Source organism: Streptomyces sp. NPDC051576, from assembly GCF_040681835.1.
Classification (GTDB): Bacteria; Actinomycetota; Actinomycetes; order Streptomycetales; family Streptomycetaceae; genus Streptomyces.
Genome location: NZ_JBFAZO010000004.1, coordinates 1 through 55,738 on the forward strand (window position 1 = coordinate 1; position 55,738 = coordinate 55,738).

The following is a 55,738-nucleotide window of genomic DNA, read 5'->3' on the forward strand; positions in this document are numbered from 1 at the left end:
GGCCGGCTACCCGTCGTCGCCTTGGTGAGCCATTACCTCACCAACAAGCTGATAGGCCGCGGGCTCATCCTGCACCGCCGGAGCTTTCAACACCCGCACAGGAGTGCGGGAGTATCATCCGGTATTAGACCCCGTTTCCAGGGCTTGTCCCAGAGTGCAGGGCAGATTGCCCACGTGTTACTCACCCGTTCGCCACTAATCCCCACCGAAGTGGTTCATCGTTCGACTTGCATGTGTTAAGCACGCCGCCAGCGTTCGTCCTGAGCCAGGATCAAACTCTCCGTGAATGTTTACCCGTAATCGGGTGCACACATCACGAGAGCGGAACCGTCAGGCGGAATAAGCCCGACCGTTCACAGCGTCCTCGCTGTATGTGTTCTTCAAAGGAACCTCGCCACCGGACAGAGTCCGATGAACGGGGTATCAACATATCTGGCGTTGATTTTTGGCACGCTGTTGAGTTCTCAAGGAACGGACGCTTCCTTTGTACTCACCCTCTCGGGCTTTCCTCCGGGCTTCCCTTCGGTCTTGCGTTTCCGACTCTATCAGACCGTTTCCGGGCTCGATTTCCTCGGCGCTTTCCAGGTTTCCGCTTCCGCGTTTCCCTTTCCGGCGGTTCCGACTTTATCAGAAGTTCCGAGCCGGGCTTACCGACTGCTTTTCCGATTCATCGGGAGCGTGGCTTCTTTGAAATCGATCTCTCAAGAAGCAGACAGACTCTCACTGTCACCGACCGGATCAGATCCAGTTCTAGGCAACTGTTCGAATCTACCTCCCCGACCGGTCCGTGTCAACGGCTCCTGTGGGGCGAAGAGGAGACTAGCAGTTCAGCGGGAGTGCCCGCACATCAGGCTGCCGTCGGGACTGAGGAGCTGCGTTCGGCCGCCTCGACGTCGCCCGTCTCGCCTGCGCGTAGGGCACGGCCGCCCAGGACGTAGACGTACGTCAGGAAGGCTCCTTCGGCGATGACGCCGATGGCGATGCGTGCCCACGTAGGAAGGCCTGACGGGGTGACGAAGCCTTCGATGGCACCGGAGACGAACAGGACCAGGGCCAGGCCGATCGCCATGCCCACGGCGGCTCGGCCTTCCTCGGCGAGGGCCGTGCGGCGCGAGCGTGGGCCGGGGTCGATGAGGGTCCAGCCGAGGCGCATCCCCGTGCCCGCCGCCACGAAGACCGCCGTGAGTTCGAGCAGGCCGTGCGGGAGGATCAGGCCGAGGAACGTGTCGAGCCGGCCGGCCGACGACATCAGGCCGATGCCGACCCCCAGGTTGAGCATGTTCTCGAAGAGGATCCAGAGGACCGGTAGGCCCAGGAAGACGCCCAGGACCAGACACAGGGCAGCGGCTTGGGCATTGTTCGTCCAGACCTGTGCCGCGAAGGCGGCTGCCGGGTGGCTGGAGTAGTAGGTCTCGTACTCGCCGCCGGGGCGGGTGAGTTCGCGCAGTTGGCTCGGGGCCGCTATGGAGGACTGCACCTCGGGGTGGGTGCCTATCCACCAGCCCAGCAGAATCGCGATCACGGTCGACAGCAGCGCGGTGGGAACCCACCAGTGGCGCGCCCTGTAGACCGCGGCCGGGAAACTGTGCCCCAGGAAGTGTGTGACATCGCGCCAGGAGGCACGGCGGGTTCCTGTCACCGCACTGCGCGCGCGTGCCACGAGTTGGCTGAGCCGACCGGTGAGCTGGGGGTCCGGGGCGCTGGACTGGATCAGGGAGAGATGGGTGGCCGTGCGCTGGTACAGAGCGACGAGTTCGTCGGCCTCGGCGCCGTTGAGACGACGCTGGCGGCGGAGCAGCGCGTCGAGGCGGTCCCACTCGGCTCGGTGGGCCGAGACGAAGACGTCGAGGTCCATCTGGTTGCCTGCTCCTCGGCTGCTCGTCGACTGCTGGTTGGGGATCAGCTTGTCGTACTGGGGCACGATGTGCCCTCAGCTTGGCAGACTGGCTGTTCCAGGGGCAGGGCAGGGGAAAGGGCGGCGGGCGTGAGTGAGCTGGTGACGGGCGAGGCGGTGGCGCTGGAGTTGCGCCCCGCGAGGCTGCCCAGCAGGGCGCTGGCGGTGTTGCTCGATCTGATCGTGGCCATGGCCGCCTACACCGGCGTGACCGTGGTGCTGATCCTTTCCACGGCCTCTTTGGATGATGCGGCCCAGATCGCACTGTCGATCGCGGCCTTCGTACTGGTGCTGGTGGGCGGCCCCATAGCCGTGGAGACGCTGAGTCATGGGCGTTCGCTCGGGAAGTTGGCGTTCGGGTTGCGCGTGGTCCGGGACGACGGTGGACCGATCCGGTTCCGGCACGCGCTGGTGCGGGGCGCGATGGGTGTGGTCGAGATCCTGATGACGTTCGGGGTCGTCGCCTGTATCGCCTCGCTCGTCTCGGCGCGCGGTCGGCGGCTCGGTGATGTGTTCGCGGGCACTCTGGTCGTACGGGAGAGGGTGCCCGCCGGGCAGACGGCCTTTGTGCCTCCGCCGCCGCCGTGGCTGACGGGACGTTTCGCGGAGCTCGATCTGTCCGCCGTTCCCGACGGGCTGTGGCTGGCCATCCGGCAGTATCTGACGCGGATGCAGCAGTTGGATCCGCAGGTCGGCTGGGCCATGGCCGAGCGGCTTGCCACGGACCTCATGGCTCGCACGGGTTCCCCGGCGCCCCAGGGTGTTCCGCCGGCCGCGTATCTGGCGGCGGTGGTGCAGGAACGGCAGGCTCGGGATGTGCGGCGGACCTTCGGGAACGCTGCGGTCGGGGGTGCACCCGTCGGTGGGGCGTGGTCCGGCGGGGCTGGTGTGCCGGGCGCGTTCGGCAACCCGGCGGTCCAGCCATCGTCAGCGCCTCAGCAGCCGTTCGGTTCCGCTCCCCCCGCGCCTGCTCCAGTTTCCTGGCAGCCCCCCGCCGCTCCACCGCCCACCACCGCGGGCGGCACGGAAGTCGAGCAGGTCGCGCCCGCCCCCAGCCCTCCTGACTCGTCGCCCGCCGAGCCTCGTCCCTCCACCGGATTCGCGCCGCCCGCCTGACTGGCCGGATCGTCTCCCCAAACAGCCCGTCACGACACCGCTCAGCCGAAGGCCGACGGCGGTGACTCCAACTCCTCCAGTTCGATGCCGGGTGCGGCGAGCACGACGTCTCCGGCGATGTGTACGGCGTGCTGTTCGCCCGTGTCCAGGGCTGTGACCTGGTATTCGTCCACGGTCAGAGGGCCGTTGTCAGTGCCGTGTGTTTCTCTTTTCAGCAAGGCCCAGGACTGGTCCATGGTGCGGGGGGCGAGGACCGGGTCCGTGAAGGTGACGAGGCGGACGCGGGTCGCTGCGGAGGAAGGGGTGAGGCGCAGGAGACGGGTGGTGGCGATGAGGAACGCGGGGGAGGTGCCGGTGAAGGCGTGGGCGCGAACATTGCCTTCGGTGGCATCGGTGCCGGTGGGGTCGGTGCGGACCCAGGTGACGCCGTCGAGAGCGGCGCCGCGCACCTGCCAGCCCGCCGCGTGGAGTTCCAGACGGATGGGGCGGCCGAGCTCGTCGAGGGTGAGGTCGACGGAGCCGCTGTGATCGCCGGATGGAGTGGTGAGTTGGGAGACGTAGCGCCAGCCCGACGGGCCGGGGGCGCACTGGAAGCGCTCGTCTGCGAGGGGGGTGTGGTCGTGCGGATCGTGGAGCGAATATCGGCCGCGGGGCATCGGGGTCCTGGGTCTTGACGGGCCGGTCCGGCTGAAGGAGCCAAAGGGGCAGGCCCCCGGCACGGGGGTGCGGGGGCCTGCCTCGGTGGACCTGGTCGCTGTGACCGCGTTCAGTGCACGGACGCGGTCGCAGCGGGCGGGGTCGCTGGATCAGTAGCGGTAGTGGTCCGACTTGTACGGGCCCTCGACCTCTACGCCGATGTACGCGGCCTGCTCGGGGCGGAGCGTGGTCAGCTTCACGCCGAGCGCGTCCAGGTGGAGGCGGGCGACCTTCTCGTCGAGGTGCTTGGGCAGCACGTAGACGTCGGTCGGGTACTCCTCGGGCTTGGTGAACAGCTCGATCTGGGCCAGGGTCTGGTCCGCGAAGGAGTTGGACATCACGAACGAGGGGTGGCCGGTGGCGTTGCCCAGGTTCAGCAGGCGGCCCTCGGACAGCACGATGAGGACCTTGCCGTCGGGGAACGTCCAGGTGTGGACCTGCGGCTTGACCTCGTCCTTGACGATGCCGGGGATCTGCGCGAGACCGGCCATGTCGATCTCGTTGTCGAAGTGGCCGATGTTGCCGACGATCGCCTGGTGCTTCATCTTGGCCATGTCCGCGGCCATGATGATGTCCTTGTTGCCGGTCGTGGTGACGAAGATGTCGGCCTTGTCGACGACCTCGTCCAGCGTCGTGACCTGGTAGCCGTCCATCGCCGCCTGCAGCGCGCAGATCGGGTCGATCTCGGTGATGATCACGCGGGCGCCCTGTCCGCGCAGGGACTCCGCGCAGCCCTTGCCCACGTCGCCGTAGCCGCAGACGACCGCGGTCTTGCCGCCGATGAGGACGTCGGTGGCGCGGTTGATGCCGTCGATCAGGGAGTGGCGGCAGCCGTACTTGTTGTCGAACTTCGACTTGGTGACGGCGTCGTTCACGTTGATCGCCGGGAACAGGAGGGTGCCGTCGCGGTGCATCTCGTAGAGACGGTGCACGCCGGTCGTGGTCTCCTCGGTCACGCCGCGGATCTCCGAGGCGAGCTGGGTCCACTTCTGCGAGCCGTCGCTGATGGTGCGGTTGAGGAGTTCGAGGATGACGCGGTGCTCGTCGTTCTCGGCGGTGTCGGGCGAGGGGACCTTGCCGGCCTTCTCGTACTCGACACCCTTGTGGACGAGGAGGGTGGCGTCGCCGCCGTCGTCCAGGATCATGTTCGGGCCGCCGGTGGGGGTGTTCGGCCAGGTCAGCGCCTGCTCCGTGCACCACCAGTACTCCTCCAGGGTCTCGCCCTTCCAGGCGAAGACCGGGATGCCCTGGGGGTTCTCGGGCGTGCCGTTCGGGCCGACGGCGATGGCGGCGGCCGCGTGGTCCTGGGTGGAGAAGATGTTGCAGGACACCCAGCGGACCTCGGCGCCCAGGGCGACCAGGGTCTCGATCAGGACGGCGGTCTGCACGGTCATGTGCAGCGAGCCCATGATGCGGGCGCCGGCCAGCGGCTGGCTGGCGGCGAACTCCCTGCGGATCGACATCAGGCCGGGCATCTCGTGCTCGGCGAGGGTGATCTCCTTGCGGCCGAACTCGGCCAGGGAGAGATCGGCGACCTTGAAGTCCTGTCGGTTGTCGACAGTCGTCATTACGAAGTGCTCCTCGGGGTTGGGGCGAGGTGGGTACGGCTGGTCTGCGCGGCGACGGACACACGAGTGCCCGAAGGAGGGCACAGGAATGCCCGCGTACGCGCAGCGCAGTCCGTCGGAGGCCCTCTCTCCCTCGGCCGGTCCGCGGTGGGACCGCCCGACCGCCATCAGCAGCGACGTCTGGCTCCGTCCCAAGCTACACCGGTGGGCCCTTCCGCCCCAGCCCGCTTCGGACAGATCCAGCCGAACTCGGACGGGCACCCGGTGTCGGAGCGGGTCCGCGGGAGAGCGGCGGCAGGATGCCTCCGGACGTCGGACGGGAGGGGCGCACGAGGGCGATCAGGGTCTTCGCGTCTTTGAGTCGGCCGTCGGACGTTGCAGGAGGCACGGAGGTCGGAGCCTCCGAGCGAGGTCGGTTGGCCGTTGCGGGACCGCACAGCCTGTTCACAGGCGCCCGCTACCCTCGGCGCCGCGGAAGTTCCGCATGGGGAGGGAACCGATGTCGGGCAAGGGGCGGGGATTCGGGGTCACGGCCGTCGTGGTGGGGCTGTTGGGGGTGGTGTTGGCGGTCGGCTCCCTCGCGTATGCGCGGAACTCCTACGGGAGTTCGACCATCAGCAGCCAGAGCATGGCGCCGACGTACAAGCCGGGCGACCGGATCATCTTCGAGAAGGTCGACGGCGGTGCGGTGCACCGCGGTGACGTGGTGCTGTTCTCGGCGCCGGACCGCTACGGGTTCACGGGGAGTGTGATGCAGCGGGTCGTCGGGGTGGGCGGCGACCGCGTGGTGTGCTGCACGGGTTCGGGCACGGACGCGCGGATCACCGTGAACGGAAAGCCGCTGGCGGAGCCCTATGTCAGCCAGGGCGATGTCGACGGCCTGCACAGGACGTACGACGTGCGAGTCCCGAAGGGGCGACTGTTCCTGCTCGGTGACAACCGTGCGGACGCGAGGGACTCGCGGTTCTTCGCGAGCGACCACGACGGGACGGTGGCCGAGTCGGCCGTCCGGGACCGGGTGACCGACGACCGTACGGCCGGTCTCCTCATCGGGACGGCCGTCATCGGCGGCGGCGTCCTCGCCCTGTTCGGTATCGGCCTGGGCGTCGCCGCGTTCGTCGTACGGCGGCGGAAGGCGGTGCCGGTCGCGCCGTGGCCCGTGCAGCAGGTCTAGCGCGCGTGCGGACTCAGTGCTCGGCGGGGTGCTGGGCCGGGCCTCCGGGGGTCGCTTCGCGGTCCGCGCCCTTGGAGGCCTCGGACTCGCTGTAGATGTCGGGTTCGAGGTAGATCACGCGGGCGATCGGGACGGCTTCGCGGATGCGGGACTCGGCGGCGTTGATCGCGGTGGCGACCTCGGCGGCGGTGTCGTCGTGCTGGACGGCGATCTTGGCGGCGACGAGCAGCTCCTCCGGGCCGAGGTGGAGCGTGCGCATGTGGATGATGCCGGTGACCGTGTGGCCGTCGACGACGGCGGCCTCGATCTTCTGGACGTCCTCGATGCCCGCGGACTCGCCGAGCAGCAGGGACTTGGTCTCGGCGGCCAGGACCAGCGCGATCAGGATGAGCAGGATGCCGATGCAGAGCGTGCCGATTCCGTCCCAGACGCCGTCGTCGGTGAGCAGCGCCAGGCCGACGCCGCCGAGGGCGAGGACCAGGCCGATGAGCGCGCCGAAGTCCTCCAGGAGGACGACCGGCAGCTCGGGGGCCTTGGCGCGGCGGATGAACTGGGACCAGGAGTGCGTGCCGCGCAGTTCGTTCGACTCCTTGATGGCCGTACGGAACGAGAAGCCCTCCGCGATGATCGCGAAGACCAGGACACCCACCGGCCAGTACCAGTGCTCGATGTCGTGCGGGTGCTTGATCTTCTCGTAGCCCTCGTAGACGGCGAACATGCCGCCGACCGAGAAGAGGACGATGGAGACGAGGAAGGCGTAGATGTACCGCTCGCGGCCGTAGCCGAAGGGGTGCTGCGGGGTGGCCTCGCGCTGGGCCTTCTTGCCGCCGATGAGGAGCAGCGCCTGGTTGCCGGAGTCGGCGAGGGAGTGGACGCCCTCGGCGAGCATCGAGGACGAGCCGCTGAAGGCGAACGCCACGAACTTCGATGCCGCGATCGCGAGGTTGGCGCCGAGTGCCGCCACGATCGCCCTGGTGCCGCCTGACGCGCTCATGTGTTCGCGGTGTCCCTTCGCCTTCGTACGTCTGTCAGCGGCCGTGCGGCCGTCTTTGCCCGTCCTTTGCCGGTGGGCCATTCTTGCAGCCCGGCCCGGCGACGGCTCGTCAGGTATCCACAGGCCCGGTCATACGATCACAGTGGCCCGGAAGACCGTGCCGGCTCCGGACACCTCGGCCTTGTCGCCGGCCGGGACGAACACCGACTGGCCGGGGGCCAGTTCGAACTCGCCCGCCCGCACCGCACCGGCCGTGCAGAGCAGGATCTGCGGGGTGTCCAGGGTGAGGTCATGGGTGCCGGCGCCCGCCGGGAGGACGTACCGGGACAGCCGGAACTCGTCGATGGGGGTCTCGTAGACCTCCTCGCCGTCGGGGGACGCCTCGGGGCGCAGCACCCCGGGGTCGCCGGCCTCGAAGCGGACGACGCGCAGGAGTTCGGGGACGTCGACGTGCTTGGGGGTCAGGCCACAGCGCAGGACGTTGTCGGAGTTGGCCATGATCTCGACGCCGAGGCCGTCGAGGTAGGCGTGCGGGATGCCGGCGCCGAGGAACAGGGCCTCGCCGGGCTGGAGTCGGACGTGGTTCAGCAGCATCGCGGCGATCACACCCGGGTCGCCCGGGTAGTGGTGGGCCAGGCCGGCGTAGGGCTCGTAGTCGCCGCCGAGGCGGGCGCAGGCGTTCGCCGTCGCGGTGACCGTGTGGCGCATCTCCTCCGGGTCGGCGGTGAGGATCGCCGTGAGGACCTCGCGCAGGGCGGCTTCCTCGGGGTGTGCGTGCAGGAGGTCGACGTACGGCTTCAGGGAGTCGACGCCGAGGCCGGCGAGCAGGTCGGCGGCGTGCAGCGGGTCACGGAAGCCGCACAGGCCGTCGAACTCCGTGAGCGCGCAGATCAGTTCGGGCTTGTGGTTGGCGTCCTTGTAGTTGCGGTGCGGGGCATCGATCGGGATGCCCCGGGTCTCCTCGTCGGCGTAACCCTCCTTCGCCTGCGCCAGGTTGGGGTGCACCTGGAGGGAGAGCGGGGCGCCGGCGGCGAGGATCTTCAGCAGGAAGGGCAGCCGGGGGCCGAACTTGGCGACCGCCTTCTCACCCAACTCCCGCTCCGGAGCCGCCTCGATGACGTCGACGAGCGTCCCGCGCGCGGTGCGCGAGGGTGCGCCCGGGTGCGCGCCCATCCACATCTCCGCCTGCGGCTCACCGCTCGGCTCCGCACCGAGCAGCTCGGGGATGGCGGTGGCGGAACCCCAGGCGTAGGGGCGGATCGTGTTGTCGAGGCGGTCCATGCGGTTCTCTACCGGTTCTCTCTGCGTACGACTTGGGTATGACGCGGATTCGCGCCCCGGGCGCCGCTTGTACGGCGGTCGGGGCTTCGACGACAAGATCAGGCGCCCGAGGCGAGCGCCAGGTAAACGGCGGCGAAATCCGTCATGGCGATCAGCTCCGCGAGGGTCTCCAACTCACCGCCGTCCTCGGGCTCCAGCTCGCTGACCGGCGTGTCGTGGCTCAGGGCCAGGTCACGGGCGGTCGGAGCGGCGGTGAGGCCGCCGATCGGACGGTCCCGGAGCAGCACCACGCGTGCGTGCATCACGGGCGCCTCGTCGACGCGGTCGCGGAAGAAGTCGTCGGGGTCGGCGCTGGCGGCGAGCGGTCCGGCCAACAGGGCGTTGTGCTCGGCGAGCGCCTCGGGCAGTTCGGAGACGAGCGCGGGGCGGCCGGCCAACTCCGCGAGCGCGGCGGCGAACCGGCGGCCCGCCGGGCCCGCAGAGGTGCCCTCCGTCCAGATCACCGGGAGCGAGTCGGCGAGTTCGGCGGCGAGGGTCTTCGCGGGGTTGCTGTACGTCGCGACGGCGGGCCCGCAGCGCTCGGCGACCTGGTCGAGGCGGTCGGCGACCTTCTCCAGGGCCTCCTGCGGCGCGCTGAGCAGGCCGGTGCGGTCCAGGAGCGCGAGCAGCGGGGTGAGCAGCGCCCAGAGGACGCCGGGGGCGGACGCGGCGAGGGGTTCGTCGTGTTCGTACGGCGCGGTCGCCATCGGCACGAACAGGCCGTGTGCGCCGTCCACCGCCTCGGTGAGGGGGCTGCGGGACGGGGCCACGGCGACGACCGTGCAGCCACGACGGTAGGCCTGCTCGGCGAGCAGGGACAGGCCGGGTTCGCTGCCGTCCGGGGTGGTGATCAGCAGCAGGTCCACGGAGCCCGCCCAGCCCGGGAGTTCCCAGCGCAGGGCACCGGCCGCGGGGGCCACGCCGGTGGGTGCGAGGCGGGTGACGGGGCTGCTGGCGCCGGCGAGCCTGCCGAGCAGGTCGGCGACGCAGGTGGCGGCGGCGCCGGGGCCCGCGATCAGGATGGCGCGGGGGCGGCCGTCCGGCTTCAGGTCGTGGACGCCGGCCTCGGCGGCGTGCCGGGCGGCGGTACGCACCCGGGCACCGGCCTCGGCGGCACCGCGGAGCAGGGCTCGGCGGTCGGCCTCGGCCAGTGCCTCCGGGGAGTCGAGCAGCGATTCGTCGAGCATGGGCGGCGGCCTCCGATCGCGTCGTCGTCGGTTACGCGGGGTGGCGGGCCTCGTCGACGAGCAGCACGGGGATGCCGTCCCGGACGGGGTAGGCCAGGCCGCAGTCCTCGCCGGTGCAGATCAGCTCGGTGTCCTGCTCCTTGAGGGGGGCGTGGCAGGCCGGGCAGGCCAGGATCTCCAGGAGGCCGGCTTCGAGCGGCATGGGGTGTCCCTTCAGGGGGCGGGTGTCTACGACGCGATGCGCGGAGGTGCCTGGTCAGGTTACCGCCGTCGGCACCACGCGCGCGGCGTGGGTGTCGGGCGCAGGCGTCGAGAGCGCAGCGCCCGCTGTCAGCCCCTGATGATCCCCAGCACCTCGTCCCGCACCTTCGCCATCGTCGCCTCGTCCCGCGCCTCCGCGTTCAGCCGCAGCAGCGGTTCCGTGTTGGACGGGCGGACGTTGAACCACCAGTCGGCGGCGGAGACGGTGAGGCCGTCGAGTTCGTCGAGGGTCAGGTCGGCCTGGTGCCCGTAGGCGGAGCGGATCGCCGTGAGGCGGGCCTGCTGGTCGTCGACCGTGGAGTTGATCTCGCCGGAGCCCGCATAGCGGTCGTACTGGGCCACGAGGGCCGAGAGAGGGCCGTCCTGGCCGCCCAGCGCGGCGAGGACGTGGAGGGCGGCCAGCATGCCGGTGTCGGCGTTCCAGAAGTCCTTGAAGTAGTAGTGCGCGGAGTGCTCGCCGCCGAAGATCGCGCCGGCCTTCGCCATCTCGGCCTTGATGAAGGAGTGGCCCACGCGCGTGCGGACCGGTGTGCCGCCGTTCTCCCTGACGACCTCGGGGACCGACCAGGAGGTGATCAGGTTGTGGATGATCACGCCCGTGCCGCCGTTCCTCGCCAGCTCGCGGGAGGCCACCAGCGCGGTGATCGCGGACGGCGAGACCGGGTCGCCGTGCTCGTCGACCACGAAGCAGCGGTCGGCGTCCCCGTCGAAGGCGATGCCCAGGTCGGCGCCCTCCGCGCGGACACGCGCCTGGAGGTCGACGATGTTGGCCGGGTCGAGCGGGTTGGCCTCGTGGTTCGGGAAGGTGCCGTCCAGCTCGAAGTACATCGGGACCATGGTGAGCGGGAGGCCGGCGAACACGGTGGGGACCGTGTGACCGCCCATGCCGTTGCCCGCGTCGACGACGACCTTCAGGGGGCGGATGGAGGTCAGGTCGACGAGGCCGCGGAGGTGCGCCGCGTAGTCCTCCAACGTGTCCCGCTTCGTGATCGTTCCCGTCGGGCCGGAGACCTCCGGGGCGCCCGAGTCCAGCCAGGACTCGACGAGTTCACGGATCTCGGCGAGGCCGGTGTCCTGGCCGACGGGTGCCGCGCCGGCCCGGCACATCTTGATGCCGTTGTACTTCGCGGGGTTGTGCGAGGCCGTGAACATGGCGCCGGGGAGGTCGAACGCGCCTGACGCGTAGTAGAGCTGGTCCGTGGAGCACAGGCCGATCTCGGTCACGTCGACGCCGCGCGCCGCCGCCCCGCGTGCGAAGGCGGCGGAGAGGCCGGGGGACGAGGGCCGCATGTCGTGTCCGGTCACGATCGCGCGCGCGCCGGTCACCTGGACGAAGGCCGCTCCGAACAGCTCGGCCAGCGACTCGTCCCACTGGTCCGGGACGACCCCCCGTACGTCGTACGCCTTCACGAGCTGCGACAGATCAGCAGACACGGCCAACCCTCCAGAAAGTCCCAACGGTCGCCCCAAACTACCCGTCAGGACCGGCAGTGCGACGTGCGGCGACCGGGCCTTCCACACACCGTTGCCTCAGCTCAGGGCGAGGGGCTGCCAACTCCGGGAGCGGAAGCGTCAGTTGTCCGGCGAGCGCAGCACCCGAAGATGACCCCGGCGGGCGACCTCCATGGGGTCCGCCGTGCGGGCCCCGCCTCCGCCGCCGGCCCCGGCCGCCCGCTCCTGGGGGCGGGCCGCCTCGCGCACGGCGTTGGCGAGCGCTTCCAGGTCGTCGCCGCTCGGGCGGGCCGGAGCGGAGCTGTCGAGCAGCCGGACGACCTCCCAGCCGCGGGGCGCGGTGAGGCGCTCGGAGTGCTCGGCGCACAGGTCGTAGCAGTGGGGTTCGGCGTAGGTGGCGAGCGGGCCGAGGACCGCGGTCGAGTCGGCGTAGACGTACGTCAGCGTCGCGACGGCGGGGCGGCCGCAAGCGGTGCGCGAACAGCGACGTACAGGGCTCACGACGTTGGACGGTACCGCACTCTTGAGCGGGCCGCGACGACTCTCCCCCAGGTCACCCCACCGTGTCGAGCTGTGAGACGCCCCACACGCACCTCCGGTAACACGCCGCTGACCTGCACGGATGACCCTTCCCGGGATCTCGAACGGGGTCACACCCGGTCACCACTCGGCACAAACACCGTCAATTGCCTTGAGAGCGACGGTCTTGGAGACATACGGAATCGAGCCCAACCTTGGCTGGAATGGTCATCCGGCGACATGCCGTACGGAGCACCCGGTGGCGGTGGCGTCGGGCGGGCGGACCTGACGGGGACTAGGCTTCACCGGTGATGGAGACCCCCGTACCACCCTCTGCCGCCGGCCCCGGGCCCCGCCGTCGCGATCGACACGGCCGGGGCATGCGCGGCCCGATCGCACCGCCCCAGGTTCCGCTGGCCGCGAGCCGCGCCGAGGCGTTCGCGGATCTGGTACAGGACTCCGTGGAGCGCCTGGAGCGACGCTGGCCGCAGTTGGCCGACATCGATTTCCTGGTCCTCGAAGTCCCTCGACTGGGTGGTGCGGGAGAGGGCTGGAACGACGAGTCGGTGCCCCTGGGGGGCACGATCGCCGCCCGTGAGGGGCGTCCCGCGCGCGTGGTGATCTATCGGCGGCCGGTCGAGATCCGTACGAAGGGACGCGACGAACGGGCCGCCCTGGTCCACGAGATCGTCGTGGAGCAGGTCGCCGAACTGCTGGGGCTCACCCCGGAGACGGTCGATCCGCGCTACGGGGAGGACTGACCTCCCCGCGCGCGTGCACCCTCACCGCTACTTCTGGAGCACCGACAGGTCCTCGTCCGTCCGCGGCACCGACACCATCCCCCGGTCGTCGGGCAGTGTCTGGATCGTGAAGCCCGGTACGCCCTCCTCGGTCGCCGACAGGGTGCGGGACGCGTACACCGGGCCGCCCGACTGGGGTTCGACGGTGAGGGCGTAGGTGCCCTTCAGGCCGCTGGGGACCGGGAGTTCGACGTCCTCGGTGGTGCCGGTCTTGATGGTGTACGTCTTCGAGACCGGGGTGCCGCCGCCGCTGCCGGCGGACGCGGTGACCTTGACCGTCGCGGTGCGGGTGGGTGCGACCAGGGAGAGCGTGGAGCCCTTGCCGCTGTTGTCGGCGGACGTCGCGCGCTTGCCGACCGGGCTGGTGGCGGGGATGAAGGCCGTCTCCTGCTTGCTGCCCTTGCCCCGGACGACCTTCAGCGCGGCGACGACCGGCACGGACTCGTCGGTCGGCGTCAGGACCAGGGAACCCGGGTCGCCGCGCGTGACGTCGCCCAGGTCGACGGCGGTGGTCATGCCCGCCTTCACGTGCACGGTCTCGTGTCCGGCCGGCGTGATCATCCCCGTGGGCGAGGAGAGCCGCACCTTCAGGTCGGCGTCCGAGTCGCCCGGCGTGAAGGCGATCAGGCGCACCGAGGTGGCGTCCTTGGGGATGCCCGGCATGACCAGGCTGCCGGCCGGGTCGGTGGACGCGGCCAGCCAGTCGCCGCCGAGCTTGGCGTCGAGGGCCTGCACGGAGGCGCCGACCCGGCCGCTGCGCACGGTCACGTGCACGGTCAGGTCGGTCTCCTTGTCGTCGGTGAGCGTGGACAGCAGGATCGGCTCACTGGCGTGCGGCTCGACGGTGATGCCCTCGCCCACGGTCGACTTGAGGTCGCCGTCCTTGCCGTAGAGCTCGATGTCGACGACGGCGGCGGAGTCGTCCGGGTTGGTGAGGTGCACGTAGTCGGTGCGGTCGGCGGAGGTGCTGGCGCCCGGGAACCAGAACTCGGTGTCCGGAGCGGTGCAGTTGACGCCCTGGAGGCCGCGTCCGGTGCCCGCGGCGACCTCGGTGGTCTCCTGGACGGTCCAGCCCGGCGCGTACTTGCCCTCGGCGGTGCCGAGCAGGGCGGGTCCGTCGGCGCCGGAGCTGTCTCCGGTGGCCGGGGTGCCGGGGTCCTTGGGTTCCAGGACGGGCTTGGCGGGCTTCTTCTTGCTGCTCGTGCCGTCGCCCGACTCCTCGCCGGCGGACTGGAGTTCGGCCTTGCCGCTGCTGTCCGTGCCCGTCGTGACGGGCGTGAAGGACGTGTACGAGGTGTCGGCGAGGTCCGAGGTGCTGGGTGCCGGGCAGAGCAGGCTGGTGCGCTCCACGGGCAGCTCCGCGGCCGCCTTGGCGGTACCGGTGCCGGACGCGGCCGGTGCGTTCATCTCCGCGAACCCGGTGACGGCGGCGAGCGCGGCCACACCGACGAGGAAGGACAGGGTGGTGCGGTTCACTGCTGGCTCCCGTCGGGGCGCTCATTGCCGTGCGGTTGCTGCTGGGCCGGGTCGTACGTCGGGTCGTAGGCGGGGTCGTAGTTCGGGTCATAGCCCTGGTTCTGCGTCTGGTTCTGCGCCTGGTTCTGGTCGTAGCCCTGGTCGTACGTCGGGTCGTAGGCCGGTGCCGGGGGCTGGCCTCCGTAGGCGTACGGGTCGTACTGCTGGCCGTTCTGATAGGGGTCCGCCTGGTACGACTGGTCGTAAGTGCCCGGCGGGTACTGCTGGTCGGCCTGGTACTGGTCGCCGCCGTAGGTGCCGTACTCGGCGCCCGCGTAGCTCGCGCTGTCCCACTCTCCGTAGGACTGCTGCTGCGGGATCGCGGCGACTGCCTCCTCCTCCGGAGGAGGTGGGGTGTTCGAGGCGAAGGCGTCGAACCGACCGGTGTCCGCGGACTCGTCGGTCTCGGCGGGCTCGGTGGCGGACTCGGCCTCCGCCTGGGCGCGCAGGCGGCGGGCCCTGCGGCCCTCGCCCGCGACCGCCTGGGCCGGGATCAGCTCTTCCTCGGGGAGGTCGTCGTCGACGTCTCGGCGGCGGCCCGGGAGGGCGAGCACGACGAGGACGAGGGCGAGCGCGCCCTGCGTCCACAGCCACGCGGTGTGCCCGATCGGGTCGTCGTAGGTGACGTCCAACTTGCCGCCGGAGGACGGGAGTTGGAAGCCCTGGGCCCAGCCGTCGACCGTGGTGCGGGTGAGCGGTTTGCCGTCCAGGGTGGCCGTCCAGCCCGCGGCGGCGGAGTCGGCGAGGCGCAGCACGCGGCCGGTGGCGCCGGACGGGATCGTGGTGTGGATGTCGACGGGACCGGCGGCGACGGACTTCGGGGCCGCGGTACCGGCGACGATGGTCGCGCGGGAGACCTGCGCGTCCACCCGCCACAGGGCGCTGCCGTCGGCCTGGCTGAGGCGGCTGAGGCCGGGGGTGGCGTCCAGGACGCGGCTGACCTCGCGGGGCGCGCCCTTGTGGACGAGGACGTAGCGCACTGCGAAGCCGCCGAGTTCGTCGGCCTGGTCGGCGCCGGAGCCGGCGACGAGGTTGGCGACGACCTTGTCGAGCTTGGTGTTCTCGCCGTCCGTCGCGGCGAACTCGCCGTCGCCCATGCGGGCTCCGGACCCGCGCACCAGCATGTAGCCGACGTGGGCGGCGGAGTCGCTGTCGAGGACGAGGGTGCGGGCCTGGTCCTGGGTGCCGCTCTCCTCGGCGACGAACGCGGGGACCTGGGTCGGGTCACGGCGCTCCAGAGGGCCGTCGGCGCCGCGGATCATCCAGCCGGCGGCGACGAGCAGCGGGCCCGCGGCCGAGGCGAAGGCGATCAGCACGGCCACCGGCTGGCGCCAGCCGAAGCTCTGCTCGGCCACACGCGCGCGTGCCCCGTCGGCGCCGAGCGCGGCGGCGGCGAGGAGGGCGAGGCCGTAGACGAGGGTCGCGGGGCCGGCCCAGGTGGAGCTGTTGGACAGGGCGGCGAAGACGAGGCCGACCAGGGCGACGCCCCAGGCGGTCCAGATGCCGAAGTTGCGCTCGCTGCGCAGCAGGGCGGCCAGCGCCGCCAGCACGATGCCGATGAGCATCAGGCCGCTGACGGTGCCGGGGCCGCCCGGGCTGGCGCCGAGCAGATCGAGGGCGGACGCGGACCCGGAGCCGAACTCCAGACCGGCCTGCTGGAAGAAGCCGAACGGGAGCAGCGTCAGCGACCAGGGCGCCAGGATCAGCAGCGGGGTGCCGAACTGGGCCAGGAAGCGCAGGCCGTAGGCGGTGATGTCGCCCCTGCGGACGGCCAGCAGGGCGATGCCGAGGATCAGCGCGATGGGCCAGATGATCGGCGTGAAGGCGGTGGTGACCGTCAGGAGCAGGGCGTAGGCCCAGGTGGCGCGCCAGCTTCCGCGGGCGCCCGAGGAGTGCGTGAGGCCGCTGGCGGCGATGCCAGCGCGGGCGATCAGCGGGAGCAGCACGGCGAGTACGGCGGTGCCGATGCGGCCGCCCGCGAGGGCGCCGGTGGAGGCGGGCAGGAAGGCGTAGACGACGGCCGCCCACGCGCGCAGGAGGCGCGATTCGACGAGCGGTCGGGAGGCGAAGTAGGCGGTGAAGCCGGCCAGCGGCACCGAGGCGACCAGCAGGACCGTGACCGCGAAGCCGGTGGAGCCGAAGAGCAGCGAGGAGAGCATCGCGACGAGCGCGAGGTACGGCGGCGCGGACGGGGTGCCGCCGACGCCGACCGGGTGCCAGGAGTCCAGGAAGCGGGACCACAGCTCGCTGGAGTCGCCGGGCGCGGGCAGCATCGCGCCGCCGGTGAGCGCGCCGCCGCCGAGCAGGCCGCGGCAGGCGACCAGGGAGACGAGCAGCAGCACCAGGAACAGCACCGGGCCGGGCTTGCGGGCGATGCGCTTCACGCGCGCGAACTGCTCGATCTCCAGGAAGTCGGCGTCGTCGCCACCGGGTCCGGACTCGACCGCTCCGCCGTGCCGGCCGGCCCCGGAGGTGATCTCGGGGTCGGAGGTGTCGACGAAGCTGGCGGCTGCCTGCTCGAAGGTGGCCCGCAAGGTCGCGCCGGGCGGCGGAAAGAGCGGCCGCAGCTCAGCCTTGTCGATCTGCGGGGTGCCCCGCCTGCGCCGCCCGGCGATGATCCGCTCGGGGCGCAGCAAGGTCCCCAGGAGACCGCGAATTTCATCGAGGGCCTGTCCGGGGACCTTGCCGACGAGATAGGCGAGGGTCCGCAGCACGGTGCCGACGACGACCCTGACGAAGACCCAGGGCAGCACGGCCGTACGGCTGTTGACGAGCAGGGTGTAGACGGCGCCGGCCTTGTCGACCTTGTGCGGGGAGGCGACGGTGCGGCCCGCGCAGTCGACCGCGCGGCGCTCGCGGGAGGCCGCCTCGGCGTGCCGTACGACCGCCTCGGGGGCGACCAGGACGCGATGGCCGGCGGCGGTGGCGCGCCAGCACAGGTCGACGTCGTCGCGCATCAGGGGCAGTCGACGGTCGAAGCCGCCGAGTTCGTCGAAGACGTCGCGCCGGACGAGCATGCCGGCGGTGGAGACGGACAGCACGGGCCGTACGTGGTCGTGCTGGCCCTGGTCCTGTTCGCGGCGGTCGAGGCCGGTCCAGCGGCGGCCGGAGTGGGCGATGGTGACGCCGACCTCCAGGAGCTGCCGGCGGTCGTACCAGCCGCGCAGCTTGGGGCCTACGACGGCCACGTCCTCGCGGCCCAGTTCGTACTCCTGGTCCACGACCCGCAGCAGTTGCGCCAGGGCGTCCGGCTCCGGGGCGGAGTCGTCGTGCAGCAGCCACAGCCACTGGACGGGCTCGCCGTGCGGGAGTTCCGGCATGTCGTAGGCGTCGTCGCGCCACGTGCGCGTGACGGGGTCCCAGCCGCTGGGGCGCTTCAGGTACGGCAGTTCGTCCGGGGTCAGCAGGGGCGCGGTGCGGTTGGCCTCCTCGACGGCCTGGCCGAAGCCGGTGCGCCGGGCGAGGTGGAGCACGCGGTCGGCGCCGAGGGCGTCGGTGACGAGCTGGGCGGAGTCGTCCGCGCTGCCGGTGTCGGCGGCCATGACGCTCTGCACGGGGCGCTCCTGGCCGAGCAGCCCGGCGAGCGCGTCGGGCAGCCAGCGGGCGCCGTCGTGGGAGACGAGCACCGCGGTCACCACGTGACGCGGGAACTCAGGAGTGGCAGCGTCGTGTTGGGCTGCCGTGTGGCTGTGCACGGACATCGAGGTACGGGCCCCGGTTCGGTGGACTGCGGTGGACGCCCGCGTCCCGAGGGGACAGCGGTACGTCTCGGACGAGCGCCCACACTATCGGCTGGGCATGACGACGGCCCGCCGCCTGTGGACAACCCAGTCGCGACGGGCCGTTCAGTACGTCCCGAGGTGTGCCGTCCGGTCCGGACGTCCGGTTCAGACGGCGGCCTTCTTCAGCCGGCGGCGTTCCCGTTCGGACAGGCCGCCCCAGATGCCGAAGCGTTCGTCGTTGGCAAGGGCGTATTCGAGGCACTCGGAGCGGACCTCGCAGGCGAGGCAGACCTTCTTGGCCTCGCGGGTGGAGCCGCCCTTCTCGGGAAAGAAGGACTCGGGGTCGGTCTGGGCGCACAGCGCGCGCTCCTGCCAGCCGAGTTCCTCGTCCGCGTCGTCGACCAGCAGTTGCTGCACCAGCTCGGTCATGTGCGCCCCTCGTCTGTCTTTCGCGTCCCCGTGATGTGGCCGTTACCGATGTCGGCTGAACGACACGAGTGAAATTACAAGTGTGCTGCTCCGGGCGAGTCAAGCTGAGATCTGCTATTGGGCCCCTTATTCACTCTGCGGAACCAAGGCCTAGCGGAAAGTGTTCAAATCGGCATAAACCTTGACAGGCAGAGGAGACCCTCGTGGGCCTCCTACCCCGGGACGGAGCCTGTACGGGGGAGGACGCGCAGGAGTTCGATCTCGTTCCACCGGGGTTTGTGTGCCCGGTTGTGCGCCATGTGTCCCGGTAGGCTCCTGAACAAACCTTTCACCTCCGAGATGAACCGGATGAGGTGAAACATGTCCCACATGGCGAGCGTCGAGTTGACAGTGCGGGTGTGAACCGCTGTCCTTGTGGGCATGCTCGCGAACTCGGCACTCACCTCGACCCGCTCCGCCGGGTCCCTCGGTGCTGCCCACGCTCGCTGTAGCTGTTGTTGCTGTTCCGGCTGTTGAGCCCTACGCGCTCCGGCCCCACCAGCCTGTCTGTTTGGTGACACCCAGCCCCCGCCGTTACTTCTTACGCCGAGGAACCACCGCACCCCCATGAACAGCGACAGCGACCTTCAGATCGCCGGCGACATCCTCGAAGTCCCGCACCTCCTCCGGACCCCGCGCGAACACCCGGCCACCGTCGCCGAGTTCGTCGGCCTGGCACGTTCCGTCGCCGCCGACCGCGCCCAGTGGGAACACCTCGTCGAGTACGACGCGACGACCCGCTGGTACCACCGGCTGCGCACCGGCCCCGGCTACGAGGTGTGGCTGCTGTCCTGGGTGCCCGGACAGGGCAGCGGACTCCACGACCACGGCCGCTCCTCCGGTGTGCTGACCGTCCTGGACGGCACGCTGACCGAGCGCACCGAGCAGGGCACACGCGCGCTGGGGGCGGGCGCGCAGCGGGTGTTCGCGCCGGGGTACGTCCACGAGGTCGTCAACGACACCCTCGAACCGGCCATAAGCCTGCACGTCTACTTCCCCGGCCTCACCGAGATGCCGATGCACACCGCGTGCGCACGGCGCACCGGGGCGGAACCGGTGGATGCCGTGACTGCCTGACGCGTTGTCGTACCCGCCTGCAAGACTTGGCCCCATGCGCATTGTGGTTCTGGCAGGCGGTATCGGTGGTGCCCGGTTCCTGCGCGGTCTCAAGCAGGCCGTGCCGGACGCGGACATCACGGTGATCGGCAACACGGGGGACGACATCCACCTCTTCGGGCTGAAGGTCTGCCCGGACCTCGACACGGTGATGTACACGCTCGGCGGCGGCATCAACGAGGAGCAGGGCTGGGGTCGGGCCGACGAGACCTTCCATCTCAAGGAGGAGCTCGGGGCGTACGGGGTCGGGCCGGAGTGGTTCGGGCTCGGCGACCGGGACTTCGCCACGCACATCGTGCGGACCCAGATGATCGGTGCCGGCTTCCCGCTGAGCGCGGTGACCGAGGCGCTGTGCGACCGGTGGCAGCCCGGGGTGCGGCTCATCCCCATGACGGACGACCGCGTCGAGACCCATGTCGCCGTCGAGGTCGACGGCGAACGCAAGGTGATCCACTTCCAGGAGTACTGGGTACGGCTGCGCGCGGCGGTCGCCGCCGAGGCGGTCGTGCCGGTCGGGGCCGAGCAGGCCAAGCCCGCGCCCGGCGTCCTGGAGGCGATCGCGGAGGCGGACGTCATCCTCTTCCCGCCGTCCAACCCGGTCGTCTCCGTCGGCACCATCCTCGCCGTGCCCGGCATCCGCGAGGCGATCGCGGACGCCGGGGTGCCGGTGGTCGGCCTCTCCCCCATCGTCGGGGACGCGCCCGTGCGCGGGATGGCCGACAAGGTGCTCGCGGCGGTGGGCGTGGAGTCCACGGCCACGGCGGTGGCCGAGCACTACGGCTCGGGGCTGCTCGACGGCTGGCTCGTCGACACCGTGGACGCGGCCGCCGTAGCGGACGTCGAGGCGGCCGGCATCCGCTGCCGGGCCGTACCGCTGATGATGACCGACACCGAGGCGACCGCGCGGATGGCGCGGGAGGCGCTGGCGCTGGCGGAGGAGGTGCGGGCGGCATGAGCGAAGTGCCATCGGCGGAGGGTTACCGGGTCTGGGCCGTGCCCGGGATGCCGGAGGTCGCGGCGGGCGACGACCTCGCCAAGCTGATCGCCGCGGCCGAGCCCGGGCTCGTCGACGGGGACGTGCTGCTCGTCACCTCGAAGATCGTGTCCAAGGCGGAGGGGCGGATCGTCGAGGCGGCCGACCGGGAGGCCGCGATCGACGCCGAGACCGTGCGGGTCGTGGCGCGGCGCGGTGCCCTGCGGATCGTGGAGAACCGGCAGGGGCTGATCATGGCCGCCGCCGGGGTCGATGCCTCCAACACCCCTGCCGGGACAGTGCTGTTGCTGCCCGAGGACCCGGACGCGTCCGCGCGGGCGATCCGCGACGGGCTGCGGGACGCGCTCGGCGTCACCATCGGAGTCGTCGTCACCGACACCTTCGGGCGGCCCTGGCGCACGGGGCTCACGGACGTCGCGATCGGCGCCGCCGGGGTGCACGTGCTGGACGATCTGCGCGGGGGCACGGACGCGTACGGCAACCCGCTCAGCGCGACGGTCGTGGCCACGGCCGACGAACTGGCCGCCGCCGGTGACCTGGTCAAGGGCAAGGCCGCCGGGCTGCCGGTCGCCGTGGTGCGCGGGCTGCCGCATGTCGTGGCCGAGGACGACGGGCCCGGGGCGCGGGCCATGGTGCGCGGCGGACGCGACGACATGTTCCGGCTCGGGACGTCGGAGGCGGTACGGGAGGCGGTGACCCAGCGCCGTACGGTACGGGCCTTCACCGACGAGCCGGTCGACCCCGGTGCCGTACGACGGGCCGTGGCCGCCGCGGTGACCGCGCCGGCGCCGCATCACACGACGCCGTGGCGGTTCGTGCTGCTGGAGTCCACGGCCTCGCGGACCGCGCTGCTGGACGCGATGCGGGACGCGTGGATCGCGGATCTGCGGCGGGACGGGAAGAGCGAGGAGTCCATCGCGAAGCGGGTGCGGCGCGGGGACGTGCTGCGCGCGGCGCCGTATCTCGTCGTGCCGTGCCTCGTCATGGACGGGTCGCACACCTACGGGGACGCCCGGCGGGACGGTGCCGAGCGGGAGATGTTCGTGGTGGCCGCGGGGGCCGGTGTGCAGAACTTCCTGGTGGCGCTGGCCGGGGAGCGGCTGGGGTCGGCCTGGGTGTCGTCGACGATGTTCTGCCGGGATGTCGTGCGGGAGGTGCTGGGGCTGCCGGAGGGCTGGGACCCGATGGGGGCGGTGGCTGTGGGGCATGCGGCGGAGGAGCCGCGGGCGCGGGGGGATCGAGATGCCGGGGCGTTCATCGAGGTTCGGTGACCTTTCCTCGGCTGCGCCTACCCTCGTAGGACTTCTCCGGCTTCCCTAGGACCTCATTCGTGTCAGGACGTTTCGCTCCGCGACCCACTCGTACGACTGTGCGGGGCGGGCATGTCGTGGTGCCCGGGGGTGTGCCTCGGCAGGTCGCGGAGGCCGGGCGGGTGCGGACCTGGGTGCCGGACGGGGCGCTTGATCTCGGGCTGGTGCTCGGGCCGTTGCGGCGGGGGCCCGGGGATCCCACGTTCCGGACGGACGCGGACGGGTCCGTGTGGCGGGCCAGTCTCACGCCGGTGGGGCCGGGGACGCTACGGGTGTCCGCTCGCGGGGCTGAGGTGCGGGGGGAGGCGTGGGGGCCCGGGGGCCAGTGGTTGTTGGAGCGGTTGCCGGAGCTGCTCGGCGCCGCGGACGATCCTGCCGCGTTCGTGCCTCGGCATCGGCTGGTGGCGGTTGCTCAACACCGTCGGCCCGGGCTGCGGTTGACGCGTACCGGGCTGGTGCTGGAATCGTTGATTCCGTCCGTGCTGGAGCAGAAGGTGACGACCGACGAGGCGTATCGGGCCTGGCGGTTGCTGGTACGGAAGTTCGGGTCGCCGGCGCCGGGGCCTGTCGGCGGGCGGATGTTCGTGATGCCGGCGCCGCGTGCGTGGGCGTTGATTCCGTCCTGGGAGTGGCACCGGGCCGGGGTCGACGACAAGCGGGCCTCGACGATTCTGCGTGCCGTACGGGTCGCCGCTCGGCTGGAGCAGGCGGTGTCCATGTCGGCGGAGGATGCGCGGGCCCGGCTGGAGGTGGTGCCGGGAGTGGGGGTGTGGACGTCCGCGGAGACCGTGCAGCGGAGTCATGGGGCCGCGGATGCGGTGACCGTGGGGGATCTGCATCTGCCGGGGATCGTGGGGTGGGCGTTGGCCGGGGACCGGGATGCGGACGACGCGGTGATGCTGTCGTTGCTGGAGCCGTATGCGGGACAGCGGCATCGGGCGGCTCGGTTGATTCTGCTGAGCGGGAGGACTCCTGCGCGGCGGGCGCCGAAGATGCCTCGCGGGGACATCGGGAAGTTGTGAGGTTGCCGGGGGCGGGGGCGCGCCCCCGGGGGCTCCGCCCCCAGACCCCCGAACCCGCTGGCCCCGCCGGGAAGCCGCCCCCTCACTGATCCGAAGAGAACCGCACCGCCCCCGCCGGAATCCGCGCGTCGCACCACACCCGCATACCGTCCCGGAGTTCGTTGTCGGCGCCGATGATCGCGCCGTCGCCGATGACCGTGCCGGTGAGGACGGAGCGTTCGCCGACTCTCGCTCGGGTGCCGATGAGGGAGTCGGTGATGACGGCGCCGGGTTCGATGACGGCGCCGGGGAGGATCGTCGAGCCGAAGACGCGCGCGCCCTCCGCGACGAGCGCGCCCTCGCCCACCACCGTGCCGCCGGTCAGTTTGGCGTCGGGGGCGACGCGGGCGGTGGGGAGGACCAGGCGGTCGCCGCAGCGGCCGGGGATCGCGGGGGACGGGGCGCGGCCCAGGACCAGGTCCGCCGAGCCGCGGACGAAGGCCGCCGGGGTGCCGAGGTCCAGCCAGTAGGTGGAGTCGACCAGGCCCTGGAGGTGCGCGCCCGCGGCCAGGAGGCCGGGGAAGGTCTCGCGTTCCACCGACACCGGGCGGCCCGACGGGATCGTGTCGATGACCGAGCGGCGGAAGACGTACGCCCCCGCGTTGATCTGGTCGGTGACGATCTCCTCGGGGGTCTGGGGCTTCTCCAGGAAGGCCAGGACGCGGCCTGTGTCGTCGGTGGGGACGAGGCCGTAGGCGCGTGGGTCCGTCACCTTCGTGAGGTGGAGGGAGACGTCCGCGCCCGTCGTCTCGTGGGTGTCCACCAGTGCCCTGATGTTCAGGCCCGTCAGGATGTCGCCGTTGAAGATCAGGACCGGGTCCTCGGGGCCCGAGTGCAGCCGCGAGGCCACGTTGCGGATCGCGCCGCCCGTGCCGAGGGGCTCGTCCTCCGTGACGTACTCGATGTGGAGGCCGAGGGACGAGCCGTCGCCGAAGTACGGTTCGAACACGTCCGCCAGATAGGAAGTGGCCAGGACGATGTGGTCCACGCCCGCCGCTCTCGCTCTCGCCAACTGATGCGTGAGGAACGGCACCCCCGCCGCCCTGACCATCGGCTTCGGGGTGTGCACCGTGAGGGGGCGCAGCCGGGTGCCCTTGCCGCCGACCAGGAGGATCGCTTCTGTCACCTGTCGTCTCTGCTTCCTGCCGGGACCGGCCGAACTGTGCTTTTCGGCCGGCCAGTGTATGCAGACCGTGCACGTGTCCCGCGGATCCTCCCCGGCTCCCCTGTCAGCGGCCCTGGTACCGGGCCGACGTGGAGCGGGCCGAGCCGAGTTTGCCGTAGAGCTGCCGTCCTGGGCAGTCCGTGGCGAATCCGTCCCGATGTCCGGAGATCACGTTGAGTCGTACGTTCTTTCCTTTTCGGTAGAGATTGCCACCCCCGGACTTCAGGTATGTCTTGCCGCGCGGATTGACCCCGTAGAGTCCGAGCTTCCATGCGGTGAGCCGGGCGATGGCCGTCACTGCCGCCGAGGACGGTTTGGCGCTGCCGAAGGTTCCGAGGACCGCGATCCCCATGCTGTTCGTGTTGAAACCGAGGGTGTGGGCGCCCAGGACCGCCTTGGCCACTCCCCCGGCGCGGCCCTCGTAGATGGTTCCGCACTTGTCGACGAGGAAGTTGTAGCCGATGTCGCGCCAGCCACTGCTCCTGACGTGGTAGCGGTAGATACCGCGAATGACTGAAGGCGCTTGCGAGCAGCGGTAGTTGTTGCCGGTGGCGGTGTGGTGCACGAAGGCCGCCTTGACCTTCTTCGTGTACACGAAGCCCTTCTCCCGCAGCTTCTCGTCGGCGCCCCAGCCGCGCCGGGTGACGATACGCGGGCGCGGGCCGATGTACGGCTGCGCCTTGAAGCGCAGGGCGACCAGTTCGCGTTCCGTGGCCCGCTTGCTCAGTGCCGGGACCTCGGTGGCGCCGAGCGGGACCAGGTCGCTGTTGGCCGCGGACGCTTCGGTCGTCTCCGCGGTGAGCGGTGCGGCGGCGCGGTCGGTGGCCGCCCGGGCGCCCGCGGGCGGGGGGTCCGCGCCCGGGTCGACGAGTTCGAGGTGCAGGCCTGCTGGCAGCGCCGCCTCATTCCCTACGGCCCGTGTCGCTCCCGCGTCCGCTCGTACGCGTACGTCCACTCCGTCCGAGTCGCCCACCCACAGCGGGGCCGTGGAGCCGTGGACGTGGCCCGAGTCGCGCTCGGCGGTGCCGGGGTCGGCGCCGTGGTCCTCGTTGTGGGTGTCGACGTCCTGCCAGCCGGACCACTCGCCGGTACCGGTGGCACGGGTGCGGACCTGGACCCGGCCGCGGAGTTCGGTGTCCGGGTCGTCCCAGATGACGCCGACGAGGGAGAAGCGGTGGACGTCGTCGCGGGTGAGGCCCTGTTCGGGGGCCGCGCCCAGGGTGCGGTCGCGGGTCCGGGGGGCGAGGGGCAGCGACTGGGTGCTGCCGGGGAGGTCCGGTGCGACGGTCGTCGACGCGGATCTCGCGCCGTTCGCCGGCTGTGCCACTGGGGCCGCCGGTGCCGCCGGTGCCGCGACCGCGGGCAGGGTGAGCGGGAGGGCCAGTGCGGCCGCGCACGTGACGCCGATCGAGGAAGCAAGGAATCCACGCATGCCCCTGACTCTGGACATAGTCATACATATCTGTCCATCCGGGAATTGACGGACCGTCGGCTGCCGTTCCTCCGAACCGGTGGTCCGGCGCCCGGTGCGGAGGCGGGCCGCGCCGGGAGCCCGCGTACCCTTGCGCGGGTGAACGCCACCGATCGCACCCCTGCCGACCTGCTGACTTCCGCGCTCGCCGCGGATCCCGGCCGCCCCCTGGTGACCTTCTACGACGACGCCACGGGGGAACGTGTCGAATTGTCCGTGGCCACCTTCGCCAATTGGGTGGCCAAGACGGCGAACCTGCTCCAGGGGGACCTCGGCGCGGGGCCCGGTGACCGGGTCGCGCTGCTGCTTCCCGCGCACTGGCAGACGGCGGTGTGGTTGCTGGCGTGCTCGTCCGTGGGGGTCGTCGCCGACGTGGGAGGCGAGGCGGCTTCGGCGGACCTGGTCGTGAGTGGACCCGAGTCGCTGGAGGCGGCGCGCGCCTGTGGCGGGGAGCGGGTCGCCCTTGCCCTGCGGCCGCTCGGGGGGCGGTTTCCGCAGACTCCGGCCGGGTTCGTCGACTACGCGGTGGAGGTGCCGAGCCAGGGGGACCGGTTCGCGGCGTTCTCGCCGGTCGGTCCCCAGGAGCCGGCGCTGATCGTGGGCGGGATGGAACTGACGGGGGCACAGGTCGTCGAGCGGGCCCGGGCCGACGCGGACGCGGAGGCCCGGGTGCTGTCCGGGTTGTCGTACGACACGTGGGACGGGCTGAGCGCGGGGTTGTACGGGCCGCTCGCCACCGGGGGCTCCGTCGTCCTGTGCCGGAACCTGTCAGAGCTGAGCGAGGAGTCACTGGCCAAGCGGGTCGAGAGTGAGCGGGTGAGCGTTACGCGCCGCTGAGGAAGGGGGTGGTGACGGGCGTTTGGCGAGTGCGGGCACGCTGGGGCCGGCCGCGCCCACGCGGCGGAGCCGCACATCGATACAGCCCCGCCCCTGGGGCATCGCAGTCACCCGAGTGGAGTAGCACCAGCCGCCTCCCCACCCCATCCACGCCATGGTCGTAGAAGTAGTGGAACCCGGCCATGAGGGGTGGACCGCACGTGTTCGACGACACCGCAGGAGGCGTTCTCGGGCCGGGTGCGGGGGCCTCCGCGTCCGGGCCGGGGCTCATACGTCGGCGGCGTCGGCGGTGGGTGCGGTGGGCCGGGGTCGGGGTCGCAGTCGTCGTCGCGGCGGCGGCCGGGGGTGCGTGGGCCGTGTACGCGAAGCTCGACTCGAACATCACGCCGGACAACGCCGCCGCCGCGGAACTGGCCCGCTACGACAAGGAGCGGCCGACCTCGCTGGTGAAGGGGGCGCAGAACATTCTGCTGATCGGGTCCGACTCCCGGTCGGGGGACGGGAACGCGGAGTACGGGCGGGACTCGGGGACCGAGCGGTCGGACACCACGATCCTGCTGCACCTGGCGGCCGACCGGCGCAGCGCGACCGCCGTCTCGTTGCCGAGGGACCTGATGGTGGATGTGCCGGGGTGTCTGCGGCCGGACGGGACGCGGAGCGAGCCGATGTTCGCGATGTTCAACTACGCGTTCCAGGTGGGCGGTTCGGGGTGCACGATCCGAACGGTCGAGAAACTGACGGACGTTCGGATCGACCATCACATGGTGGTGGACTTCCACGGGTTCAAGGACATGGTGGATGCCGTCGACGGGGTGCAGGTGTGCCTCAAGGAGCCGATCCGCGACAAGGCGGCCAAGTTGAGGCTGCCGGCGGGGCGGGTGACCCTCGACGGGGAGCAGGCGCTCGGGTACGTGCGGGCGCGGAAGTCGCTCGGGAACGGCAGTGACACCGATCGGATGGACCGTCAGCAGCGGTTCCTGGGCGCCCTCGTCAACAAGGTGCGGAGCGATGACGTGCTGTTCAATCCGGCGAAGTTGTATCCGGTGTTGGACGCGGCCACCTCGTCGCTGACCACCGATCCGGATCTCGCGAATCTGCGCGGCCTGTACGAACTGGTGCGCGGCTTGCGGAACATCCCCACCGAACATGTGCAATTCCTCACCGTTCCACGGGAGTCGTACCTCTACAACGCGAATCGCGACCAACTCGTGGAGCCCGAGGCCGAAAAGCTGTTCGCCCGGCTGCGGGAGGACGCGCCGGTCGCGGTGACGCGGGAAGTTCCACAGGATTACGGCACAAACACCCGTAATACGACGTCTGGTTCGGGGGCCACGCCCGCACCGACGTTTCGGGGGAACACCGCCGACGAGGACACCTGCGGGTAAAGCGCGCACCAAGTCGACGAACTTTTGTTCCGAAAAATAGGACGGATTGACCGGTTGTAGGGACGTGCAATTTGTCACCGCCGTCACTTGACGCTCAACTGGACGGATAGTGTGAGCGACCCGGTGTGCTTGCGCACCGGATGAACGAGACCCGAGCGCCTGGAGGGGGAAGGCGCCGCGTGGCCCCGACGGAGGATTCGGTAAACCGTGGACGCGCAAGGCCGTGGGCGGGCGGACAACATCGACCCCGCAGACCAGTGGGTACTCAATCCGAACACTGGTGAATACGAACTGCGACTGACTCCTTCCACACCGCAGTCAGCGGTGCCGGGGCCCCGTAGAGCCACCGCGCGCAACCGCAGTGTGGCGCCGGGGCGGGAGACGGCGCCCCGGATCCCGGAGCCGGAGGTTCCGGGGCCGCGCAGACGGCGGGGCGCGCCCGAGGAGCCGCCGGCGCGGCGCGGGCGCCGGCCGGTGAAGAAGAAGGCCAAGGGCAAGAAGGTCCTGATGTGGACCGGCGGCGGTCTGGCCTTCGTGCTGGTCGCCGTGGCCGGAGGCGGCTACCTCTACATCAAGCACCTCAACGACAACATCACGGCCGTCTCCGACGACGGCGCGAGCACCGGTGGCTTCAGCAAGGGCAAGGCCATCAACCTGCTGGTGATCGGCACCGACAAGCGCACCGGCTCGGGCAACGAGGGCTACGGCGACGCCGGCAGCGTCGGCCACGCGGACACCACGATCCTGCTGCACGTGTCCAAGGACCGCTCGAACGCGACCGCGCTCAGCATCCCCCGTGACCTGATCACCGACGTCCCGGACTGCCAGACGGCCCAGTCGGACGGCACGTCCAAGATCATTCCGGGCACGACGGGCGTCCGCTTCAACACCAGCCTCGGCCAGGACGGCCGTACGGCCAGCTGCACCGTGCGGACGGTCACCGAGCTGACCGGGATCCAGGCCGACGACTTCATGGTGGCCGACTTCAACGCCGTGAAGACGCTGACCGACGCGGTCGGCGGGGTCGAGGTGTGTCTGGCCAAGGACATCGACGACTCGGACTCGCATCTGAAGCTGTCCAAGGGCACGCACAACCTCTCGGGCGAGCAGGCGCTGGCCTTCGTGCGGACCCGGCACTCGGTGGGCTTCGGCGGTGACCTGAGCCGGATCACGCTCCAGCAGCAGTTCCTCAGCGCGCTGATGCGGAAGCTGAAGTCCAACTCCACGCTCACCAACCCCTCGAAGATGCTGAAGCTGGCGGAGGCCGGCACCAAGGCGCTGACCGTCGACGACAACCTCGACTCCATCGGCAAGCTGAAGGACCTCGGTCTGGAGCTGGGCAAGCTCAACCCGAAGAACCTGACCTTCACCACCGTGCCGGTCGTCGACAACCCGGCGGAGAAGACCCCGGTGACCGTCGTCCTCAACAACACGACCGCCCCACAGGTCTTCTCGTTGATCAAGAGCGACACCTCCTTCACCGCGGTCAAGCAGAAGGCCGCCAAGGAGAAGGCCGCCGTGGCCGCCCGGCTCAAGGGCACCAAGTCCGCCGCCTCCGCGGTGCGGGTCCGGATCCTCAACGGAGGGGCCGACGCCGGCAGCGCACAGGAAACTCTTACGTGGCTGCAGAATGATGAGGGCGTGCTCAAGTCCGAGAACGCGGGCAACGCTCCGGCGGCGCTCGCGAAGACGACCCTTGAGTACGCACCCGACCAGGCGGACCAGGCTCGTAGGCTCGCCGCCATCATGGGCCTCTCGGGGTCCGCGTTGAAGCCGGGCAAGAGTGTGCTGAACTCCCAGGGTCTGCCGGCGATGACGCTGACCCTGGGCAAGGACTTCAAGGGAGCCGGCGTCCCGCTCACCTCGACCGCGGGATCGACGCCGGCAGGGGTGCAGAAGTCCACCGCGGACAAGGTTGAGTGCGCCAAGTAGGTGACCACACGGGTCCGTTCCGCGTCTAACAGGGCGCGGGGCGGACCCGTGCGTCAGCAGGGCGCGGTGTGGGAGGGGTGGGGACTTGACTCAGAGCGTGCGTGGGGAGGTGCCGGCGGTTGAGGACACGATGTCTCTCACGCCGGCCGACGGGAAGAGACCGCCGGGCGATGCCGGGGGCGGTCGCAAGGGCCGTAGACGCCGGGCGTTGCGCTGGTCGGCGATCGTCCTCGCGGTGGTCATAACCGGGACGGCCGGCGCCGGATACCTGTACTACGAGCACCTCAACCACAACATCAAGAAGGACCCCCTGAACATCGGGGACGAGAAGGACAGGGCGGCCGAGTCCAAGGCCAACGCGGCCGGGCAGAAGCCGTTGAACATCCTGCTGATCGGTTCGGACGCGCGGGACTCCGCGGAGAACCAGGAGCTCGGCGGCGCGAAGGACACCTTCAACACCGCGCCCCGAGCCGACGTACAGATGCTGCTGCACGTCTCGGCGGACCGCACCAACATGTCGGTGGTGAGCATGCCGCGCGACACCCTGACGGACATCCCCAAGTGCACGGACCCGGACACCGGCAAGACGTACGCGGCCCAGACCGACGTCATCACGAACGACTCGCTGGGCCGCGGCGGCCCCGGCTGCACGGTGGCGACCTGGGAGAAGCTGACCGACATCCACATCGACCACTTCATGATGGTCGACTTCGCGGGTGTGGTGTCGATGGCGGACGCGATCGGCGGGGTGCCGGTCTGTGTGGACGCCAACATCTACTCGCACACCTCCTCCGGCAAGGGCTCCGGCCTGAAGCTGAAGAAGGGCACGACGGCCGTGAAGGGCAAGCAGGCCCTCCAGTGGCTGCGCACGCGCTACGGCTTCGAGGACGACACGGACATCGCCCGGACCAAGGCGCAGCACCAGTACATGAACTCGATGGTCCGCCAGCTGCGCGAGAACGCCACGCTGAGCAATCCGGCGAAGCTGCGCAGCCTCGCCGAGACGGCCACCAAGGCGCTCACGGTCGACAACGGTCTCGGGACCGTGGCCAAGCTCTACGACCTGAGCAAGGAACTGAAGAAGGTTCCGACCAGCCGCATCACCATGACGACGATGCCCTGGGAGTACTCGACGAGCAGCAGCGGCCGGGTGGTGCCCAAACCGGCCGACGCGGCGAAGCTGTTCCGGCTGGTCCGCGAGGACATCGCGCTGGACGGCAAGGACAAGAAGAAGACGACCGCCACCTCCACGGCGACGGCGTCCACCGATCCGGCCGCCGCCGACGACAAGATCGCCGTCCAGGTGGAGAACGGCACCCGCACCGACACCACGAGCGCGGTACGGGGACGGGCTACCGCGGTGGCCCAACTCCTCGTCGGCAAGGGCTTCAAGGAGGCGGTGGCGGACTCGTCGACGACCCCCAGCCAGGCCACGACGGTCGTCCGCTATCCGAGCGCCGACCTGGAGGGCGACGCCCAGCGGGTCGCCAAGGCCCTCGGTATCCCGACGAGCGCGGTGAAGAAGTCGACGAGCGTCTCGGGGGTCACCCTGGTCGTCGGCGCGGACTGGAGCACGGGCACGAAGTACAAGGCACCGGCCGAGGACGACACGACCCCGACGTCGGCCGACGCCCTCAACGGCTCGGACACCACGGCCTGCATGCACGTCGACCCGAACTACGTCTGGTCGTAGTCCGGGTCGTGGCGGGCGGCGGTGCTCAGTTGTTGGACGGGCTGAGCACCGCGGGCCTGCGGGACGCGATGACCCTGCGCGCAAGGGACTTGGGGCTGGTGAGGAAGCCGTAGCCCCACGACATGTGCATGGTGGCGAGGGCGACGGGGATCTGGAGGCGGGCCTTGAGGGACAGTCCCCTGCCCGCCGGCAGTGAGCCGAGCGCGATCGCCGCGAGGTAGCCGCCCGGGATCAGGAAACCCCAGGGCGTCAGTGCCGCGCCGACCACGATCCCGGCCGCGATCGCGCACACGGCGGTCGGCGGGGCGAGGTAGCGCAGGTTGATGGAGCCCTCGTGGTAGCGGGCGACGACGTGCCGCCAGCGGCCGTAGTCCTTGTACTGCTTGGCCAGCGCCTTCACGCTCGGCCTCGGGCGGTACGACACCTTCAGTTCCGGCGAGAACCAGATGAGGCCGCCCGCCTCCCGGATGCGGAAGTTCAGCTCCCAGTCCTGGGCGCGGATGAACTCCTCGTTGTAGCCGCCCTGTTGCTCAAGCGCCTCGCGCCGGAACACCCCGAGGTAGACCGTCTCGGCGGACCCGGCCTGGCCTCCCGTGTGGAAGGCCGCGTTCCCGACGCCGATCTTCGAGGTCATCGCGGCGGCGACCGCGTCCTCCCAGGCGTTCTCGCCCTCGGCGTGCATGATGCCGCCGACGTTCTGCGCGCCGGTCTCCTCCAGGAGCCGTACGGCGGTGGCGATGTAGTTCGGCGAGAGCATGCCGTGGCCGTCGACGCGGACGACGATCGGATGGCGCGAGGCCTTGATCGCGGCGTTGAGGGCGGCGGGCGTGCGGCCGGCCGGGTTCGGGACGGTGTGCACACGCTTGCTTTTAAAAGATGCAGTTTCGGCGACCAGCTCGGCCGCGATCTCGTCCGTGCGGTCCTTCGAGGGACCGAGGGCGAGCACGACCTCCATCTCGCCGGCGTACTCCTGCGCGAGGATCGCTTGGACGGCTCCGCGCAGATGCCGCTCCTCGTCGAGGACGGGCATGATCACAGAAACGGCGGGGAGTCGCACGTCGGGCTTGGCGTTCATAGGGGGCTCACGTTACCGCGAACGGGGGACACCGCTGCGCCCGCCCGGGGCGGCGGCCGTGGTCGCAGATCGTATGGGCCTACGGTGCTCAAGATCCCACGTTCGGCCCTCGCGGAGGTGTCCCCCATGCCCACGCCGCCCCGCCGCTCCCCCGCCGCCCGCCCACCTCAGCGCCGCCCACGGCCCCCCGTACGGCCGAAAAAGCCGCGTTGGGCCATGCGGGCGGCGACGACGCTGTCCGTGGTCGTCCTCGCCGCCGCCGGGATCGGGCACGCGGTGGTCACCAGCCTCGACGCGGACATCGCCCGCGTCGACCCCTTCAAGGACATGAAGAACCGGCCGCGGGCGGGCAACGGCATGAACGTCCTGCTGGTCGGCACCGACGGCCGGGACCAGATCACCGAGGAGGAGCGGCACAAGTACCACCTGGGCGGCGCGCCCTGCCACTGCACCGACACGATCATGATCGTGCACATCTCGGAGGACCGGGAGCGGGCCAGCGTGGTCAGCCTGCCGCGCGACTCGTACGCCGAGGTGCCCGGGGGCGCGGGCCGTTCCGCGCACCCCATCAAGATCAACGCGGCGTACGCCGAGGGCGGTCCCAACCTCACGGTCCAGACCGTCGAGAACATGACCCACGTGAAGATCGACCACTACCTGGAGGTCGACTTCACCAGCTTCATGCGCACGGTCGACGTCCTCGGCGGCGTGAAGATCTGCACCGCGGAACCCCTGAAGGACTCGTACACAGGTCTCGATCTCCCCGCCGGCACGCACACGCTGATGGGCGGACAGGCGTTGCAGTACGTCCGCTCCCGGCACGTCGACGGCGCCTCCGACCTGGGCCGGATGAAGCGCCAGCAACGCTTCCTGGCCGCCCTGATCGACCAGGCCACCTCCTCCGGGGTGCTGCTGAACCCGCTGAAGTTCCGTGACGTGACCCGGGCCGTGCTCGGCTCGGTCCGCGCGGACAAGGGCTTCGGCACCGACGAACTCCTCGACCTGGGGCGGGCGATGCGCACCTTCTCCCCGTCCTCCTCCGAGTTCACCACGGTGCCGATCGGGCAGATGGGATACGTCGTCAAGGGCATCGGTTCCACCCTGAAATGGGACGAGTCCAAGGCGGCCAAGCTCTTCCAGACCCTGCGCGACGACAAGCCCCTGACCGTGCACCGGGCGCCGCGCGCGGGCGCCGTGAAGGTGGACGTGGCCCCGCAGCAGATCCAGGTCCAGGTGGAGAACGGCACGTCGACGGGCGGTCTCGGCAAGCGCGTGGACGCGGCCCTGGCGGCAACCGGCTTCCGCACGACACACCTGCCGGTGAGCGCGCCGGACCACTCCGTACGACGGACGGTCGTCGCCTACGACCCCCGCTGGGACCGTTCCGCGAAGTCCCTCGCGGCGGCGCTGCCCGGGAGCGAGCTGCGGGCGGTGAAAGGGCAGGGGCCGGTACTGAAGGTGATCGCCGGGAGCGACTTCAAGCAGGTCACTCGGGTGCGGGCGACGGATGTGCAGCAGGGGGAGTTCGGGGTGGTGACGGGGGATGAGGTGGGGTGTTCGTGAGCGTTGGATATGGCTGGGGGCGGGGGCGCGGTCGGGTGTCCGTGAGCGTTGGATGCGGCTGGGGGCCGGGGGCGGCGGATTGCTCCCTATGCGAGGGGTGGCCGGTGATGCGGGGCGCAGCCGGTTGTCCGTGACCGGACGCTGCAGGTGACGGGGCACGGCCGGTAGTCCTGACGGGACGCGGCTGGTGACGGGGTGCGGTCTGCTGTCCGTGACCGGAGGCGGCTGAGGGCGGGGCACGGCCGACTGCTACCCACCGGACGCGGCCAGTGAGGGAGGCGCGGTCGGCTGTTCGTGACCAGACGCGGCAGGTGACGGGGCACGGCCGGTAGTCCGTAGCCGGAGGCGGCCGGTGGCGGAGGCGCGGCCGACTGCTACCGGCCGCACGCAGCCGGCGACGGAGCCACGACCGGCTGCCCCGACCACACGCGACCCGCGACGCAGGCGTAGCCCGTTGCCCCCCGACCACACGCAGCCGGCGACCGGGTCAGTCGTCCAACCCCTCCGCCGCCCGCTTCTCGCGCAGTGCCATGATGGCGCGGCGGCGGGACAGGCGGTGGGTGCGGCGGATCTGGGCCTCCTGGTAGCGGCGCTCGTCGCGCTCGGTCTCCGGGATCACCGGGGGCACCGCGCGCGGCTTGCCGTCGGCGTCGACGGCGGCGAAGACCAGGTACGCCGAGCCGACCTGGGTCGCGGGGGTCGACTCGTTCCACCGCTCGGCCAGGACCCGTACGCCGACCTCCATGGAGGTCCGCCCGGTCCAGTTGACCTGGGCCTTCACATGGACGAGGTCGCCGACGCGGACCGGTTCGAGGAACGCCATCTCGTCCATGGACGCGGTGACGGCCGGTCCGCCGCTGTGCCGCCCGGCGACGGCGCCCGCCGCGTCGTCGACCAATTTCATGATCACACCGCCGTGCACCGTGCCCAGAAGGTTCGTGTCGTTGTGGGTCATGATGTGGCTGAGCGTGGTCCGGGAGGCGGACACCGGCTTGCCCGGCAGGTCTGTCATGGACTTCACCTTATGCCGGGCGGACATCTGCGGACTTTGTGTTGGCTTCGCAACAGCAGTGCCCTGATTTTCCTACGACCCTTGTAAAGGACATGGTCGCAACCTGCACACTGGGGCCCATGAACGATTGGCCCGAGGGATGGTCCGGCGACAACCGCGGCGGTAACCAGTACGGACGCGGCAGCGCGAACGCACAGCCGGAGAGCGCACGTGTGATGCGCCAGGTACGACGCGGCCCGCAGGCCCCGCCGTACGGCGCCGGGGTCCCGCCGCAGCCGTCGTACACGGGCGGCCAGGGCTATGACGACGGCCAGAACGGCTACGGCCAGGGCGGCTACGACAACGGTTACGACAGCGGCTACAACACCGGCCAGGTCTACGGCGGTGGCGGTCCCGGCGGACCGGAGGGGCCGGACGACGGCCGGGGTCCCCGGCGCGCGCCGAACTGGCGCCGCCGTATCAAGTGGACCGCGATCACCCTGGTCACCCTGTTCGTCGTGACCTCCGTGGCGACCTACTTCTGGGCCGACTCCAAGCTGAACCGCGACGTCGACCTCTCGAAGGTGATCGACCGGCCGGAGGCGGGCGACGGCACGAACTACCTGATCGTCGGTTCCGACAGCCGCGAGGGGCTGACCGCCGCCGAGAAGAAGAAGCTGCACACCGGCTCCGCCGAGGGCAAGCGCACGGACTCGATGATGATCCTGCACGTGGGCGACAGCGGCGACACCCTGATCTCGCTGCCGCGCGACTCGAACGTCACGATCCCGTCGTACGTGGGCTCCACCTCGGGCAAGACGTACCAGAACACGGGCCGCCAGACGAAGCTCAACGCGGCGTACGCGGAGGACGGGCCGACGCTGCTGGTCCGCACCGTCGAGTACAACATGGGCCTGCACATCGACCACTACGTCGAGATCGGCTTCAACGGCTTCGCGGACATCGTGGACGCGGTCGGCGGTGTCACCATCGACATCGACAAGGGCTTCAAGGACTCGTACTCGGGCGCCGACTTCAAGGCGGGCAAGCAGACGCTGAACGGCGAGGAGGCCCTGGCCTTCGTCCGCACCCGCCACGCGTTCGCGGCCTCCGACCTCCAGCGCACGAAGAACCAGCAGAAGTTCCTGTCGGCCCTGGCCCACCAGGTGGCCACCCCCGGCACCCTCATGAACCCCTTCAAGCTCTACCCGACCCTCGGGGCCGGCCTGGACTCCCTCTCCGTCGACAAGGACATGTCGCTCTGGGACCTGGCGTCCATGTTCTGGGCGATGAAGGGCGTCAGCGGCGGCGACGGCACATCGATGAACATGCCGATCTCGGGCTCCACCGGCGGCAACCTCGTCTGGGACAAGGCGAAGGTCAAGACGCTGGTGAACGAGCTGAACAACGACCAGAAGGTCACGGTCTCGGGCAACTGATCGCGACGAGTCCGCCGACCGACCATCGCGGCTTCCGACCCGTAAACGGCCGGAAGCCGCGATGACGTGTGGCGCGGTGCCCCGGTTCCATGGCGGCATGTTGTTACGACGATGTCCTCACGGAACCTGGGAAATCGCCCACGAGTTACCCCACCCCGCGCTGCGCACCTCGGTCAGGCACTACCGCGGCTACCGGATCTCGACCGGCCTCCCGCGCTCGCGCCGGGAACTTCCGCACGGCGAGGTGACCCTTGTCCTCGGGTTCACCGGAGAGCTGCGGATCTGGACCCCGGACCGCGGCCCGGCCGAGCCGACCCGGCACGGCTCCCTGCTGACCGGGCTGCGCACCGACACCGTCATCGGCCGGCACGACGGCGGGGTGAGCGGGGTGGAGATCGTGATGTCCCCCTGGTCTGCCTTCACGATGTTCGGTGTCGACATGCACGAACTCGCCTTCACCCACACCGACCCGTTCACCCTGCCGGGCCGCTCCCTACGGCCGTTGGCCGACGCCCTCGCGAACACTCCCGGCTGGGCGGCCCGGTTCGCCCTCCTCGACCGGGAGTTGACGCACAGACTGGCGGCGGGGAGCGGGTGCGCGCCGCAGGCCCTGCGCGCCTGGCGGCTGCTGCTCGGGTCCGGCGGGACGACACCGGTATCCGTTCTCGCGGCCGAGGTCGGCTGGAGCAGACGCAGGCTCTCCGACGCGTTCAAGGAGCAACTCGGGCTGATGCCCAAGGCGATCGGGCGGGTGATCCGGCTCCAGCACTCGCTGCGGCTGCTGACCTCGGGGGTGGCTCCGGCCCGGGTCGCCGCCGAGTGCGGGTTCTACGACCAGTCGCATCTGGCCCAGGAGTTCCAGCGGATGGTGGGCTGCACGCCGGGCGGCTTCCTCGCCGCTCGGCGCGCGGACGCGGCCGGGCCGCCGGTCGAGGACCGCTCACGGGGGAAGGTCACCAGCGTGTTGGCCGGAGCGCTCTGACCGAGGACGATTCTCGGCCGGTATCGAGCCTCGCGCACTTTTTTCCAATAGCCGTGGCACACCCCCCTGGCACGCTTCTCACGCACAACGGCATGTCCGCACGGCAATGACATGCCCACGTCACGGCACTTCACAGTACGTCGCAGTTGTGATGCCCCGGCCCACGGGACCGGGGTCACCGACGCAAGGGGGAAGAAATGAAAGCACTACGCGGAACCGGGATGACCAAGTTCGCGGTGGCGTCCGCCTTCGCGCTCGCCGTCGCGGCCGGGGCCGGCACCACGGCGCACGCGGCGACCGACTCGGCGGCGGCGCCCACCGCGCAGACCCAGTTCTGTCCGTACCAGACCGGGTACGCGTGCTTCTGGGTCGACAACTACAAGGGCGGCACCATGGGGAAGGTCGCCGGCAACAACACGAACTACATGAACCTCACCAACAGCAGCGGCTGCACCAAGTACCCCGGCACCTGGAACGACTGCATCAGTTCCCTGGAGAACCAGGGCACCCAGTGCACGGTCTACTTCTGGACCGCCGCCGGCTACAGCGGCTACTGGCACAGCGTGGCGCGCTACGACTCGATCTACGACTTCGGCGTGGACTACGGCGACGCCGCGTTCAACGACACGATCAGCTCCAACCACTGGTGCACGTCTTCGTGACCGAGGTGAAACGACTCCTCTGCGGGCTCCTCACCGGGCTCGTGGTCATGGCGGGCCCGGCCGGCTGCACCTCCCGGCCGGCCGGGTCCGGCCCCACGACGGCACCTGCCGCGCCGACCGTGTCGATGACCGACCTGGCCACCCGCTCCGGCGGCTGGCCCGCGGGGGCGGGCGCGCTGCAGACGGCCACCGACGTGCTCGAACAGAGCTGCATGAAGGCCGCGGGCTTCGCCTTCCCCGCCCGCCCGGCGGTACGACTCCCGGTTCCCGAGGACGAGTCGGCGGCGATCGGACTCACCAAGCGCAGGACCCAGGGCTACGGACTGGCCGTGCGGAACGACGCCGACGCCCGCGAGCCCGTGAACCACTCCTACGAAGCGCTCTCCACCGTCGCCAAGAAGCGGTACCAGGACGCCGACGTGGGCGCGGGCGCCCCGCACACCACCGTGCGGCTGTACGGCAGGGCGACGGCATCCGTGCCGACGGACGGCTGCGTGGCCGAGAGCCGGGCACGGCTGGCCGGCGACGTGAAGACCTGGGCCCGCCTCACATACATCCCCGAACAACTCGACGAACGCCTGACCCAGGAGGCCGCGCGGGACCCCCGCTACCTGCGCGCGCTGGACGCGTGGCGATCCTGCATGACCACACACGGCCTCCACTACACCTCCCCCACCGAGGCCGTCACCGCCCTGCGCGAGCGGTACGCGAAGGAGGGCGTGACCGAGCGGCTCAAGCGCGACGAGATCAACGTCGCGGTGACGGACGGCAGTTGCGCCACCCGAACCCACCTGCCGACCACCCTCCTTCACGTCCGCCGAGCCCACGTCACCCAACTCCCGCCCACGGACCGGGCCTTGCTCGCGACGCTGGACCACAGCAACAGGGTCGCGGTGGCACGGGCGGGGGTGGTGCTGAAGAGGAACAGGTGAGGTCAGCGAGTGACGGGCCGGGCCGTGCCCCACCCGAGCAGCGCCCGGTGCGGAAGCGCCAACTCCCCTCCCCCACCATCGAATTCAGCACTCAGCGACTCGTAGTGCCGCCTGATCCGTACGACCGCCTCGGGCTCCTGCGAGCCGACGATCCACCCGATGGTGGCGACCCCGCCGGCCGCGCCGCCCCACCACTCGTCGACGGTGGCGCCGTGGTCCCACTCCAGTTCAGCGACCCGACCGTCATGGAAACCGGCCTCCGTGAGCAGCGCCGCAAGCCCGTCCGCCGTACGGTCGAAGTCCTCATCCGGATCGAGCCGCGGCAGGTCCGCGGGCACCACGGCGCCCGCCGCCGCGAGGGCCCGTCCGAACAACTCCTGCCCGGCACCGCGCCGAGCGCCCCACAGCGTCAGCGCGACCCGCCCACCGGGCTTGAGCACCCGCCGCAACTCGGCGAGGGCGGCGCGGGGACGGCCGACGTGATTGATGACGAAGTTGCCCACAACGGCATCGAACTCGCCGTCGGGGAAGGGCAGTTCGGGCAGTACGGCAACCCTCGCCTCAACTCCCCCGGCCCGCGCCGCGTCCACCATCCCGGCATCGGCGTCCACGGCACACACCCGGGCGCCCCGCGCCAGCGCGGCCATGGCCGCTGTACCGGTTCCGGTGCCGACGTCGAGGACGTATGTGCCCTCCTCGACCCCGGCCGCGTCGAGCAACTCCCCTACGGGGTGGGCGCAGAGGCGCGCGAAGCTTGCCGCGTAGGCGTTGGCGCGGCCGGTCCACATGGCGCGTTCCGCGGTGTCGAAGGCGTTCGTCGAATCGGCTGCATCGATCAGGCTCATGGGGCTCAGCCTGCCCCAAAGGATTGAGGGGTGCCCGCCTTGGGTGCCCCAGCCGCAGGGCAGGTGGCCACCGGCTCGCCGCCAGGCGAACCGGAACACCTGCGACGCACGGGATCGGGGACTTCTCTATGGTGGTGCGGACGTCCTGACATCATGGATTGCGGAGTCGAAGTAGATGAGCTGGAGGCCGAGTTGCGCGAAGTCGTCTACCTTTCGGTCGGGAAGTTGCAGCAGTTCCTGCCGACGTCGCGCCGTGTGTCGAGGGTAGGTGCGCTGCGGCTGACCACGCCGCTGGGCGGTGTCGACCTCGACGCGCCTGCTCCCGATGACGCCCGCAGCCGCTTGCGGCACCTCCAACAGGTGGACAACTACCTGTCGACGGTGGCCCGGTGGTTCGGCGAGCCTGGCGTGCGGCCAGGCCAGTGGGTCCGGTTCGAGGCACCATTGCGTTGCGTGACACTCAAGGGCGAGTACCAGCACCTGGTGCTCTTCGCCGACCCGAGCCCCAGCGAAGAGCCGGAGTATGAGCGCACGACCGGCTTCAGACTCTTGATGCACGGCTCGGTACGCCACCTGGTTGGCCAGGCGCCAGTGCCGGTCGCCGGACCGCCGCTGGAGGAACTCGGCGGAGGAGCTGACAGCGCTGGCACGATGTTCATGACCAACGCGGGTCATGTCGTCAGGACGCTGGCAGAGGAGTCCGGTCAGACAGCGGCTGCTTCCTCAGCGGACGCGTCGCCCGATCGAAACGGCGTACACGATCTGCTCCAGGCAATCGACAAGCGGACGCCGGCAGGAACCGCAGCCTGGATGCGCGGATATGCACGCGTAACGGCCCTCCTCCCAGCCAGCAACGCCTACGCCCAGTGCCTCGTCGCCAGCCCGCTCGCCGTGGAATACGCACACGAGCTGTCGTGACCGCCAGAAGCCCCTGCGGCTTCACCCGCCCACCTCGAACCAGAGCAGCTTCCCCCCGCGACGCTCGAACAGGCCCTCTCCCAGCGACCAACCTCCCCAGCAGTTGGCGTACTCCTGGACGAGAAACAGGCCACGCCCACCGTGGACGTCCGCCGGAGGGAGCGGGACCCGGCCACAGGGCGGCTCGCCAAAAGGTGCGGGGATCCGGGGGTGACTGTCCCAGACGCCCACCCGCAGGCGCCCGTCCGCGAGCGCACTCAGGCGGAGGGAGGCGGGGCCGCTGGTGTGGAGGTAGGCGTTGGTGACCATCTCGGACGTCAGCAGTTCGACGGCGTCCAGGAGTTCACCCCTTCCGTGTCCGGTCAGGGCGGCACGCACTGTCATACGCGCGACACGTGCCGCACGGGGGTCGCGGGGCAGGCGGAGGGCATACGCCCAGGTGTCGTGCGGGGATACGGTGACCATGAATGGCTCCTACGGTGGAGAGCTTGGTTCGCTCGAAGACCCGGTCGGGCGGTGGCAGTGCCGCGCGCGGGCAGGATGGCGCGGTGCGCTTCCGGCTTATGGGCCGGGGGTTGAGCGGCTTGGGTTTCACCATAGACTTCAACTGCTGAAGGTTTTGCAGAATCCAGCAAATACTTCAGCAATACGCCTCGTGTGGGTGACCACCACGTCAGGTGCAGGAAACGGAGTGAGTACATGGCCCCGAGGCCCGCCCCCACGGCACGCCGCCTCCGGATCGGCGTAGAACTGCGCCGACTACGGGAGCGCGCCGGCATGACCGCTGCCGCAGCCGCCACGTCCCTGGGTACGACCCAGGCCCAGATCAGCAACATCGAGGCCAATCGCTTCGGCATCAGCGCGGATCGCGTACGCACGCTCGCCCATATCTACGGCTGCACGGACCAACCCCTGGTAGACGCCCTCGCTGTCATGGCCGCGGACCGTACGCGTGGCTGGTGGGAGGAGTACCGCGACACGCTGCCGCCCCGTCTCCTCGACCTGGCCGAGCTGGAACACCACGCCACGGCACTCCGCGTGACCCAGGTCATCAACATCCCCGGCCTGCTCCAGACACCCGAACACGCCCGCGCTCTGTTCCGCGAAGCGGTTCCCGCCCTGCGCCCCCACGAGATCGAGTACCGCATCTCCCACCGCATCAAGCGTCAGGCCATCCTCTACCGCGAGCAACCACCGCCGTACACGGCGATCGTCCACGAAGCGGCCCTGCGCATGCAGTTCGGCGGGCGGGAGGTGGCCAGGGCCCAGTTGCGTCACCTCACCGAAGTCAGCGAGCAGCCCGCCGTCATCCTCCGCGTCATCCCCTTCAACGGCACCTCGTTTCCCACCACCGGCCACGCCGTCGACTACTTCCACGGCCCGGTCCCCGCCCTCGACACCGTCGAGGTGGACACCGCACATGGCAGCGAACTCATCGATGGGGCAGGACGACTGGAGATGTACGGGCTCGTCCTGGATCGCATGGAGGCCGTCGCCCTGAAGCCCGCGCCTTCGCTCGACCTCATCCGCCGCATCGCCCAAGACATCTGAGAGACGGACCATGACCGAACCGACTTGGCAGAAATCGACCTACAGCGAACAAGGCTCCGCCTGCGTCGAGATAGCCCCCACCCCGACGGGCATCCACATACGCGACTCCAAGAATCCCACCGGCCCCCACCTCACCCTCCGGCCCACGGCCTGGGCGGACTTCCTCTCGCAACTCCGCCGCTGAGTCCGCCCACCCGGCGCGCAAGTTCTCGCAAGTTCCTGGCTTCCGTTCGGCGTTGGACACAAGATCGAGCACGGAGGCCCAACTGCCCCAGCTACAAGGGAGACAGCGATGGCTCTGATCAAACTTGGCCAGGATCCCGAGAGCCCGGACGGCAAGTCGCCCACGATTTACCTCGACGACGAGAAGGACACGTATCTGGTGCAGGGCTGGAAGGTGGTCGACGAGGACCGGCGTTCGCGGCTGGACCTTCCCGGACACGAGGACGTGATCGAGATCCCGAAGCGCATGGTGCGGTTTTTTCCGGAGGTGACGAACGGTGGCGGTGCCAACTCTTGAGGACCGGCTGAGGAACTGCACCCGTTCCGCCGTCCATCTGGAGATGCGCGACGAGTACATGCCCTCCGACCCGCGGTTCGCCGCCTGGCGGGACGGGGCGCGAAACGATCCCGCCGACAGCGATCCAGAACGTCGTCCGTGGCTACGGCTCATCGTCGGCCTCGTTGCCCAGGGGGTTGAGGTGCGCAGGGCTCGGATCGTCTCCGAGCCGGTGTCGGACTACATCCGGTTCGAACACCATCTGACCGGACCCACCTTGCAAGCAGGCGAGCAAGTGCGCTGGCTGCCCCGGCGTCGCGCATCCGGGCTGGCCCTTCCCGGCAATGACTTCTGGCTCTTCGACGACACCTCGGTCGTCTTCCACCACTTCGCAGGTGATGGCGAACTCGCGCCAGACGACGAGGAGTTCACCGATGATCCGGCCGTCGTGAAGTTGTGCGCCAATGCCTTCGAGGCGGTCTGGGCCCAGGCGGTACCACACGCGGACTACAAGCTCGCCTGATCCACGACCTCAGCGTGACTTCATCCGGCGTTCAGCAGGCACGGCAGGCCCTTGGCCGGCGTCTTCGCGAGATCCGTAAGGACGCCGGTCTCACGGCACGGGAGCTGGCCAGGCTGGCCGGCTGGCACGAGTCCAAGTGCTCACGGCTTGAGAACGGGCACGCACACCCGTCCGACGCCGACATCCGGACGTACACGACGCTCTGCGCCGCCCAGGATCAGACCGCCGACCTTGTGGCTACGGCACGCGGCATAGAAGGCGCCTACGTCCAGTGGCGGCGCATGGAACGTGCGGGCCTGCGGCGCGTCCAACAGTCCGTGGCGCCTCTCTTCGAGCGCACCCGCCGCTTCCGTGTCTACCAGTCCTGGGTGATCCCCGGCCTGCTTCAGTCGGCCGCCTACACCCGCGCCGTACTGAGCACCGTGGCCCAACTCCGAGACGTGCCCGACGACATCGACGACGCGGTGGCGGTCCGGATGGACCGGCAGCAGGTCCTGTACACCGGCGACCACCGGTTCGCCATGCTCGTCGAGGAATGGGTACTGCGCACGGTCATCGGCAGCGACGAGACCATGGCCGGAGCACTGGGCCACCTGATCTCTGTCGCGTCGCTCCCTTCCGTCAGCCTGGGGGTCATCCCGCTGGGCACACCACGCGGCGCTGGATGGCCTGTCGAGTCGTTCACCATGTACGACGAGGCACAGGTCAACGTGGAACTCGTCTCCGCACACCTGACGGTCACCCAACCCGGCGAGATCGCGGAGTACGGGATGGCGTTCGCCGAGCTATCCACCATCGCCGTGTACGGCACAGCGGCCAGGTCGCTCATCACCTCCGCCATCGACGCCATCGGGTGATCGCCGCGCAAGCTCTTGCAAGTTCGTAGAGCCCGGCACTCGCCCCTTCCTACGGTCGGCACATCGACGCGGAGCGGATCGAGAGGGTGCGGGTGCGATGAGCGAGACCACGGCGCAGGACACCGAATCGGCTGACCGTCTGGGCAGCAGTGAGGCCCGACAGTTCCTCTCCCGTCTGTCCGGAGCATTCGGAATGGACGGCGTGCTCGTGGTGCGGAAGACCGGCCCCGGCCCCGAGGGCGCCGATCTGGCGCCCAGTTCGGCTTTGTGCTGGCCCCGTTGCGAGTGCGGGAGCCCCAAGTGCCCCGACCACAAGCCCCGCCCGGCAGGGGCGGAGGCGGCCACCTATGGCCGCGATCAGTTGAGCAGGAAGGTGCAGTGATGCTGGACGGAACCGACTTGTACGCACTCGACATCGACGCGGCCTCCTTCGTGAAGGCCTGCGGCGGACCGTGCACGGAGGGGTGCGTGACCCTGGCCCGGATCGGCGCGGACGCCTGGGCGTTGGGCGACAGCAAACGGCCGGGGGCACAGCCGCTGAGGTTCACCACGGCGGAGTTGGCTACGGCCGGCATCGACCCGACGCGGTTCGGCCTGAACGTCTGACCCTCTGCTTCAGCCGGGCCGGAACCATCCACGTCCGGCCCGGCTGGCACCTCTCGAAACGGGAACGACTGGTGCACCACCACGGCTACCTGTGGACCGGCCCGAAAGAGCGCTTCGACAACGAGGCCCTGCGGCGGCCGCCGCATCCTAATCTGCCCCCGGACGGGAGCAGGCCCGAACTGATCCAGCGCTATCGCGAGGTGGCGGCCGAGTTTCCAACCGTAGATCTGCCTCCGCTGGAAACGGCGTACTGGCTCGTCAAGCCACGCTCCTTGGTTCGCGGCACCTGGGAAGAGCCCAAGGAGGCCGCGGCCTGGCTCGGGGAGCGACTCGCGGAGTACGCATCCCGGTTCGCCTCCGGGTACGACCGTGACGTCGAGCGTCGGACTGCCTTGGTCAACTCCGTTGCGGAGCAGCTCGGTTGGGGTGCGGATGTCTCACTCGGGTACTACCTGGAGCGCCCCTCGTATCTGTCCCTGGCTGTCGTGACCTGCTCGCCGAACCGGTCGATGCCCCAACTGGTGTGTCCTGGAAGGTAAGCGAACAGCCCCCGGCATCACGCCAGGGGCTGTGCTTTCTCTACCGAGCGGAAAACACCGCGCTACGGCAGGTTCCGCGCCATGACGATCCGCTGAACCTGGTTCGTCCCCTCGTAGATCTGCGTGATCTTCGCGTCCCGCATCATCCGCTCGACCGGATAGTCACGCGTGTAGCCGTACCCCCCGAGCAGCTGGACCGCGTCGACGGTGACCTCCATGGCCACGTCCGAGGCGTAGCACTTGGCGGCCGCGCCCTGGAAGGTGAGGTTCTTGTCGCCGCGTTCGGAGGCGGCCGCGGCCTGGTAGGTCAGGGCGCGGGCGGCCTCGATCTTCATGGCCATGTCGGCGAGCATGAACTGGATGCCCTGGAAGTCGGCGATCGGCTTGCCGAACTGCTTGCGCTCCTTGACGTAGCCCTTGGCGTAGTCGAGGGCGCCCTGGGCGATGCCGAGGGCCTGGGCCGCGATGGTGATGCGGGTGTGGTCCAGGGTCTTCATCGCCGTGGCGAAGCCGGTGCCCTCCGCGCCGATCATGCGGTCGGCCGGGATGCGGACGTTGTCGAGGTAGACCTCGCGGGTCGGGGAGCCCTTGATGCCGAGCTTCTTCTCCGGGGCGCCGAAGGAGACCCCGGGGTCGGACTTCTCCACGACGAAGGCCGAGATGCCCTTCGACCGCTTCTCCGGGTCCGTCACCGCCATCACCGTGTAGTACTCGCTGACGCCGGCGTTGGTGATCCAGCGCTTCACGCCGTTCAGCACGTAGTGGTCGCCGTCGCGGACCGCCTTCGTCTTCATGCCGGCCGCGTCCGAGCCCGCGTCCGGCTCGGAGAGGGCGTACGAGAACATCGCGTCGCCCTTGGCGAGCGGGGTCATGTAGCGCTTCTTCAGGTCCTCCGAGCCCGAGAGGATCACCGGGAGCGAGCCCAGCTTGTTGACCGCGGGGATGAGGGAGGAGGAGGCACAGACGCGGGCCACCTCCTCGATCACGATGACCGTGGCCAGGGCGTCGGCGCCGGTGCCGCCGTACTCCTCGGGTACGTGGACGGCGTGCAGGTCGTTCGCGACGAGCGCGTCGAGGGCCTCCTGCGGGAAGCGGGACTCCTCGTCCACCGCTGCGGCGTACGGCGCGATCTTCGCCTCGGCCAGCGAGCGGATCGCGTCGCGGAGCATGTCGTGCTCCTCGGACGGGCGGTACAGGTCGAAGTCAGCCGATCCGGCCAAGGTCTCTCACGCTCCAAGGACGCTGTGATCACAGTGCTAATTACTGTTAAGTAACCCAAATTTTAGGGGCCTGCCCACAGGAGTGATACGTGAGCTTGGCGACAGGGGGAAAGGTGCCCGTCAGAGCGTCCGACTATGCTCGGGCGCGCATCGCCCGCGTTCACCTTCTGGAGCACTCATGGCCCTCAAGATCACCGTGATCGGCACCGGCTATCTCGGCGCCACGCACGCCGCGGCCATGGCCGAGCTGGGCTACGAGGTGCTCGGTCTGGACATCGTCCCCGAGAAGATCGCGATGCTCCAGCGGGGCGAGGTCCCGATGTACGAGCCGGGGCTTGAGGATCTGCTGCGCAAGCATGTCGCCGGGATCGAGGGGTCCACCGGGCGGCTGCGCTTCACCATGGACTGGGCCGAGGTCGCGGAGTTCGGCGACGTCCACTTCATGTGCACCAACACCCCGCAGAAGCACGGTGAGTACGCCTGCGACATGTCGTACGTCGACCGCGCCTTCGAACTGCTCGCCCCGCACCTCACCCGCCCCGCCCTCGTCGTCGGCAAGTCCACGGTGCCGGTCGGCTCGGCGGACCGGCTGGCCGACTACCTCGCCGCGCACGCGCCCGTCGGCGCGGACGCCGAGCTGGCCTGGAACCCGGAGTTCCTGCGGGAGGGCTTCGCCGTCGAGGACACGCTGCGGCCGGACCGGATCGTGGTCGGTGTGCGCAGCGAGCGGGCCGAGAAGCTGCTGCGCGAGGTCTACGCCGTACCGGTCGGGGCCGGGTCGCCGTTCGTCGTGACGGACTTCCCGACCGCCGAGCTGGTGAAGACGGCCGCGAACTCCTTCCTCGCCACCAAGATCTCCTTCATCAACGCCATGGCCGAGGTCTGCGAGGCCGCGGACGGGGATGTGGTGAAGCTGGCCGAGGCGATCGGGCACGACGACCGGATCGGGAAGAAGTACCTGCGGCCCGGGATCGGGTTCGGCGGGGGCTGCCTGCCCAAGGACATTCGTGCCTTCATGGCGCGCGCCGGTGAGCTGGGCGCGGACCAGGCGCTGACCTTCCTGCGCGAGATCGACTCCATCAACATGCGGCGGCGCGGTCAGATGGTGGAGATGGCGCGCGAGGCGCTCGGCGGCGGGTCCTTCCTGGGCAAGCGGGTCGCCGTGCTCGGCGCGACCTTCAAGCCGGACTCGGACGACGTCCGCGACTCCCCCGCGCTGAACGTGGCCGGCCAGATACACCTCCAGGGCGGCCAGGTCACGGTCTACGACCCGAAGGGCATGGACAACGCCCGGCGGCTCTTCCCGACGCTCGGGTACGCCGACACCGCCGTGGCGGCCGTACGGGGCGCCGATGTCGTCCTGCACCTGACCGAGTGGCGGGAGTTCCGTGAGCTGGACCCGGCGACGCTCGGCGAGGCCGTCCGCGCCCGGGTCGTCCTGGACGGGCGCAACGCGCTCGACCCGGCGCTGTGGCGGAAGGCCGGCTGGACGTTCCGCGCGATGGGCCGACCGACCGCGTAACGCGTTATCGGCAAATCCGGGAGCGAGGTTTTCGGAATTCCGGTGCGGCGGGTCCCGTCGGAATTCCGGGCGGGGGCGGGACGGGTCCGGCTGGGCTTGGCCCCGGGGCGGACGTGCGACCTGTCGCGCAGTCTGCCGCGCCTCGCCGTGCTGTCCGCCCCGGAGCCCGCCCCGGGGCCCGCTCCTGAGCCCGCCCTGCAGGGGCGCACCAAGTGGCATATACCAACTCTGCGATTCCGTGGACCGAGTTCGAATTCAATTCGAGTAATGTGTGGGAATAGCCCTGCCGTCTACCCGCATTCTTCACAGTCGCATTGTGTGGAATAGCGTCGGTGTCGTCCGTTCTCACAGTCGGGCGCCCCCCGAAAGAGAGCTAGGCAACAGACGGTTAACTGACCCGTAGTCACGGGGAATCCGCACACCACTCCACTGGTTCGCGTTCGCCGCATTCCGCGGTCGGATTGACCTGAGCATGCCAGGAGTGTGTGATCATGCCCTTGTTCCGCCGGGCGGAGTGGCCGAGAGATCACCGTGACGAGCTGGTCGCGGGCGCGCTGGTCGGTGCCGTGGTGATCGTGCTCGGGTACGCGTCGGGCATCGGCGCCCCGAGCGCCTCCGGCGAGGCCGCCGCCCCCGCCGCCACTCCCCCCGCCGTCACGGCACCGGCGGCCACCATGCCGGTTCCGGGCGCCTCCGACGCGCAGGGCTCGGGGGCTCAAGTCCCGGGCGACACAGGGGTGTTCCCGGTGTCCGAGGGCGGGACCGGCACGGGCTCCGGCCTCGGTACGGGCCTGGGAACCGGACCGGGCCAGGGCACCTTGCCCACCGCCACCACCCCCACTTCCCCGTCCCCTGCCTCCCCGTCCCCCACGTCCTCCCCGTCCGGTTCGCCGACCGCGGCGCCCCCCGCCGACAGTTGCGCGGACGGTGAGGTGCACCTCGTGCAACCGCTGCTCGGCGGGCTGACTCAGACCCTCTTCGGCGTCCTCGACGGCGCGGACGCCGAAGAGCCCACCGCGCAGGCCTCCCCGTGCATCGGACTCGCCCCGCTCGGCAGCCTCCTGGGCGCATCCGCATCCACCCCCACCTCCACCTCCGCCACCGCGTCCCCGTCGCCGGAGGCCACCCCGTGACGACCGTCCACCGCTCTCTGCTGGTCCTGCTCTCCGCCCTCCTCCTCGGCCTGCTCGGCACGACCCCGGCCGCCGCCCACACCGAACTGGTCAGCTCCACGCCGAAGGACGGCGCCCGGTCGGCGAAGGCCCCGGACCGTCTCACCCTCGTCTTCGACGAGCCCGTCGACCTGGCCGACGTACGCGTCATGACCCCCGACGGCGATCGGCTCCCCGTGAGCCGGGTGCCGGGCAGGGGAAGCGCCACGGTGCGCGTCGCCCTCCCCCGCGCCACCGGGGACACCCTCTCCGTCACCTGGTCCGTGATCGACGAGGAGGACGGCCACGCCACCTCCGGCCGGCTCACCTTCGGTATCGGCGCGCGGGCCACCCAGGACCGCGGCGACGAGGCCACGGCCGCTCCCGCACCGTCCCCCTCGGTGCGCAGGGGCCTCGTCGCCGCTCGCTGGGCCGGCTATCTCTCGCTGGCCCTGTTCGTGGGCGGGCTCGCCTTCGTCGCGCTGCTCTGGCCGCGCGGCGCGGGCGAGCCGCGGGCCCGGGTGCTGCTCGGGCTGGCCTGGACATGCGGGCTGCTGTCGGCCGTCGCGGGGCTCGGACTGCAGGGCGCGTACGCCGATCTCGGCGGCCTGCGGGACGCGCTGCGCCCGGCGACGTACGCCGACGTCCTGACCACCGGGCCCGGTCTCGCGCTCGCGGCCCGAGGCCTGCTGTGGGTGCTCGCAGCCGTGGTGCTGGCGGCGCTGTTGCAGGGCGGTGCGCGTACGGCCCGGTCGCCCGGCTGGCGGGTGGGCGCCGTCGCGGTGGGCCTCGGGCTGCTCCGGTCGACCGGCATGGCGGGCCACAACTCGGAGGGCAGCGAGCCCAGTTGGGGCGCCGTCGCCGACCTCGTCCACCTGCTCGGCGTCTCCCTCTGGATCGGCGGCCTGGCCATGCTCACGGTGGCCGTGCTGCCGCGCCGCGAGGCCGGCGAACTGGCTGCCGTGGTGCCCGGCTACTCGAAGCTGGCCGCCGTGAGCGTCACGGCGATCGTGGCCGCCGGTCTGGTGCTCGCCTGGCAGATCGTGGGGTCGTTCAACGCCCTGCTGCACACCTCGTACGGGCATCTGCTGCTGCTCAAGACGGGCGTCCTCGCCGTCGTGCTCGTGGCTGCCTGGTGCAGCCGCCAGTGGACGCGGACGCGTCTCGATCTCGCCGTGCTGCTGCGCGGCGACGCCGCCACCGTGCGGCCCTTCGGTTACTCGGTCGCGGCCGAGACGGGGCTCGTCCTCGTCGTGCTGGCCGTCACGAGTCTGCTGGTCACGGCCGATCCCGGCCGCTGAACTCCCGTAAAATACAAAGGAGTTGCATTGAAACGCACTGAAGAGACCGGTGACCGGCGGCGCAGCCGACCGGTCGGCAACCGGGCCCTGCTGGTCGCCGGGCTCGGCGCGGCCCTCGCGGCCGTCCTCAGCCTGGGGCTGCTGCAGGCGGCCACCGGCAGCACCACCACCTCGGACACGGCGGCGGGCGCGGCTCAGGCGCCCGCGGCGGCCGAGGTGCAGAACGCGGCAGCCGCCACGCCGGACTACCAGGTGAACATCTCCAACTACCAGTTCGGCGACGGCAAGCAGCTCGTCGTCAAGGTCGGCGACACGGTCCAGTGGACCAACAAGGACAGCGCGCCGCACACGGTCACCACGACCAGCGCACCGGTGAAGTTCGACTCCGGCACCCTGAACCAGGGCGACTCGTGGTCGTACACGTTCACCAAGGCCGGGACGTACGAGTACTACTGCGCCGTGCACCCGGACATGGTGGCCTCCGTGAAGGTCGTCGCCGACGACAGCGGCGGCACGGGCGGCGGTACGACGCCCACCGCCACGCCGACCACGGCACCGAGCGGCACGCCCACGGCCACCCCCACGGCCTCGCCGACCGGTATGCCGATGCCCACCGACACGGCGACCGCCAGCCCCGCCCCCACCGCCACGTCGACCGGGTCCAGTGGCGGCAGCACCCAGTGCACCAGCGTCCAGGACGTGCTGCTGCCGATCCTCCAGCACATCAACACGGCGCACCTGGAACGGTCTCCGGCCCAGCAGGTGCAGGACGCGCTCGCGCTCGACTCCTACATCAAGATGCACACGGTGTGGGTCGAGACCATCCTCAAGCCCGTCACCGACGGCGGGGGCACGGTCCTCGACAACACGCTCAGTGTGCTGCTCAACCACATCAACAAGGCACACCTGGAGGAGTCGCTCGGACAGCAGATCACCGATCTGCTCGACGTCGACAGCTACGTGAAGATGCACACGGTCTGGGCCGAGCAACTGCTCACGCCCACCGAGGACTTCGTCACCGGCAGCTGCTGACGCGGTCCGCGACGGGACAAGGACGCCGGTCCGGCCGAGGCTCAGTCGGCCGGACCGGCGCCCGCTCATTCTCCACGCTTTCGCCTCCGCTCCGGACCTGATTTCCAAGGAGACCAGGATGACAACCGTCACCCTCCCCGCCGTCCCGCCCCCGCCCGAGGCGCGCGCCGGGGCCCGCCGACTGCCCCTGCCCGGCGAGTACACCGTGGCGCCCGGCCGCTCGCTCGTCGAACTCACCGCCTGGTACGGCCCGTTGCCCACCCTGCGCCGCCGCATCGCCCTCGCCGACGCTTCCCTCACCGTGCCCGAGGACACCGAACTCCCCTTGTTCCGCTTCGAGTTCGACGACCCGCGGCTCACAGCCACGCTGGCCTCCGAGCAGGTGGAGTCCTTCGCCGGAGGTCGCCGACTGCAATTGTCCGGCGACCTCGGTATCGACGGGACCGCCTTCCCCGTACTGCTGCGGCTGCGCGTCGTCGAGCACACGGACGACCGGCTCCTCGTCGTGGGTACGGCCGCTCTGCCGTACCGGCTGCTGCGGCGCGCCACGGGTTTCCGGGCCGCCCGCCCCGCCACGCGGCTACGGCTGCTGGTCGCCGCGGAGTTCGCATGAGGGCGGCCGGGCGGGCGGCGCTCGGCGCCGTACTCGCCCTCCTCGGCCTGTCGGCTCTGCTGGTGCTGCCCGCCGGGCAGGCGTCGGCCGCGTCGTACCACGTGCTGATGAAGGGGTACGCCTTCTCGCCCGCGGCTCTGACGATCACCGCCGGCACCACGGTGACCTGGACCAACGAGGACACCGCCCCACACGACGTGAAGACCACCTCGGGTCCGGTCGCGATCCACTCACCCATGCTGAGCAAGGGCCAGAGCTGGAGCTTCACGTTCACGACGGCCGGGTCGTACGGCTATGTCTGCACCGTCCATCCGAACATGACGGCCCAGGTGGCGGTGAAGGCGGTGGCGGCGCCGACCCCGGCGGCCCCCACGACGCACGAGCAGCAGCACCAGCACACGACCGTGCCGAGCCGGACCGCCACGGCGAGGACGCCCTCGCACACCTCCTCCTCGTCTCCCCCTCCCGCGATGTCGATGCCCGCCTCCTCACCGACCCCCGCCGCCGCGGCGGCCGCACCGGCGTCACCCACCGCCGCACCGCAGACCGGACAGCTCCAGCAGGCCGCGTCGACGTCCCGTCCGCTGGATCCGTTGCTGGTGCTGGCCGGGCTGGTGGCGGGAGTGGCCGTGATGTGTCTGCTGCTGGTGGGGTCACGGGCCGCTCAGGCGAGCGGGGGTGAGACGACGAACTAGGCCGTTTCTCCGGCCTGCCGGGCGCGGTACGTCCGCATCTTCGCGCGCGCCCCGCACACCGCCATCGAGCACCAGCGGCCCCGGCCCGCCGGGCTGCGGTCGTAGTACGCCCAGTGGCAGGTCGGGGCCTCGCAGGCCTTGAGGCGGGGCCAGGTGCCGGCGACGAGGGACCCGGCCACTGCCACCGCGACGCGGGAGAGCAGGGGTTCCCCGTCGGCGGGGGTGAGGTGCGCGGCGCCGTCGTGGGCGTCGACCGTGACCAACAGCGGGGCGTGCGCGAGGAGTTCGCCGAGCGGGGTGGTCTCCCGGTGCGGGGGGTGGCCCGCGTGGGCGAGGAGGGCGGCGCGCAGGGACTCGCGGAGTTCGCGGGCGGGCGGCACCTGGTGTGCCGTGAGTCCGAAGCGCGCCCGGCCGTCCTCGGTGTCGAGTTCGTCGGCGCCCGACTCGATGTCCAGCGTGTTGACCAGGGCCTCGATCAGGGCCAGATCGCCGGGCGCGGGAACTCTCTCACTCATGCTTGCGACGTTACCCCCAATGCGGGAGCATGCAGTAACCGTTACCTCTTCATCACACCTATAGGTAACAGCGAGGAGTTCGTCATGGCCATCGCCAAGCTGGGCCAGGTCGTCCTGGACTGCCCCGACCCGCGCGCGCTCGCCGCCTTCTACGCCGAGATCCTGGGCGGCGCGGTGGAAGAGGAGGGCGAGGGCGACTGGGCGGACCTGAACATCCCCGGCGGACAGTCGCTCGGCTTCCAGAAGGCCCCGGGACACGTACCGCCGAAGTGGCCGGCGCCCGGCGACTCGCAGCAGTTCCATCTCGACCTGACCGTCGAGGACCTGGACGCGGCCGAGAAGGGCATCCTGGCGCTGGGCGCGCGACCGCTGGACACCGAAGACCGCGCCCGTACCTGGCGTGTGTACGCCGACCCGGCCGGGCACCCGTTCTGTCTCTGCGCCTGCTGACCCGATCCTGGAGGACCCCATGTCTGCCGTCGCACGTTTCCGCTCGACCGTGATCGACTGCCCGGACCCGCACGCGCTGGCCGAGTTCTACGCCGGTGTCCTGGGCGGCACGCCCCACGCCGCCGACGACGAGTGGGTCGTACTCGACATCCCTGACGGGCCGCGGATCGCCTTCCAGCGGGTGGCGGAGTACACCCCGCCCCAGTGGCCGCGCGCGGACCGGCCGCAGCAGTTCCACCTCGACTTCGACGCCGGGTCGACGTGGGAGGAGATCGAGGCGGCCGAACAGAAGGTACTGGCGCTCGGCGCGCGGGAGTTGCACCGGGAGGACAAGGAGGACTTCCGGGTGTACGCCGATCCGGCGGGGCATCCCTTCTGCCTCTGCCGGATCGACCACCCGTAGCCGGGGTGGTCAACCGTCCAGCTCGGCGATCTTCGCCGTCGACGGCTCGCGGCGCTGCTGGGCGGCGCGGGCCGTGAAGTCGGCGCTGCGCAGGACGCGTTGGACGTTGCCCCAGCTCAGCAGGGCGAGGTCGGGCTCGGGCCAGCCGCGGTGGAGGAGTTCGGCGAAGAGGCTCGGGTAGCAGGAGGCGTCGGCGAGTTCCCGCGGGTGGGCGGTGCCGGCGTCGTACGTACCGGACAGGGCGACGCACTCCGGGCCCGCGAGCTTGCGCACATGGTCGAGGTGGTCGGCGACGTCCCGGACGGACGGGCCGGTCTGCTCGGCGGTGAGCGGCACCATGCACAGACCCCTGGCGGCGCCGACCGCGGCGAGGAGCGCGTCGGAGAGGTTGGCCGGGTGCGGGCGCAGGGTGCGGGCGGCGGAACGGGTGAACAGGACCGGTGCCTTCGAGGCCGCGAGGGCACGGCGGATCGTCTCCTCGGAGGCGCCGGAGAGGTCGGCGAGCACACCGAGCCGGTTCATCTCGCGGACGACCTCCTCCCCGAACCGGGTCAGCCCGGCCTCGCTCGCCCAGGACACCCCCGACAGCGTGAGGACCCGTAGACCCAGCGCGTGCAGGGAGCGCAGGATGCCCAGCGAGTCGCCGAGCGCCGGGGCTCCGGCGGGGCCGAGCAGCACGGCGATACGGCCGCAGTTGCGCACGTCGGTGGTCTGGCCCGCGGTGTACGCCAGGCGCAGGCCCTCGGGGTGGGCACGGACCACCGTGTTCACCAGGTCGAGCTGCTCCAGGGTGGCGCCGACCGCCCGGTCCCCGGCGAGCCCCTCGGGCAGGTGCAGGGACCAGAACAGCGCGCCGACATGGCCCTCACGCAGCCGAGGCACATCGGTGTCCACGGAATTCTCCCCCAGCTCCAGGTCGAACCACGGCAGGTGGCGCAACGCCCACGGCAGCCCGCTGTAGCCGTCGGCGACCGGGTGCGCGGCGAGGATGGCGTGGGCGCGCTCCAGCGGGGCCGCGGCCGGGTCGGAGACGGGGTCGTACGGTTCCGCGGTGTCCGGCGGGAAGGGCCCGGCGGGAAAGGGCTCATGGACCAAGTCGTCGAGCTCGCCGACCTCGGTCGTCGCGTGCGGGTGGTCCTGGAGGTCGGCCATGGCGGGCTCCGTACGTCGTTACGGCAGTACGGTCACCGTCGCACGCCGACGA

At 70.6% G+C, this 55,738-nt stretch carries 54 protein-coding genes and 1 rRNA gene; 33 read left to right on the plus strand and 22 right to left on the minus strand.

Annotation, left to right across the window (positions count from 1 at the left end):
• Together AB0M63_RS13635 and AB0M63_RS13640 are read right to left on the minus strand one after the other, a co-directional pair.
• Window positions 1-287 (minus strand): 16S ribosomal RNA (locus AB0M63_RS13635); the annotation flags it as partial.
• Between the two features lie 560 nt (window positions 288-847).
• Window positions 848-1,855, minus strand: coding sequence for a stage II sporulation protein M (locus AB0M63_RS13640; protein ID WP_366019920.1), 1,008 nt, complete (start codon window positions 1,853-1,855; stop codon window positions 848-850).
• Between the two features lie 129 nt (window positions 1,856-1,984).
• Here AB0M63_RS13640 and AB0M63_RS13645 point away from each other — a divergent pair, with 129 nt between their 5' ends.
• Window positions 1,985-3,010 carry an RDD family protein gene (locus tag AB0M63_RS13645; protein WP_366019496.1) on the plus strand — a complete coding sequence of 342 codons (1,026 nt, stop codon included), beginning with the start codon at window positions 1,985-1,987 and terminating at the stop codon, window positions 3,008-3,010.
• Window positions 3,011-3,051: 41 nt separating this feature from the next.
• Here the strand turns inward: AB0M63_RS13645 and AB0M63_RS13650 are convergent, their stop codons facing one another.
• Both AB0M63_RS13650 and ahcY read right to left on the minus strand, forming a co-directional pair.
• Window positions 3,052-3,666: a hypothetical protein gene (locus tag AB0M63_RS13650; RefSeq protein WP_366019497.1), complete on the minus strand. Its 615-nt coding sequence runs from the start codon at window positions 3,664-3,666 to the stop codon at window positions 3,052-3,054.
• A gap of 150 nt (window positions 3,667-3,816) precedes the next feature.
• Complete coding sequence (gene ahcY / locus AB0M63_RS13655) at window positions 3,817-5,274, minus strand: adenosylhomocysteinase (protein ID WP_355925082.1); 1,458 nt, start codon at window positions 5,272-5,274, stop codon at window positions 3,817-3,819.
• A gap of 499 nt (window positions 5,275-5,773) precedes the next feature.
• Between ahcY and lepB the strand changes: the two genes are divergently transcribed.
• Window positions 5,774-6,448 carry a signal peptidase I gene (gene lepB, locus AB0M63_RS13660; RefSeq protein ID WP_366019498.1) on the plus strand — a complete coding sequence of 225 codons (675 nt, stop codon included), beginning with the start codon at window positions 5,774-5,776 and terminating at the stop codon, window positions 6,446-6,448.
• Between the two features lie 13 nt (window positions 6,449-6,461).
• Here lepB and AB0M63_RS13665 read toward each other — a convergent pair whose 3' ends face one another.
• From AB0M63_RS13665 to AB0M63_RS13690, 6 genes are all read right to left on the minus strand, one after another.
• On the minus strand, window positions 6,462-7,442 hold the full coding sequence (locus AB0M63_RS13665; protein ID WP_366019499.1) for a cation diffusion facilitator family transporter: 981 nt from the start codon (window positions 7,440-7,442) through the stop codon (window positions 6,462-6,464).
• Window positions 7,443-7,571: 129 nt separating this feature from the next.
• Complete coding sequence (manA, locus tag AB0M63_RS13670) at window positions 7,572-8,723, minus strand: mannose-6-phosphate isomerase, class I (protein WP_366019500.1); 1,152 nt, start codon at window positions 8,721-8,723, stop codon at window positions 7,572-7,574.
• Window positions 8,724-8,821: 98 nt separating this feature from the next.
• Window positions 8,822-9,949, minus strand: a complete 1,128-nt coding sequence (locus AB0M63_RS13675) for an SIS domain-containing protein (RefSeq protein ID WP_366019501.1) — start codon at window positions 9,947-9,949, stop codon at window positions 8,822-8,824.
• Between the two features lie 31 nt (window positions 9,950-9,980).
• Window positions 9,981-10,151, minus strand: coding sequence for a Trm112 family protein (locus AB0M63_RS13680; protein WP_019072213.1), 171 nt, complete (start codon window positions 10,149-10,151; stop codon window positions 9,981-9,983).
• A 128-nt stretch (window positions 10,152-10,279) separates the two neighbouring features.
• Window positions 10,280-11,644 carry a phosphomannomutase/phosphoglucomutase gene (locus AB0M63_RS13685; RefSeq protein WP_366019502.1) on the minus strand — a complete coding sequence of 455 codons (1,365 nt, stop codon included), beginning with the start codon at window positions 11,642-11,644 and terminating at the stop codon, window positions 10,280-10,282.
• A gap of 138 nt (window positions 11,645-11,782) precedes the next feature.
• A complete protein-coding gene (locus AB0M63_RS13690; RefSeq protein ID WP_078532602.1) occupies window positions 11,783-12,214 on the minus strand; it encodes a DUF3499 domain-containing protein in 432 nt (143 codons plus the stop codon).
• A gap of 278 nt (window positions 12,215-12,492) precedes the next feature.
• On the opposite strand from AB0M63_RS13690, the gene AB0M63_RS13695 reads away from it, so the two are divergent.
• Window positions 12,493-12,942: a metallopeptidase family protein gene (locus tag AB0M63_RS13695; protein WP_355925091.1), complete on the plus strand. Its 450-nt coding sequence runs from the start codon at window positions 12,493-12,495 to the stop codon at window positions 12,940-12,942.
• Window positions 12,943-12,969: 27 nt separating this feature from the next.
• Here AB0M63_RS13695 and AB0M63_RS13700 read toward each other — a convergent pair whose 3' ends face one another.
• From AB0M63_RS13700 to AB0M63_RS13710, 3 genes are all read right to left on the minus strand, one after another.
• Complete coding sequence (locus tag AB0M63_RS13700; protein WP_366019503.1) at window positions 12,970-14,457, minus strand: DUF5719 family protein; 1,488 nt, start codon at window positions 14,455-14,457, stop codon at window positions 12,970-12,972.
• Entirely contained in the window at window positions 14,454-18,197 is a 3,744-nt protein-coding gene (locus tag AB0M63_RS13705) for a glycosyltransferase (RefSeq protein ID WP_366019504.1), read from the minus strand. The genes AB0M63_RS13700 and AB0M63_RS13705 overlap by 4 nt, the downstream gene beginning before the upstream one ends.
• A gap of 186 nt (window positions 18,198-18,383) precedes the next feature.
• Window positions 18,384-18,647 (minus strand): WhiB family transcriptional regulator, encoded by a 264-nt coding sequence (locus AB0M63_RS13710; RefSeq protein WP_003975777.1) that lies wholly within the window; start codon window positions 18,645-18,647, stop codon window positions 18,384-18,386.
• Window positions 18,648-19,253: 606 nt separating this feature from the next.
• On the opposite strand from AB0M63_RS13710, the gene AB0M63_RS13715 reads away from it, so the two are divergent.
• From AB0M63_RS13715 to AB0M63_RS13730, 4 genes are read left to right on the plus strand one after another with little or no spacing between them, the layout of a single operon-like run.
• Window positions 19,254-19,763 (plus strand): cysteine dioxygenase family protein, encoded by a 510-nt coding sequence (locus AB0M63_RS13715; RefSeq protein ID WP_366019505.1) that lies wholly within the window; start codon window positions 19,254-19,256, stop codon window positions 19,761-19,763.
• A 34-nt stretch (window positions 19,764-19,797) separates the two neighbouring features.
• Window positions 19,798-20,757 (plus strand): 2-phospho-L-lactate transferase, encoded by a 960-nt coding sequence (gene cofD, locus AB0M63_RS13720; RefSeq protein WP_356052068.1) that lies wholly within the window; start codon window positions 19,798-19,800, stop codon window positions 20,755-20,757.
• Window positions 20,754-22,067, plus strand: coding sequence for a coenzyme F420-0:L-glutamate ligase (locus AB0M63_RS13725; protein WP_366019507.1), 1,314 nt, complete (start codon window positions 20,754-20,756; stop codon window positions 22,065-22,067). The genes cofD and AB0M63_RS13725 overlap by 4 nt, the downstream gene beginning before the upstream one ends.
• A gap of 59 nt (window positions 22,068-22,126) precedes the next feature.
• A complete protein-coding gene (locus AB0M63_RS13730) occupies window positions 22,127-23,128 on the plus strand; it encodes a DNA-3-methyladenine glycosylase 2 family protein (RefSeq protein ID WP_366019508.1) in 1,002 nt (333 codons plus the stop codon).
• A gap of 82 nt (window positions 23,129-23,210) precedes the next feature.
• Here AB0M63_RS13730 and AB0M63_RS13735 read toward each other — a convergent pair whose 3' ends face one another.
• Window positions 23,211-24,293, minus strand: coding sequence for an NDP-sugar synthase (locus AB0M63_RS13735; RefSeq protein ID WP_355908656.1), 1,083 nt, complete (start codon window positions 24,291-24,293; stop codon window positions 23,211-23,213).
• A gap of 103 nt (window positions 24,294-24,396) precedes the next feature.
• Window positions 24,397-25,764, minus strand: a complete 1,368-nt coding sequence (locus AB0M63_RS13740) for an N-acetylmuramoyl-L-alanine amidase (protein WP_366019509.1) — start codon at window positions 25,762-25,764, stop codon at window positions 24,397-24,399.
• A 138-nt stretch (window positions 25,765-25,902) separates the two neighbouring features.
• Between AB0M63_RS13740 and AB0M63_RS13745 the strand changes: the two genes are divergently transcribed.
• The 4 genes from AB0M63_RS13745 (at window position 25,903) to AB0M63_RS13760 (ending at window position 31,650) form a co-directional block, all read left to right on the plus strand.
• Entirely contained in the window at window positions 25,903-26,640 is a 738-nt protein-coding gene (locus AB0M63_RS13745; RefSeq protein ID WP_366019510.1) for a TIGR03089 family protein, read from the plus strand.
• A gap of 182 nt (window positions 26,641-26,822) precedes the next feature.
• Window positions 26,823-28,025, plus strand: a complete 1,203-nt coding sequence (locus AB0M63_RS13750; RefSeq protein ID WP_366019511.1) for an LCP family protein — start codon at window positions 26,823-26,825, stop codon at window positions 28,023-28,025.
• A gap of 207 nt (window positions 28,026-28,232) precedes the next feature.
• Window positions 28,233-29,957: an LCP family protein gene (locus AB0M63_RS13755; RefSeq protein WP_355908644.1), complete on the plus strand. Its 1,725-nt coding sequence runs from the start codon at window positions 28,233-28,235 to the stop codon at window positions 29,955-29,957.
• Window positions 29,958-30,087: 130 nt separating this feature from the next.
• Window positions 30,088-31,650, plus strand: coding sequence for an LCP family protein (locus AB0M63_RS13760; protein WP_355908641.1), 1,563 nt, complete (start codon window positions 30,088-30,090; stop codon window positions 31,648-31,650).
• A 25-nt stretch (window positions 31,651-31,675) separates the two neighbouring features.
• On the opposite strand, the gene AB0M63_RS13765 is transcribed toward AB0M63_RS13760, so the two are convergent.
• On the minus strand, window positions 31,676-32,725 hold the full coding sequence (locus tag AB0M63_RS13765; RefSeq protein WP_355908638.1) for a glycosyltransferase family 2 protein: 1,050 nt from the start codon (window positions 32,723-32,725) through the stop codon (window positions 31,676-31,678).
• 126 nt (window positions 32,726-32,851) lie between these two features.
• Between AB0M63_RS13765 and AB0M63_RS13770 the strand changes: the two genes are divergently transcribed.
• Window positions 32,852-34,288: an LCP family protein gene (locus AB0M63_RS13770; protein ID WP_366019512.1), complete on the plus strand. Its 1,437-nt coding sequence runs from the start codon at window positions 32,852-32,854 to the stop codon at window positions 34,286-34,288.
• A gap of 487 nt (window positions 34,289-34,775) precedes the next feature.
• Here the strand turns inward: AB0M63_RS13770 and AB0M63_RS13775 are convergent, their stop codons facing one another.
• Window positions 34,776-35,327, minus strand: coding sequence for an acyl-CoA thioesterase (locus tag AB0M63_RS13775; RefSeq protein ID WP_366019513.1), 552 nt, complete (start codon window positions 35,325-35,327; stop codon window positions 34,776-34,778).
• 92 nt (window positions 35,328-35,419) lie between these two features.
• On the opposite strand from AB0M63_RS13775, the gene AB0M63_RS13780 reads away from it, so the two are divergent.
• The 4 genes from AB0M63_RS13780 to AB0M63_RS13795 all read left to right on the plus strand — a co-directional run bounded on the left by AB0M63_RS13780 (window position 35,420) and on the right by AB0M63_RS13795 (window position 39,294).
• Complete coding sequence (locus AB0M63_RS13780; protein ID WP_355908629.1) at window positions 35,420-36,718, plus strand: LCP family protein; 1,299 nt, start codon at window positions 35,420-35,422, stop codon at window positions 36,716-36,718.
• Between the two features lie 97 nt (window positions 36,719-36,815).
• A complete protein-coding gene (locus tag AB0M63_RS13785) occupies window positions 36,816-37,700 on the plus strand; it encodes a helix-turn-helix transcriptional regulator (protein ID WP_366019514.1) in 885 nt (294 codons plus the stop codon).
• 221 nt (window positions 37,701-37,921) lie between these two features.
• Complete coding sequence (locus AB0M63_RS13790; protein ID WP_366019515.1) at window positions 37,922-38,362, plus strand: peptidase inhibitor family I36 protein; 441 nt, start codon at window positions 37,922-37,924, stop codon at window positions 38,360-38,362.
• Window positions 38,359-39,294, plus strand: a complete 936-nt coding sequence (locus tag AB0M63_RS13795; protein WP_366019516.1) for a hypothetical protein — start codon at window positions 38,359-38,361, stop codon at window positions 39,292-39,294. The genes AB0M63_RS13790 and AB0M63_RS13795 overlap by 4 nt, the downstream gene beginning before the upstream one ends.
• 2 nt (window positions 39,295-39,296) lie before the next feature.
• On the opposite strand, the gene AB0M63_RS13800 is transcribed toward AB0M63_RS13795, so the two are convergent.
• Window positions 39,297-40,139, minus strand: coding sequence for a class I SAM-dependent methyltransferase (locus AB0M63_RS13800; protein ID WP_366019517.1), 843 nt, complete (start codon window positions 40,137-40,139; stop codon window positions 39,297-39,299).
• Between the two features lie 192 nt (window positions 40,140-40,331).
• Between AB0M63_RS13800 and AB0M63_RS13805 the strand changes: the two genes are divergently transcribed.
• Window positions 40,332-41,057 carry an SAVMC3_10250 family protein gene (locus tag AB0M63_RS13805; protein ID WP_366019518.1) on the plus strand — a complete coding sequence of 242 codons (726 nt, stop codon included), beginning with the start codon at window positions 40,332-40,334 and terminating at the stop codon, window positions 41,055-41,057.
• 21 nt (window positions 41,058-41,078) lie between these two features.
• On the opposite strand, the gene AB0M63_RS13810 is transcribed toward AB0M63_RS13805, so the two are convergent.
• The gene (locus AB0M63_RS13810; RefSeq protein ID WP_355908611.1) at window positions 41,079-41,522 is read right to left on the minus strand and encodes an ATP-binding protein; all 444 of its coding nucleotides are present in this window, start codon (window positions 41,520-41,522) and stop codon (window positions 41,079-41,081) included.
• Window positions 41,523-41,756: 234 nt separating this feature from the next.
• Between AB0M63_RS13810 and AB0M63_RS13815 the strand changes: the two genes are divergently transcribed.
• From AB0M63_RS13815 to AB0M63_RS13850, 8 genes are all read left to right on the plus strand, one after another.
• Window positions 41,757-42,608, plus strand: coding sequence for a DUF5753 domain-containing protein (locus AB0M63_RS13815; RefSeq protein WP_355908608.1), 852 nt, complete (start codon window positions 41,757-41,759; stop codon window positions 42,606-42,608).
• A gap of 10 nt (window positions 42,609-42,618) precedes the next feature.
• Window positions 42,619-42,792: a DUF397 domain-containing protein gene (locus AB0M63_RS13820; RefSeq protein WP_366019519.1), complete on the plus strand. Its 174-nt coding sequence runs from the start codon at window positions 42,619-42,621 to the stop codon at window positions 42,790-42,792.
• 108 nt (window positions 42,793-42,900) lie between these two features.
• The gene (locus tag AB0M63_RS13825) at window positions 42,901-43,128 is read left to right on the plus strand and encodes a hypothetical protein (RefSeq protein ID WP_366019520.1); all 228 of its coding nucleotides are present in this window, start codon (window positions 42,901-42,903) and stop codon (window positions 43,126-43,128) included.
• Window positions 43,129-43,171: 43 nt separating this feature from the next.
• Window positions 43,172-43,630, plus strand: coding sequence for a DUF6879 family protein (locus tag AB0M63_RS13830; protein WP_366019521.1), 459 nt, complete (start codon window positions 43,172-43,174; stop codon window positions 43,628-43,630).
• A gap of 14 nt (window positions 43,631-43,644) precedes the next feature.
• The gene (locus AB0M63_RS13835) at window positions 43,645-44,487 is read left to right on the plus strand and encodes a helix-turn-helix transcriptional regulator (RefSeq protein WP_366019522.1); all 843 of its coding nucleotides are present in this window, start codon (window positions 43,645-43,647) and stop codon (window positions 44,485-44,487) included.
• Window positions 44,488-44,584: 97 nt separating this feature from the next.
• Window positions 44,585-44,869, plus strand: a complete 285-nt coding sequence (locus AB0M63_RS13840) for a hypothetical protein (protein ID WP_355908593.1) — start codon at window positions 44,585-44,587, stop codon at window positions 44,867-44,869.
• Window positions 44,869-45,093, plus strand: a complete 225-nt coding sequence (locus AB0M63_RS13845; RefSeq protein ID WP_355908590.1) for a DUF397 domain-containing protein — start codon at window positions 44,869-44,871, stop codon at window positions 45,091-45,093. Before AB0M63_RS13840 ends, AB0M63_RS13845 begins: the two co-directional genes overlap by 1 nt.
• 71 nt (window positions 45,094-45,164) lie before the next feature.
• Window positions 45,165-45,632: a hypothetical protein gene (locus AB0M63_RS13850; protein WP_355908587.1), complete on the plus strand. Its 468-nt coding sequence runs from the start codon at window positions 45,165-45,167 to the stop codon at window positions 45,630-45,632.
• Window positions 45,633-45,694: 62 nt separating this feature from the next.
• Here the strand turns inward: AB0M63_RS13850 and AB0M63_RS13855 are convergent, their stop codons facing one another.
• Entirely contained in the window at window positions 45,695-46,852 is a 1,158-nt protein-coding gene (locus AB0M63_RS13855; RefSeq protein ID WP_366019523.1) for an acyl-CoA dehydrogenase, read from the minus strand.
• A gap of 178 nt (window positions 46,853-47,030) precedes the next feature.
• Between AB0M63_RS13855 and AB0M63_RS13860 the strand changes: the two genes are divergently transcribed.
• The 6 genes from AB0M63_RS13860 (at window position 47,031) to AB0M63_RS13885 (ending at window position 53,166) form a co-directional block, all read left to right on the plus strand.
• The gene (locus tag AB0M63_RS13860) at window positions 47,031-48,374 is read left to right on the plus strand and encodes a UDP-glucose/GDP-mannose dehydrogenase family protein (RefSeq protein ID WP_355908582.1); all 1,344 of its coding nucleotides are present in this window, start codon (window positions 47,031-47,033) and stop codon (window positions 48,372-48,374) included.
• Between the two features lie 491 nt (window positions 48,375-48,865).
• A complete protein-coding gene (locus AB0M63_RS13865; protein WP_366019524.1) occupies window positions 48,866-49,507 on the plus strand; it encodes a hypothetical protein in 642 nt (213 codons plus the stop codon).
• Window positions 49,504-50,826: a copper resistance protein CopC gene (locus tag AB0M63_RS13870; protein WP_366019525.1), complete on the plus strand. Its 1,323-nt coding sequence runs from the start codon at window positions 49,504-49,506 to the stop codon at window positions 50,824-50,826. Before AB0M63_RS13865 ends, AB0M63_RS13870 begins: the two co-directional genes overlap by 4 nt.
• A gap of 27 nt (window positions 50,827-50,853) precedes the next feature.
• On the plus strand, window positions 50,854-51,858 hold the full coding sequence (locus AB0M63_RS13875) for a plastocyanin/azurin family copper-binding protein (RefSeq protein ID WP_366019526.1): 1,005 nt from the start codon (window positions 50,854-50,856) through the stop codon (window positions 51,856-51,858).
• Between the two features lie 118 nt (window positions 51,859-51,976).
• Window positions 51,977-52,471 (plus strand): hypothetical protein, encoded by a 495-nt coding sequence (locus AB0M63_RS13880; RefSeq protein ID WP_366019527.1) that lies wholly within the window; start codon window positions 51,977-51,979, stop codon window positions 52,469-52,471.
• Window positions 52,468-53,166, plus strand: coding sequence for a plastocyanin/azurin family copper-binding protein (locus AB0M63_RS13885; protein ID WP_366019528.1), 699 nt, complete (start codon window positions 52,468-52,470; stop codon window positions 53,164-53,166). The genes AB0M63_RS13880 and AB0M63_RS13885 overlap by 4 nt, the downstream gene beginning before the upstream one ends.
• Here AB0M63_RS13885 and AB0M63_RS13890 read toward each other — a convergent pair.
• Window positions 53,163-53,681, minus strand: coding sequence for a CGNR zinc finger domain-containing protein (locus tag AB0M63_RS13890; protein ID WP_355908564.1), 519 nt, complete (start codon window positions 53,679-53,681; stop codon window positions 53,163-53,165). The genes AB0M63_RS13885 and AB0M63_RS13890 overlap by 4 nt on opposite strands.
• 84 nt (window positions 53,682-53,765) lie before the next feature.
• Between AB0M63_RS13890 and AB0M63_RS13895 the strand changes: the two genes are divergently transcribed.
• The gene (locus AB0M63_RS13895; RefSeq protein ID WP_366019529.1) at window positions 53,766-54,131 is read left to right on the plus strand and encodes a VOC family protein; all 366 of its coding nucleotides are present in this window, start codon (window positions 53,766-53,768) and stop codon (window positions 54,129-54,131) included.
• 19 nt (window positions 54,132-54,150) lie between these two features.
• Window positions 54,151-54,534, plus strand: a complete 384-nt coding sequence (locus tag AB0M63_RS13900) for a VOC family protein (protein WP_366019530.1) — start codon at window positions 54,151-54,153, stop codon at window positions 54,532-54,534.
• Window positions 54,535-54,543: 9 nt separating this feature from the next.
• On the opposite strand, the gene AB0M63_RS13905 is transcribed toward AB0M63_RS13900, so the two are convergent.
• Window positions 54,544-55,686: a dipeptidase gene (locus AB0M63_RS13905; RefSeq protein ID WP_366019531.1), complete on the minus strand. Its 1,143-nt coding sequence runs from the start codon at window positions 55,684-55,686 to the stop codon at window positions 54,544-54,546.
• Between the last annotated feature and the right edge of the window lie 52 nt (window positions 55,687-55,738).

Coding starts and splice junctions, on each gene's coding strand:
- AB0M63_RS13845 (WP_355908590.1), top strand. CDS start 44,869: ATGCTGGACGGAACCGACTTGTACGCACTCGACATCGACGCGGCCTCC.
- AB0M63_RS13885 (WP_366019528.1), top strand. CDS start 52,468: ATGAGGGCGGCCGGGCGGGCGGCGCTCGGCGCCGTACTCGCCCTCCTC.
- AB0M63_RS13800 (WP_366019517.1), bottom strand. CDS start 40,139: ATGAGCCTGATCGATGCAGCCGATTCGACGAACGCCTTCGACACCGCG.
- AB0M63_RS13760 (WP_355908641.1), top strand. CDS start 30,088: ATGTCTCTCACGCCGGCCGACGGGAAGAGACCGCCGGGCGATGCCGGG.
- AB0M63_RS13750 (WP_366019511.1), top strand. CDS start 26,823: ATGAGGGGTGGACCGCACGTGTTCGACGACACCGCAGGAGGCGTTCTC.
- AB0M63_RS13840 (WP_355908593.1), top strand. CDS start 44,585: ATGAGCGAGACCACGGCGCAGGACACCGAATCGGCTGACCGTCTGGGC.
- AB0M63_RS13905 (WP_366019531.1), bottom strand. CDS start 55,686: ATGGCCGACCTCCAGGACCACCCGCACGCGACGACCGAGGTCGGCGAG.
- ahcY (WP_355925082.1), bottom strand. CDS start 5,274: ATGACGACTGTCGACAACCGACAGGACTTCAAGGTCGCCGATCTCTCC.
- AB0M63_RS13705 (WP_366019504.1), bottom strand. CDS start 18,197: ATGTCCGTGCACAGCCACACGGCAGCCCAACACGACGCTGCCACTCCT.
- AB0M63_RS13675 (WP_366019501.1), bottom strand. CDS start 9,949: ATGCTCGACGAATCGCTGCTCGACTCCCCGGAGGCACTGGCCGAGGCC.
- AB0M63_RS13785 (WP_366019514.1), top strand. CDS start 36,816: ATGTTGTTACGACGATGTCCTCACGGAACCTGGGAAATCGCCCACGAG.
- AB0M63_RS13895 (WP_366019529.1), top strand. CDS start 53,766: ATGGCCATCGCCAAGCTGGGCCAGGTCGTCCTGGACTGCCCCGACCCG.
- AB0M63_RS13740 (WP_366019509.1), bottom strand. CDS start 25,764: ATGCGTGGATTCCTTGCTTCCTCGATCGGCGTCACGTGCGCGGCCGCA.
- AB0M63_RS13780 (WP_355908629.1), top strand. CDS start 35,420: ATGAACGATTGGCCCGAGGGATGGTCCGGCGACAACCGCGGCGGTAAC.
- AB0M63_RS13775 (WP_366019513.1), bottom strand. CDS start 35,327: ATGTCCGCCCGGCATAAGGTGAAGTCCATGACAGACCTGCCGGGCAAG.
- AB0M63_RS13790 (WP_366019515.1), top strand. CDS start 37,922: ATGACCAAGTTCGCGGTGGCGTCCGCCTTCGCGCTCGCCGTCGCGGCC.
- AB0M63_RS13890 (WP_355908564.1), bottom strand. CDS start 53,681: ATGAGTGAGAGAGTTCCCGCGCCCGGCGATCTGGCCCTGATCGAGGCC.
- AB0M63_RS13725 (WP_366019507.1), top strand. CDS start 20,754: ATGAGCGAAGTGCCATCGGCGGAGGGTTACCGGGTCTGGGCCGTGCCC.
- lepB (WP_366019498.1), top strand. CDS start 5,774: ATGTCGGGCAAGGGGCGGGGATTCGGGGTCACGGCCGTCGTGGTGGGG.
- AB0M63_RS13865 (WP_366019524.1), top strand. CDS start 48,866: ATGCCCTTGTTCCGCCGGGCGGAGTGGCCGAGAGATCACCGTGACGAG.
- AB0M63_RS13710 (WP_003975777.1), bottom strand. CDS start 18,647: ATGACCGAGCTGGTGCAGCAACTGCTGGTCGACGACGCGGACGAGGAA.
- AB0M63_RS13880 (WP_366019527.1), top strand. CDS start 51,977: ATGACAACCGTCACCCTCCCCGCCGTCCCGCCCCCGCCCGAGGCGCGC.
- AB0M63_RS13900 (WP_366019530.1), top strand. CDS start 54,151: ATGTCTGCCGTCGCACGTTTCCGCTCGACCGTGATCGACTGCCCGGAC.
- AB0M63_RS13825 (WP_366019520.1), top strand. CDS start 42,901: ATGGCTCTGATCAAACTTGGCCAGGATCCCGAGAGCCCGGACGGCAAG.
- cofD (WP_356052068.1), top strand. CDS start 19,798: ATGCGCATTGTGGTTCTGGCAGGCGGTATCGGTGGTGCCCGGTTCCTG.
- manA (WP_366019500.1), bottom strand. CDS start 8,723: ATGGACCGCCTCGACAACACGATCCGCCCCTACGCCTGGGGTTCCGCC.
- AB0M63_RS13815 (WP_355908608.1), top strand. CDS start 41,757: ATGGCCCCGAGGCCCGCCCCCACGGCACGCCGCCTCCGGATCGGCGTA.
- AB0M63_RS13640 (WP_366019920.1), bottom strand. CDS start 1,855: ATGGACCTCGACGTCTTCGTCTCGGCCCACCGAGCCGAGTGGGACCGC.
- AB0M63_RS13665 (WP_366019499.1), bottom strand. CDS start 7,442: ATGAGCGCGTCAGGCGGCACCAGGGCGATCGTGGCGGCACTCGGCGCC.
- AB0M63_RS13650 (WP_366019497.1), bottom strand. CDS start 3,666: ATGCCCCGCGGCCGATATTCGCTCCACGATCCGCACGACCACACCCCC.
- AB0M63_RS13770 (WP_366019512.1), top strand. CDS start 32,852: ATGCCCACGCCGCCCCGCCGCTCCCCCGCCGCCCGCCCACCTCAGCGC.
- AB0M63_RS13765 (WP_355908638.1), bottom strand. CDS start 32,725: ATGAACGCCAAGCCCGACGTGCGACTCCCCGCCGTTTCTGTGATCATG.
- AB0M63_RS13695 (WP_355925091.1), top strand. CDS start 12,493: ATGGAGACCCCCGTACCACCCTCTGCCGCCGGCCCCGGGCCCCGCCGT.
- AB0M63_RS13810 (WP_355908611.1), bottom strand. CDS start 41,522: ATGGTCACCGTATCCCCGCACGACACCTGGGCGTATGCCCTCCGCCTG.
- AB0M63_RS13680 (WP_019072213.1), bottom strand. CDS start 10,151: ATGCCGCTCGAAGCCGGCCTCCTGGAGATCCTGGCCTGCCCGGCCTGC.
- AB0M63_RS13715 (WP_366019505.1), top strand. CDS start 19,254: ATGAACAGCGACAGCGACCTTCAGATCGCCGGCGACATCCTCGAAGTC.
- AB0M63_RS13820 (WP_366019519.1), top strand. CDS start 42,619: ATGACCGAACCGACTTGGCAGAAATCGACCTACAGCGAACAAGGCTCC.
- AB0M63_RS13830 (WP_366019521.1), top strand. CDS start 43,172: ATGCGCGACGAGTACATGCCCTCCGACCCGCGGTTCGCCGCCTGGCGG.
- AB0M63_RS13860 (WP_355908582.1), top strand. CDS start 47,031: ATGGCCCTCAAGATCACCGTGATCGGCACCGGCTATCTCGGCGCCACG.